The organism is Halomonas sp. R57-5, from assembly GCF_900070345.1.
Taxonomy (GTDB): domain Bacteria; phylum Pseudomonadota; class Gammaproteobacteria; order Pseudomonadales; family Halomonadaceae; genus Vreelandella; species Vreelandella ventosae_B.
Genome location: NZ_LN813019.1, coordinates 115344 through 173014 on the forward strand (window position 1 = coordinate 115344; position 57671 = coordinate 173014).

Annotated in this window: 60 protein-coding genes (2 of these 60 cut by a window edge); 52 read left to right on the plus strand and 8 right to left on the minus strand. The window is 56.3% G+C overall.

Annotated elements, in window-relative coordinates; translation table 11 throughout:
* From HALO_RS00550 to mscL, 23 genes are all read left to right on the plus strand, one after another.
* Positions 1-378, plus strand: partial view of a TRAP transporter small permease gene (locus tag HALO_RS00550; protein WP_035582110.1) — the 3' portion only. Its footprint begins 99 nt before the window's first position; the window shows 378 of its 477 coding nt (coding positions 100-477); the start codon falls outside the window, past its left edge; its stop codon occupies positions 376-378.
* On the plus strand, positions 375-1664 hold the full coding sequence (locus HALO_RS00555; protein ID WP_035582108.1) for a TRAP transporter large permease: 1290 nt from the start codon (positions 375-377) through the stop codon (positions 1662-1664). The genes HALO_RS00550 and HALO_RS00555 overlap by 4 nt, the downstream gene beginning before the upstream one ends.
* A gap of 57 nt (positions 1665-1721) precedes the next feature.
* Positions 1722-2864 carry an amidase gene (locus HALO_RS00560; protein ID WP_231896780.1) on the plus strand — a complete coding sequence of 381 codons (1143 nt, stop codon included), beginning with the start codon at positions 1722-1724 and terminating at the stop codon, positions 2862-2864.
* 9 nt (positions 2865-2873) lie between these two features.
* Complete coding sequence (locus HALO_RS00565; protein ID WP_035582104.1) at positions 2874-4019, plus strand: acyl-CoA dehydrogenase family protein; 1146 nt, start codon at positions 2874-2876, stop codon at positions 4017-4019.
* Between the two features lie 36 nt (positions 4020-4055).
* Positions 4056-4400, plus strand: coding sequence for a hypothetical protein (locus HALO_RS00570; RefSeq protein WP_035582102.1), 345 nt, complete (start codon positions 4056-4058; stop codon positions 4398-4400).
* 162 nt (positions 4401-4562) lie between these two features.
* Entirely contained in the window at positions 4563-5729 is a 1167-nt protein-coding gene (locus HALO_RS00575) for an aromatic ring-hydroxylating oxygenase subunit alpha (protein WP_231896781.1), read from the plus strand.
* Positions 5726-6220: an aromatic-ring-hydroxylating dioxygenase subunit beta gene (locus HALO_RS00580; RefSeq protein ID WP_050712823.1), complete on the plus strand. Its 495-nt coding sequence runs from the start codon at positions 5726-5728 to the stop codon at positions 6218-6220. The genes HALO_RS00575 and HALO_RS00580 overlap by 4 nt, the downstream gene beginning before the upstream one ends.
* A 5-nt stretch (positions 6221-6225) precedes the next feature.
* Positions 6226-6978, plus strand: a complete 753-nt coding sequence (locus tag HALO_RS00585; protein WP_231896866.1) for an SDR family NAD(P)-dependent oxidoreductase — start codon at positions 6226-6228, stop codon at positions 6976-6978.
* A 7-nt stretch (positions 6979-6985) separates the two neighbouring features.
* Positions 6986-7957 (plus strand): PDR/VanB family oxidoreductase, encoded by a 972-nt coding sequence (locus HALO_RS00590; protein WP_035582098.1) that lies wholly within the window; start codon positions 6986-6988, stop codon positions 7955-7957.
* 21 nt (positions 7958-7978) lie between these two features.
* Positions 7979-8170: a 2-hydroxymuconate tautomerase gene (locus HALO_RS00595; protein ID WP_035582097.1), complete on the plus strand. Its 192-nt coding sequence runs from the start codon at positions 7979-7981 to the stop codon at positions 8168-8170.
* Between the two features lie 33 nt (positions 8171-8203).
* Positions 8204-9130: a flavin reductase gene (locus HALO_RS00600; RefSeq protein WP_035582096.1), complete on the plus strand. Its 927-nt coding sequence runs from the start codon at positions 8204-8206 to the stop codon at positions 9128-9130.
* Positions 9131-9240: 110 nt separating this feature from the next.
* A complete protein-coding gene (locus HALO_RS00605) occupies positions 9241-9807 on the plus strand; it encodes a nuclear transport factor 2 family protein (protein WP_050712825.1) in 567 nt (188 codons plus the stop codon).
* Positions 9808-9819: 12 nt separating this feature from the next.
* Complete coding sequence (locus tag HALO_RS00610) at positions 9820-10878, plus strand: maleylacetate reductase (RefSeq protein WP_035582094.1); 1059 nt, start codon at positions 9820-9822, stop codon at positions 10876-10878.
* A gap of 44 nt (positions 10879-10922) precedes the next feature.
* The gene (locus HALO_RS00615) at positions 10923-11768 is read left to right on the plus strand and encodes a dioxygenase family protein (RefSeq protein ID WP_035582093.1); all 846 of its coding nucleotides are present in this window, start codon (positions 10923-10925) and stop codon (positions 11766-11768) included.
* Positions 11769-12010: 242 nt separating this feature from the next.
* Complete coding sequence (locus HALO_RS00620) at positions 12011-13462, plus strand: APC family permease (RefSeq protein WP_035582085.1); 1452 nt, start codon at positions 12011-12013, stop codon at positions 13460-13462.
* Positions 13463-13533: 71 nt separating this feature from the next.
* Entirely contained in the window at positions 13534-14958 is a 1425-nt protein-coding gene (locus tag HALO_RS00625; protein ID WP_050712826.1) for an aldehyde dehydrogenase family protein, read from the plus strand.
* 11 nt (positions 14959-14969) lie between these two features.
* Complete coding sequence (locus HALO_RS00630; protein WP_197671964.1) at positions 14970-16379, plus strand: aminotransferase class III-fold pyridoxal phosphate-dependent enzyme; 1410 nt, start codon at positions 14970-14972, stop codon at positions 16377-16379.
* 112 nt (positions 16380-16491) lie between these two features.
* Positions 16492-17820 carry a hypothetical protein gene (locus HALO_RS00635; protein ID WP_035582080.1) on the plus strand — a complete coding sequence of 443 codons (1329 nt, stop codon included), beginning with the start codon at positions 16492-16494 and terminating at the stop codon, positions 17818-17820.
* Between the two features lie 41 nt (positions 17821-17861).
* A complete protein-coding gene (locus HALO_RS00640) occupies positions 17862-18839 on the plus strand; it encodes a helix-turn-helix domain-containing protein (RefSeq protein WP_231896782.1) in 978 nt (325 codons plus the stop codon).
* Positions 18840-18929: 90 nt separating this feature from the next.
* Positions 18930-19406, plus strand: a complete 477-nt coding sequence (locus HALO_RS00645) for a MarR family winged helix-turn-helix transcriptional regulator (protein WP_035583666.1) — start codon at positions 18930-18932, stop codon at positions 19404-19406.
* 597 nt (positions 19407-20003) lie between these two features.
* On the plus strand, positions 20004-20516 hold the full coding sequence (locus tag HALO_RS00650; RefSeq protein WP_050712827.1) for an SLC13 family permease: 513 nt from the start codon (positions 20004-20006) through the stop codon (positions 20514-20516).
* A 239-nt stretch (positions 20517-20755) separates the two neighbouring features.
* Positions 20756-21577 carry a 3-keto-5-aminohexanoate cleavage protein gene (locus tag HALO_RS00655; protein WP_050712828.1) on the plus strand — a complete coding sequence of 274 codons (822 nt, stop codon included), beginning with the start codon at positions 20756-20758 and terminating at the stop codon, positions 21575-21577.
* A gap of 135 nt (positions 21578-21712) precedes the next feature.
* Entirely contained in the window at positions 21713-22237 is a 525-nt protein-coding gene (gene mscL, locus HALO_RS00660; RefSeq protein WP_035582071.1) for a large-conductance mechanosensitive channel protein MscL, read from the plus strand.
* 55 nt (positions 22238-22292) lie between these two features.
* On the opposite strand, the gene HALO_RS00665 is transcribed toward mscL, so the two are convergent.
* Complete coding sequence (locus HALO_RS00665) at positions 22293-23570, minus strand: heme biosynthesis HemY N-terminal domain-containing protein (protein WP_050712829.1); 1278 nt, start codon at positions 23568-23570, stop codon at positions 22293-22295.
* Positions 23567-24550 (minus strand): uroporphyrinogen-III C-methyltransferase, encoded by a 984-nt coding sequence (locus tag HALO_RS00670; protein ID WP_231896783.1) that lies wholly within the window; start codon positions 24548-24550, stop codon positions 23567-23569. The genes HALO_RS00665 and HALO_RS00670 overlap by 4 nt, the downstream gene beginning before the upstream one ends.
* On the opposite strand from HALO_RS00670, the gene HALO_RS23410 reads away from it, so the two are divergent.
* Both HALO_RS23410 and HALO_RS23415 read left to right on the plus strand, forming a co-directional pair.
* The gene (locus HALO_RS23410) at positions 24530-24670 is read left to right on the plus strand and encodes a hypothetical protein (protein ID WP_231896784.1); all 141 of its coding nucleotides are present in this window, start codon (positions 24530-24532) and stop codon (positions 24668-24670) included. The two genes, HALO_RS00670 and HALO_RS23410, sit on opposite strands and share 21 nt — an antisense overlap.
* Positions 24657-24842 (plus strand): hypothetical protein, encoded by a 186-nt coding sequence (locus HALO_RS23415; protein WP_161786296.1) that lies wholly within the window; start codon positions 24657-24659, stop codon positions 24840-24842. Before HALO_RS23410 ends, HALO_RS23415 begins: the two co-directional genes overlap by 14 nt.
* Positions 24843-25085: 243 nt before the next feature.
* Here the strand turns inward: HALO_RS23415 and HALO_RS00675 are convergent, their stop codons facing one another.
* On the minus strand, positions 25086-25865 hold the full coding sequence (locus tag HALO_RS00675; protein WP_050712830.1) for a uroporphyrinogen-III synthase: 780 nt from the start codon (positions 25863-25865) through the stop codon (positions 25086-25088).
* On the minus strand, positions 25862-26806 hold the full coding sequence (gene hemC / locus HALO_RS00680) for a hydroxymethylbilane synthase (RefSeq protein WP_035582060.1): 945 nt from the start codon (positions 26804-26806) through the stop codon (positions 25862-25864). The genes HALO_RS00675 and hemC overlap by 4 nt, the downstream gene beginning before the upstream one ends.
* Before the next feature lie 135 nt (positions 26807-26941).
* Between hemC and HALO_RS00685 the strand changes: the two genes are divergently transcribed.
* From HALO_RS00685 to HALO_RS00715, 8 genes are all read left to right on the plus strand, one after another.
* Positions 26942-29731, plus strand: a complete 2790-nt coding sequence (locus HALO_RS00685) for a bifunctional diguanylate cyclase/phosphodiesterase (protein ID WP_050712831.1) — start codon at positions 26942-26944, stop codon at positions 29729-29731.
* Between the two features lie 97 nt (positions 29732-29828).
* On the plus strand, positions 29829-31232 hold the full coding sequence (argH, locus tag HALO_RS00690; RefSeq protein WP_035582057.1) for an argininosuccinate lyase: 1404 nt from the start codon (positions 29829-29831) through the stop codon (positions 31230-31232).
* Positions 31229-31360, plus strand: a complete 132-nt coding sequence (gene lptM, locus HALO_RS23420; RefSeq protein WP_022521220.1) for an LPS translocon maturation chaperone LptM — start codon at positions 31229-31231, stop codon at positions 31358-31360. Before argH ends, lptM begins: the two co-directional genes overlap by 4 nt.
* A gap of 33 nt (positions 31361-31393) precedes the next feature.
* Positions 31394-32665, plus strand: a complete 1272-nt coding sequence (gene lysA / locus HALO_RS00695) for a diaminopimelate decarboxylase (RefSeq protein ID WP_050712832.1) — start codon at positions 31394-31396, stop codon at positions 32663-32665.
* Positions 32665-33498 (plus strand): diaminopimelate epimerase, encoded by an 834-nt coding sequence (gene dapF / locus HALO_RS00700; protein WP_035582054.1) that lies wholly within the window; start codon positions 32665-32667, stop codon positions 33496-33498. The genes lysA and dapF overlap by 1 nt, the downstream gene beginning before the upstream one ends.
* A gap of 16 nt (positions 33499-33514) precedes the next feature.
* Positions 33515-34225, plus strand: coding sequence for a DUF484 family protein (locus tag HALO_RS00705; RefSeq protein WP_035582051.1), 711 nt, complete (start codon positions 33515-33517; stop codon positions 34223-34225).
* Positions 34218-35162, plus strand: a complete 945-nt coding sequence (locus HALO_RS00710) for a tyrosine recombinase XerC (RefSeq protein ID WP_050712833.1) — start codon at positions 34218-34220, stop codon at positions 35160-35162. Before HALO_RS00705 ends, HALO_RS00710 begins: the two co-directional genes overlap by 8 nt.
* A complete protein-coding gene (locus HALO_RS00715; RefSeq protein ID WP_050712834.1) occupies positions 35159-35917 on the plus strand; it encodes an HAD family hydrolase in 759 nt (252 codons plus the stop codon). The genes HALO_RS00710 and HALO_RS00715 overlap by 4 nt, the downstream gene beginning before the upstream one ends.
* Here HALO_RS00715 and yihA read toward each other — a convergent pair.
* On the minus strand, positions 35890-36528 hold the full coding sequence (gene yihA / locus HALO_RS00720; RefSeq protein WP_035582043.1) for a ribosome biogenesis GTP-binding protein YihA/YsxC: 639 nt from the start codon (positions 36526-36528) through the stop codon (positions 35890-35892). The genes HALO_RS00715 and yihA overlap by 28 nt on opposite strands.
* A gap of 342 nt (positions 36529-36870) precedes the next feature.
* Here yihA and HALO_RS00725 point away from each other — a divergent pair, with 342 nt between their 5' ends.
* From HALO_RS00725 to dtd, 10 genes are all read left to right on the plus strand, one after another.
* Positions 36871-37500: a c-type cytochrome gene (locus tag HALO_RS00725; RefSeq protein ID WP_050712835.1), complete on the plus strand. Its 630-nt coding sequence runs from the start codon at positions 36871-36873 to the stop codon at positions 37498-37500.
* 203 nt (positions 37501-37703) lie between these two features.
* Complete coding sequence (locus HALO_RS00730) at positions 37704-38336, plus strand: thiol:disulfide interchange protein DsbA/DsbL (RefSeq protein WP_035583663.1); 633 nt, start codon at positions 37704-37706, stop codon at positions 38334-38336.
* 2 nt (positions 38337-38338) lie between these two features.
* Positions 38339-39175, plus strand: coding sequence for an endonuclease/exonuclease/phosphatase family protein (locus HALO_RS00735; protein ID WP_035582039.1), 837 nt, complete (start codon positions 38339-38341; stop codon positions 39173-39175).
* 103 nt (positions 39176-39278) lie between these two features.
* A complete protein-coding gene (locus tag HALO_RS00740) occupies positions 39279-39839 on the plus strand; it encodes a TRAP transporter small permease subunit (RefSeq protein ID WP_035582037.1) in 561 nt (186 codons plus the stop codon).
* Positions 39839-41245 carry a TRAP transporter large permease gene (locus HALO_RS00745; protein WP_035582035.1) on the plus strand — a complete coding sequence of 469 codons (1407 nt, stop codon included), beginning with the start codon at positions 39839-39841 and terminating at the stop codon, positions 41243-41245. The genes HALO_RS00740 and HALO_RS00745 overlap by 1 nt, the downstream gene beginning before the upstream one ends.
* A 169-nt stretch (positions 41246-41414) precedes the next feature.
* On the plus strand, positions 41415-42527 hold the full coding sequence (locus HALO_RS00750) for a TRAP transporter substrate-binding protein (protein ID WP_035582033.1): 1113 nt from the start codon (positions 41415-41417) through the stop codon (positions 42525-42527).
* Positions 42528-42678: 151 nt separating this feature from the next.
* Positions 42679-43509, plus strand: a complete 831-nt coding sequence (gene thiD, locus HALO_RS00755) for a bifunctional hydroxymethylpyrimidine kinase/phosphomethylpyrimidine kinase (RefSeq protein ID WP_035582031.1) — start codon at positions 42679-42681, stop codon at positions 43507-43509.
* A gap of 127 nt (positions 43510-43636) precedes the next feature.
* Positions 43637-44482: a universal stress protein gene (locus tag HALO_RS00760; protein ID WP_050712836.1), complete on the plus strand. Its 846-nt coding sequence runs from the start codon at positions 43637-43639 to the stop codon at positions 44480-44482.
* 103 nt (positions 44483-44585) lie between these two features.
* On the plus strand, positions 44586-45170 hold the full coding sequence (locus HALO_RS00765) for a chalcone isomerase family protein (protein WP_050712837.1): 585 nt from the start codon (positions 44586-44588) through the stop codon (positions 45168-45170).
* Between the two features lie 60 nt (positions 45171-45230).
* On the plus strand, positions 45231-45668 hold the full coding sequence (gene dtd, locus HALO_RS00770) for a D-aminoacyl-tRNA deacylase (protein ID WP_050712838.1): 438 nt from the start codon (positions 45231-45233) through the stop codon (positions 45666-45668).
* A 29-nt stretch (positions 45669-45697) separates the two neighbouring features.
* On the opposite strand, the gene HALO_RS00775 is transcribed toward dtd, so the two are convergent.
* Entirely contained in the window at positions 45698-47668 is a 1971-nt protein-coding gene (locus HALO_RS00775; protein ID WP_050712839.1) for an ATP-binding cassette domain-containing protein, read from the minus strand.
* A gap of 29 nt (positions 47669-47697) precedes the next feature.
* Between HALO_RS00775 and HALO_RS00780 the strand changes: the two genes are divergently transcribed.
* From HALO_RS00780 to HALO_RS00810, 7 genes are all read left to right on the plus strand, one after another.
* Positions 47698-48285, plus strand: coding sequence for a TIGR02444 family protein (locus HALO_RS00780; RefSeq protein WP_035582018.1), 588 nt, complete (start codon positions 47698-47700; stop codon positions 48283-48285).
* 248 nt (positions 48286-48533) lie between these two features.
* Entirely contained in the window at positions 48534-49580 is a 1047-nt protein-coding gene (locus HALO_RS00785) for a TRAP transporter substrate-binding protein (RefSeq protein ID WP_050712840.1), read from the plus strand.
* Positions 49581-49889: 309 nt separating this feature from the next.
* Positions 49890-50468, plus strand: a complete 579-nt coding sequence (locus HALO_RS00790) for a TRAP transporter small permease (RefSeq protein WP_035582014.1) — start codon at positions 49890-49892, stop codon at positions 50466-50468.
* A 30-nt stretch (positions 50469-50498) separates the two neighbouring features.
* Positions 50499-51782, plus strand: coding sequence for a TRAP transporter large permease (locus HALO_RS00795; RefSeq protein WP_050712841.1), 1284 nt, complete (start codon positions 50499-50501; stop codon positions 51780-51782).
* A gap of 21 nt (positions 51783-51803) precedes the next feature.
* Complete coding sequence (locus HALO_RS00800) at positions 51804-52247, plus strand: universal stress protein (protein WP_035582010.1); 444 nt, start codon at positions 51804-51806, stop codon at positions 52245-52247.
* Positions 52248-52386: 139 nt separating this feature from the next.
* Positions 52387-53067 (plus strand): FKBP-type peptidyl-prolyl cis-trans isomerase, encoded by a 681-nt coding sequence (locus tag HALO_RS00805; RefSeq protein WP_035582008.1) that lies wholly within the window; start codon positions 52387-52389, stop codon positions 53065-53067.
* A 3-nt stretch (positions 53068-53070) separates the two neighbouring features.
* Positions 53071-54174, plus strand: coding sequence for an alpha/beta hydrolase-fold protein (locus HALO_RS00810; protein WP_035582004.1), 1104 nt, complete (start codon positions 53071-53073; stop codon positions 54172-54174).
* Positions 54175-54184: 10 nt separating this feature from the next.
* Here HALO_RS00810 and HALO_RS00815 read toward each other — a convergent pair whose 3' ends face one another.
* Both HALO_RS00815 and HALO_RS00820 read right to left on the minus strand, forming a co-directional pair.
* A complete protein-coding gene (locus HALO_RS00815; protein WP_050712842.1) occupies positions 54185-54778 on the minus strand; it encodes an SCO family protein in 594 nt (197 codons plus the stop codon).
* Between the two features lie 5 nt (positions 54779-54783).
* Positions 54784-55287 carry a hypothetical protein gene (locus HALO_RS00820; RefSeq protein WP_035581998.1) on the minus strand — a complete coding sequence of 168 codons (504 nt, stop codon included), beginning with the start codon at positions 55285-55287 and terminating at the stop codon, positions 54784-54786.
* Positions 55288-55392: 105 nt separating this feature from the next.
* Here HALO_RS00820 and HALO_RS00825 point away from each other — a divergent pair, with 105 nt between their 5' ends.
* On the plus strand, positions 55393-56307 hold the full coding sequence (locus HALO_RS00825; protein ID WP_035581995.1) for an AEC family transporter: 915 nt from the start codon (positions 55393-55395) through the stop codon (positions 56305-56307).
* A gap of 672 nt (positions 56308-56979) precedes the next feature.
* Positions 56980-57671: the 5' portion of an ectoine hydroxylase gene (gene thpD / locus HALO_RS00835; RefSeq protein WP_050712843.1), read on the plus strand. 220 nt of this gene lie beyond the right edge of the window; the window shows 692 of its 912 coding nt (coding positions 1-692); it begins with the start codon at positions 56980-56982; its stop codon lies beyond the right edge, outside the window.

The following is a 57671-nucleotide window of genomic DNA, read 5'->3' on the forward strand; positions in this document are numbered from 1 at the left end:
CGCCAGGTGGCGTCTTCGTTCGGTGGAACTACCGAGGTGGTAGGTTGGCTGACGGCGGTGATGGTGTCATCTTCTTTGGCCTATGCCCAGTTGTCCAAGGCGCACATTGAGTTAGATATGCTGGTAGCTCGCCTGCCTCAGAGGCTCCAGCGTCTCATTCAACTGCTGGTCGCGGTGGCGAGCCTGCTTTTCTTTACCATGGTGGCTTTCAAGCTTTGGGAGTATGGCACTTTTGCCATGCAGCGAGGCACGCTATCGCAATCCCTTCGCCTGACCATTTATCCAATTATCTATCTGGTCGCCTTCGACTTCTCCGCATTCTGCCTCGTGTTGTTGATGGATGTGCGGGATTGCTTGACGCAGGGGAGAGAGACATGAGCTTCACACTGGTGGCCATGATTGGCGTATTGGCGCTCTTTCTGCTGATTATCCTGAAGGTGCCGATCAGTTTTGCCATGTTCATTGTCGGCTTCTTTGGGATGCTGCATATCACCAGCCCCATGGCGGCCTATAACATCATCAGCTCTGGTATTTGGGAGCAGCTCTCCTCCTACTCTTTGAGTGTCATACCGCTGTTCGTCTTTATGGGCGAGCTGCTATTCCGATCTGGGATTACCGAGAAGCTGTTTGCGGCTGCCTATGCCTGGACGGGGCACCGCCGGGGCTCCATGGCCACGACAACGATATTAAGCAGTGCTGGTTTCGCCGCCGTTTGCGGCTCCAATACGGCGACAGCCGCCACGGTAGGGACTATTGCTCTACCGGAAATGAAGAAATTCGGTTATCACAAGGCGCTGAGTGCTGGCAGTGTGGCGGCTGGGGGCACCCTAGGGGTCATCATTCCACCCAGCGCGGTACTGATCGTGATCGCTTTGCAGGCCGAGCTCGCCATCCGTGATCTCTTTATCGCCAGCATCCTGCCCGGCTTGATCCTGATGACGCTGTTCGTGCTGACCATTGCCTACCTTTGCTGGCGAAACCCGGCCATGGCGCCAGCTGGCGAACGCTCCTCCTGGGGAGTGCGCCTGGCCTCTCTCAAAGGGGTGGTGGAGATATTCGTCCTCTTTATCCTGGTGCTGGGCGGCCTGTTCGCCGGTTGGTTCACCTCTACCGAGGCGGCGGCGGTTGGTTGTGTTGGGGCCATCACCCTTATCGCTCTGCGTAGAAAGCTATCATGGGAGATGCTTCGGGAATCATTAAGCAACACTCTTAGAACGTCCGCGATGATTCTGATGCTGGTGGCGGGCGCGGTGGTATTTGGCCGCTTCCTGACAGTGACACGACTGCCTTACATAGTCGGCGAGTGGGCCGCTGCGCTGCCCTTACCTGCGGTGCTGGTCATGGCTTGCGTGCTGCTTATCTATGTCATCGGCGGGGCGCTGATGGATGCCATGGGCTTTTTAATTATCTCGATCCCCATTTTCTTTCCGGTAGCGCTGGTGCTGGGCTATGACCCGATCTGGTTCGGTATCATGGTCTGCATCGTTACCAGCATGGGAGCGATCACGCCGCCGGTGGGGGTTAACGCTTTCATCGTCAAGAGCCTCGACCCTGAGCTTAGTTTTGGCGATATCTTTCTTGGCGTAGGCTACTTCATGACGCCTTACTTATTGTGTATCGCGTTGCTACTGCTAGTGCCCGACATCGTGCTATTCGTCCTTTAGTTTGAAGAAAATCTAAGTAATAAAGCACCATCAAATACTTGAAATTTCATGTGATAAGTGGATAAAAATGCCATGCCATCTCTCATCCAGCATCTCGGCTTAGGCACAGGCTCCAAGCGAGTCGTGGTTAAGGACAGCATCGATATCGCCGGCTACCCGACCCGTGCAGGTTCTGCGGCGCTGGCCGATGCGCCGGCGGCAGAGAGGCATGCCGAGATCGTCGAGCGCACGCTGGCGGCCGGTTATCGCATCGTCGGCAAAGCCAATCTGCATGAACTGGCGTTTGGCATGACCGGGCTCAATGCCTTGACGGGCACCCCTGAGAACCCGCGCTTTCCGGCGTTGATTCCCGGCGGGTCGTCCAGCGGTTCGGCAGCGGCGGTGGCAGCGGGGCTGGCGGAGATAGGCATCGGTACCGATACCGGCGGCTCGATTCGGGTGCCCGCGGCCTGCTGCGGGGTGGTCGGCTTGAAGCCTACGTTCGGTCGGCTTAGTCGGCGCGGCGTTATGCCCGCCTACAGCAGCCTGGACTGCGTAGGGCCGCTGAGTGCCAATCTCGAGGATTTGATCGACTTCATGTCAGCCGTGGATGCGGAGTTTACGGTCGTAAGCGGCGCAGCGATGCCACGCCTAGGCAGGCTAGACGTCGAGGCCGATGGCGCAATTCTCGGCACGCTGGAAGCGTATCTCGAAGGTACTGGGCTGGCCACTGAAAAGTGCGCCTTGCCAATGATGAGTGAGGCTTTTGATGCCGCCATGGCGCTGATCAACCGTGAAACCTATAGCGCTTGTGGTGCCTGGCTCGATAGCGGCCGCTTAGGGAGTGACGTGGAGCGCCGCCTGCGCGCGGCCGCCAAGATTTCCGACGCCGAGCTGCACGAGGCCGAAGCGGTGCGCCAGGCATTCACTGCCGAGGTGGATCGGCTGCTCGAGACGTGCGATGTGCTGGTGTTGCCGACGTTGCCGCACTTTCCACTGAGCCGCGCGGCAGCCGAGGAGGGACAGCAGGATCTGACCATCTCCTCCCTTGTACGACCTTTTAATCTTTCGGGACACCCGGCCTTGAGCTTGCCACTGCCTCCGAGCCGGGGCCAGCCAGTGAGCCTGCAACTCATTGGCAGGCGAGGCGACGACGCCGGTGTCTGCCGAGCCGCGCGCTATCTGGTCGAGGCTCTGCATGACAAGACCATACAAAAATAGGAGATATTTATGCACAGCCAGGTCGATAAATCCCAATGGGGCGGAGAGGAGCGCTTCGATGCGTTGCTCGATAGTATCTGTCAACGGCGTGATGAGTTCGAAGCGCAGCGACACCTCTCGGCAGATATTGTCGAGGAGTTCAAGGCGATCGGCGTCTATCGCGCCATGGTGCCAGCCAGATACGGCGGTGATGAGAAGTCTCCTGCCGAGTTCCTGAAAATGGTCGAGGCTATCTCGGCGGCCGATGGCTCCGCCGGCTGGGTGGCCAGCTTCGGCATGAACCCCGCTTATCTGGCGGCGCTGCCTGAAGCGACTATTACGCAAATCTGGAAAGACTCTCCCGATGTCGTGTTCGCGGGAGGCATCTTTCCGCCCCATCCCGCCGAGCGCGTCGATCGTGGCTTTCGCATCAATGGCCGCTGGAAATTCGCCAGCGGCTGCATGGGCGCCTCGCTGTGTGGCGTCGGTATCCAGCCGGATGAGCCTGGCGCCTTGCCGCGCATGGCGGTGTTGCCACGTGAGCAGGTTCGCATCGACCCCACCTGGGACATGGTCGGCATGGTCGCCACCGGCAGCCACGACCTGGTGGTGGAGGATGCCTATGTCGCTGAGGAGTGGACGTTTGTGCGTGGTGCCAAGGCCAACGTCGATGCGCCCTTCTTCCGCTACCCAGCACTGTCTTTCGCTGCCCAGGTGCTGGCGGTGACTACCCTGGGGCTGGCTCGGGAAGCACTGGATGTTATGCGTGCCATGGCGGGAGGGCGCAAGTCGGTCACCGGCGCGCCCAATCTGGGCGAGCGCGAGTACGCCCAGATTGCCCTGGCGAAGGCCGAGGCCAAGGTTCGCGCTGCCCGTGCTTTCTTTTATGAGTGCACCGACTCCGCCTGGAATGCTGTCGAGGCGGGAGGGGAACCGAGCCGCGATCAGACTAATCTGCTGCGCCTCTCCACCACCCATCTGACCCAGGAGTGCGCCGCGGCCATTCGCAACGTTTACCAAATCAGCGGCATGACAGGCGCCGAAAACCGACATCCCCTATCACGCATTCTGCGCGACTCTATGTTGTGCACTCAACACGCCTTTATGGGCGAAATCACCTGGAAGAACGCCGGCGCCATCTTCTTTAACCACGACCCTCTGCCGGGCTACTTGTGAACTGGCGACACCATCTAACAAACGGAGACCATCACTATGCATCGCGTACTTTTTTGCTGCGGCATTAACCAGAGCTTCATGAACGCTACCGCGGAGGAGGCCAAGCAGGTGTGGGAGGCCACCCGCGAAATGCTGCAGGGCATTGACGGCCTGCCCGGCCTCACGATCCTGGGCATCATGGATGACGACTGTATTCAGGTAGGCCCCTCCATCGCTGCTCCCTGGACTTTCTACATTATGGCGGATGTAGAGAACTACGCTTCTGTCGCCGAAGCTTGCAACTTCTTTCGCACCACACCGGTAGGGGATGGCACCTACAAGCTCTGGAAATACTGTCGTGTCGAGGCGCGAGTTGGGCGTGAGCTCGTCGTGCCCGAGTGATGAATAAGTCATCAATAATCCATTAAGAACAAGGAAGACAACAGAGATTTAGAGGTCATCATGAATATCGAAAACAAAATCGACATCACCCCTCACGAGCTCGKATTCAGGGATCATATTCAGACCCCCATGTACGAGGATCCTCAGTTATTCAAGGAGGAGATGCAGAAGATCTTTAGGAAAACCTGGGTCTGGGTCGCTCACGAAAGCGAGTTTCCCGACAAGGGCTCGTTCAAGCTCTCCCAGGTGGGCCTTGAGCCGGTGATCGTGGTACGCGACAGGAAGGGGGTGATCCACGTCATGGTGAACCGCTGCCGCCATCGCGCCGCCACCGTGTGTGAAGTGCAAAAGGGCAAAACTTCCTCGTTTCAATGCCCTTACCACGGCTGGGGCTACGGACTCGATGGCTCGCTGCGGGCGCTGCCCTACCCCGAGCAATATGGTGACGACTTCGACAAGGCGCAGCATGGCCTGCTCAAGCTGCGTACCGAGTCCTATGCAGGCATGGTTTTCGCCACCTTCAACGAAGAGGCCGAACCGCTGGTCGATTTTCTCGGCCCGGTCACTAAGTGGATCGACCTGTTTATGAAGCAGGGAGCGGGGTATCCCGTCAAGGTGTTGGGCGAACACCAGTTCAGCGTACCGATGAACTGGAAAGTCCAGCTTGAGAACACCACCGACGCTTACCACTTTCCCGTCGTCCATAAATCCTTTCTGCAGTCGTTGGATGGCGAGACCGAGGCGGCCTTCTCCTTCCTGGAACAGGGCAAAGGCTACGTCGAGGATCTCGGCAACGGACACTCGGTGATGGTCATGATTCCCGAGCTGGTGGATCTTGACGACAACCTTGAAGCACCCATCCCGGAGCGCTTTGAAGAACTTGCTCAACAGCTGCGCGGCGAAGGCTATCCCGAGGATCAAGTAAAACGGATCGTGCGGGCCGTGGGTGGCGCGGGCTTCAACCTCAACCTGTTTCCCAATGTGTCGTTCTCGCTGGCTTTCTTCCGAGTATTGACGCCGGTGAGCGTCGAGCAAACCGACATTCGTCATATTGCTATCGGTATGGAGGGTGGCCCCGAGGCAGCCAACCAGGTACGCCTACGGCTGCACGAGCACTTTCAGGGGCCGATGGGTTTCGGCTCGCCCGATGATGCCGAGGTCTGGGAGCGGATCCAGCGCGGCGTCAAAGGGGGCGCGGAGCTACCCATTCTGCTCAATCGTGGCCTTAACGACGAGCAGCCGGGKGAAGTGGGGCCACGCGGTCATGTGAGTGCTGAAACCGGGATGCGGGCGGCGTACGACATGTGGAAAAGGATGATGCAGGCATGAACGAGATGATCAAAAAGGAAAAAGAACTTCTCCTGCGCGATGCGGAAGCTTTCATCTGGGCCGAGGCAGACATGCTGGATCGCCAGGAGTACGACGCCTGGCTCGCCCTGTGGAGCGACGAAGGCTTCTATACATTACCCATTGGTGATGGCGATGACTTCGRCAACGCGCTCAACCTCTGCCACGACGATGCCAAGATGCGCCGTGATCGCATCACGCGCTTTCAGCAAGGCTTTTCGATTTCATCGGCCCCCCCTGCGCAGACGGTGAGAACGGTGTCGCGCTTTGTCATTGATAAGGTCGAAGGGGATGGCGTGACTGTTCGCTGCGCCGAGCACCTGATCGAAGACAAGTTCGGGCGGCAGCGGATCTGGGCCGCGAACTTGACCTACACCCTCGTCGTCACGCCCAGCGGCTTCATGATCCGCCATAAGGTGGTACGTCTGCTCAACTCCGATGGAATGCTGAACTCGTTCAGCTATTTGTTCTGATGAATATGCCTGCACCCGACAAAATCCAAACGGCCGTGGTGACTGGCGGAGCGCGTGGCTTCGGCGCCGAAGCCGTGCGTGCCCTGCATCGAGCCGGTTTCCGAGTAGTGATCTCGGACATTGAACCCGAACCGGCCGCAGCGCTGGCCGCAGAACTCGATCTGGCGGGGGACACCGCCGTGTCCGCCACCCTCGACGTAACCAACCATGACGACTTCCAGAGCGTGCTCGGTAAGTGCATTGAGCGGTGGGGATCGGTCGAGGTACTGGTCAATAACGCCGCGCGCACTGCCGTCCAGGGCGKGCTGGATATCGACCCCGCAGATTTCAATGCCGTGTTGGCCACCAACGCCGGTGGCACCTTCGCGGGCAGTCAGGTATTCGGCCGCCACTTCAAGGCGCGTGGCTATGGCCGAATCGTCAATCTCGCTTCCCTGGCGGGGCAGAATGGTGGCACTGCAACGGGGGCCCACTATGCCGCCTCCAAGGGCGCCATCCTGACGCTGACGAAAATTTTCGCACGGGATCTGGCCCCCTTTGGGGTGACCTGCAATGCCATCGCGCCTGGGCCCATGGATACCCCCATGGTGCGTTCCGTGCTGGGCAATGACGCCGAGAAAGCCATTGCCAATATCCCGGTAGGCCACCTGGGTGACCCGTACTTCGTTGCCGATCTAGTGGCACTGCTGGCGAGCCCACGGGCAGCGTTCGTCAACGGCGCCTGCTGGGACGTCAACGGTGGAATCTACATGAGGTGATGCCGATATGACTGCCGATAATCAAACCTACCCATTAGTCATTGATCAGCGAATCGATGAGCCAGGCGGTATCGCCCGGCTGCGGCTGCGCTCGCCCGACGGAAGCCCCCTGCCGCCTTTCACTGCCGGGGCACATCTGGACGTGCATATATGTGATGGCGAGATCGACCTGTGGCGTCAGTACTCGCTCTGCTCAGACCCGGCGTGCAATGCGTTCTACGAGATCGGTGTACTGCGCGACCCCAATAGCCGAGGAGGATCAGAGACCCTACACAGAATCGCCAGGGAGGGGGGAACGCTCGAGATCGAAGGGCCGCGAAACCACTTTCCGCTCCACGAAGAGGCACCGCAGAGCCTGCTGTTCGGCGGCGGCATCGGCGTGACGCCGATGATAGCCATGGCGCGGCGCCTGCAAGCGCTGGGCAAGGAGTTCACGCTGCACTACTGCACGCGCTCACGCAGCTTAACGGCCTTCCAGAGCGAGGTGGAGGCGGCTGGTCTGTCCGACGTTGTCGTCTATCACTATGACGACGACGTCGGGACAACACTGGATCTGCATGCCGAGCTCGCCGGGGCCAGGGAGGAACCACACATTTACGTATGTGGCCCACAGGGGTTCATGGATTGGGTGATATCACATGCCCAGGCGTTTGGTATCAGCGATGACCGCATTCATCGCGAATTCTTCTCCGCGAGCGTCGATGTGTCTGGTGACGTATTCGAGGTGGTCGCCGAGAAGTCTGGCGTCAGCGTTTCCGTGAGCGCTGGGGATACCATCGCGAAAGCACTCTCAAGAGCTGGCGTAAAAGTGGAGGTGAAATGTGAGGAGGGCGTGTGCGGTACCTGTGTGGCCGACGTCCTCGAAGGCGAGATAGATCATCGCGATCACTTTCTGACCGAAGACGAAAAACAGGAAGGCGACATGATGTGCGTCTGTTGCTCCCGGGCCAAGGGTAAGCGGCTCGTTCTAGATCTCTAACGATAAGAAAAGGACAAAACAATGCCAACAGTTCACGTCTACATGATGGAGGGCCGCAGGCAGGCCCAAAAAGAGTCACTGATCCGCAAGGTCACCGATGCCGTCGTGTCGTCGGTCGATGCGCCCGAAGCGAATGTCCGGGTCATCATCAGTGAGATACCCAAGAGCGACTACGGTATCGCCGGTACGACCGGTGAGAAATTAGGGCGCTGAAAACGACCCCGTTTTGGGGATGGAGATTCGCTTATGAGCTTCGATACGAGAGATTTCCGTAGCGCGCTGGGCAAGTTCGCCACCGGCGTAACGGTGGTCACCACGCGCAGCGGTGAAGAGAACCACGGCGTCACCGCCAGCAGCTTCAATTCGGTGTCGATGGATCCGCCGCTGATCCTGTGGAGCATCGACAAGGGGGCCTACAGCCTGAGTGCTTACCGCCATGCCGAGCACTTCGTGGTCAACGTGCTCAGCAATGAGCAGGTCGATATCTCCAATTGCTTTGCACGGCGGGGGGAGGACAAGTTCGCTGGCATTGCCATTGAGGAGGGCCTTGGCGGTGTTGCCAAAGTGAAGGGGGCCGCGGCGCATTTCGAATGCCGCACGTGGAATGTCTACGAGGGCGGTGATCACCTGATCATCGTTGGCGAAGTGGTGCGCTACGCCTATCGCAACGAGGGCAGTGCCCTGGTGTTCCACAACGGGCGCTATGCCGTACCCGAGCCTCATCCCATGGTGTTGAACGTTGACGAGCAAACGGCACTGGATGGTCGCTTGGGCAAGCACTTGCTTTACCTGATGCGTCAGGCGCTAGCCGCCTATCGAAGCGATTTCTATCCGCGGCTCGGCAGCCTCGGAGTCAACGACAACGAGTGGCGAATTCTTACCCTGCTGGCGGATCGTGGCCCGTTGTCTGCGGAGGCCCTGGCCCAGCGTGTGGCTCAACCCCAGGCAGACCTTGAGGATACCCTTGCTGGGCTCCGTGAACGCGCACTGGTGGGTCTAGACGACAATGGTCGCGTTCAGCTCAGCGAGCAAGGGCAGGTATTGGCACGGCGTCTGCTGTCCATGGCTGACGACTACGAACAGCGCCTGTTTGAGAACCTGGAGCCGTCCGAAGTCGGGGCGATCAAGTCAGGGTTGGGGCGCGTGATCGAGCGTCTTGGTGCTTCGCTTTAAAAAGCTAAGTAAGTGCTGAAGATGGTCTTAAGTGCCCTACGCCTCTGTGAGCAAAAGGGCAAACCTAACGTCGGTGTTGTCCCTCCGGCAAACAAGAAAAGGAGKGAAAAATGTCAGAAGTCACAAATAGCGAACTGAAAGCGTTGGTGACACGCATCGAAACGTTGGAGGCCGAGGCCGAAATACGCCGTCTTCAGGCACGCTACATGTTTCTGTGCGACACGCCAATTCCCGAATATGGTGTGACGAGCGATGAAGAGCGTATCGATTTGATCATGGAGCTATATACGGAAGACGCCGTCTGGGAAGGCGTGGGCGRGTACTACGACAACCAGTTCGGCCGCGCCGAAGGGGCGGCGGCCATCCGGCGCCATTTCCAAGGGTTCTGGAAGAAGGATCAGGATCCCAAGCTACTGCTCAACGTCCACTACCTGACCTCGGAGCAGATCAACGTTAATGGCGACATTGCGGAGGGGCAGTGGGTGCACTGCCAGCCCTGGATCTTCTCCAATGGCAAGGCGCTGCTGCGTTCGTCGCGACTCAACAACGCCTTCCGCAAGGAGCCTGATGGTAAGTGGAAAATCACCAGAACGCGTACGGAGAATGTCTTCGTTGCTCCTCTACAGGAGGGGTGGGCAACGGATTACCCCTCGCAATCGGTATTGCTCAAACCCTGAGGGAGAAAAAGTATGCCACACGCTTTTCTCTATACGGCCAACCCTGCACGGGTTGTGTTTGGCCCGGGTAGCCAGGCCAGGATTGCCGACGAGGTGCGCCAATTGGGGCGCACCAGAGCCCTGGTATTATCGACGCCCTCCCGCCGAGAGGATGCTGAACATCTCAACGTGCAGCTTGGTGAGCTGGGTGCCGGCGTCTTCAGCGAGGCGGCCATGCACACGCCTGTGAAGGTAACCGAACAGGCCATGACGGCTTTTGATAAAGCAGGCGCCGACTGCATCGTCGCACTGGGTGGCGGCTCGACCATCGGACTGGGCAAGGCGATCGCCTATCGCAACGATGCGCCGCAGGTGGTGGTAGCGACAACGTATGCGGGTTCCGAGGTCACGCCGATTTTAGGGCAAACTGAAAACGGCCTAAAAACCACCGTCAAGGATCCCTCCATTCTTCCCGAAGTGGTGATTTACGACCCAGAACTCACCATTGGGCTACCGGTGGCAGTGAGTGTAACCAGCGCTCTTAACGCCATGGCGCATGCCGTGGAAGGCCTCTATGCCAAGGATCGTAACCCCATCAGCAGCCTTATGGCCCTTGAGGGTATTCGCAGTCTCAAGCAGGCGTTACCGGCCATCGTTGAACATCCGCACAATCTACAGGCGCGCAGTGACGCGCTCTATGGTGCTTGGCTGTGCGGCACTGTGTTGGGCAGCGTAGGCATGGCTTTACACCACAAGCTCTGCCACACCCTGGGAGGCAGCTTCGACCTGCCTCATGCCGATACCCACGCCATCCTGCTGCCGCATACCGCGGCTTACAACGCTCGATCAGCCGCGGAGGCTCTGGCCCCTGCAGCGGCGCTCTTCGGCGGTGAGCTGGGTGGTGGCCTCTACGACTTTGCGGTCTCGCTCGGCGCCCCTCTTGCCCTCAAAACTTTAGGGCTGAGCGAGTCGGCGCTGGACAGCGTTGCCGATCAGGCGGTGCTGAACCCGTACTGGAACCCACGGCCGGTGGAGCGCGACGCCATCCGCGAGCTGCTCCAGCGTGCCTGGAACGGTGACCGCCCAGACTAATCCATCATGGCCCTGGCGACAGGGCCCTCACCCAGGAATTAACCATGTCCCAGATTGATTACTTCACTGAAGAGCGCTCCGTTGAGTCGGTCAATAGGCGTATGGGGGGGGATATCGACCCCCGGCTACGTGATGTCATCGGCTCGCTGGTCAAGCACTTGCATGGTTTCGTCAAGGAGGTCGAGCTCACCCAGGCTGAATGGGAGTTGGCAATCGATTTCCTGACCAGTACGGGACAACTGTGCGATGACAAGCGGCAGGAGTTCATCTTGCTCTCCGATACTCTCGGGGTCTCCATGCTCGTGGATGCCATTCAGCATCGACGGCCGGCGGGCGCGACCAAGAATACGGTGTTTGGTCCCTTTCATGTGGATGGGGCGCCGACGCTGCCCATGGGCGCTTCCATCTCGTTAGATGGCAAAGGCGAGCCGTGCCGTTATCAGGGCCGAGTGCTTGATCTGGAGGGCCATCCCATCGAAGGCGTAAGCATTGATGTGTGGTCAGACAACAGTGACGGATTTTACGACATTCAGCAGCCCAATCAGCAGCCAGAGTGGAACAATCGCGGCGTTTTCGTTACGGCAGCCGATGGTCACTACGAATTTATTGGCATTAAGCCAGTTTCTTATCCGATCCCAGATGACGGCCCGGTAGGCAAAATGCTGGAAAGTCTCGGGCGTCATCCGTGGCGGCCAGCACATATGCACTTTTTGCTTACTCATCCTGACTATGAACGGATTGTCACCCACACCTTCGTAGCCGGTGACACTTACCTGACATCAGATGCGGTCTTCGGCGTTAAAGACTCCCTTATTGTGGATTATGTTCCGGTTAATACCGGAAAGGTGAAGTGGCAGACAAGTTTTGACTTTGTCATGGCACCGAAATAAGGGCTCCCTTGTTAGTTACGATAGTGGCTTTTTTATTGCTGGATTTTGCTTAGGCATGTTTGCTTTTCCAGCCATGAATAATGCTGACAAGTTAGTTGGTCGATATCTTTGGTTTTTTATAAGATATTGTTTTTAAAAAACTTATTGATGCCGATTTGGGATAACGGTCAAGGAGAGATGGGCATAGTATGTAGGTTGTAACTCTGTTAATTCCAATAAGCATAATGAAAAGGGCTGAAACAATGAGCGTTATTTCCTCCCCGACTGTTAGTTCGACAGAACTACGAAACGGTGCCTTAGGTGTTGGTTTTATTATTTTCTTCGTGGTATCCGCTGCCAGTCCCTTCAGTGTTCTGGCTGGTGGCTTTCCGATTGGCATGATGCTGGGAAATGGTGCGGGAACACCTGCACTAATTGGTTGCGCACTGTTGATTATTTTGATGTTTTCGGTGGGCTACACCACTATCGCCCGCTATGTGACGAACGCCGGGGGCTTCTATGCTTTCTCAGCGCGMGGGCTGGGCGGAGTGGCTGGCGGTGCAGCCGGTGGACTGGCTCTATTTGCGTATAACATCCTGCAAATAGGGTTGTACGGGATGTTTGGTGGTGTTGCGGCAGGCACCATGAGTCAAGTTTTTGGCCTGGATCACCCATGGTGGATCTACTCGCTGCTGGCGATGGGAAGTATCGCATTGCTAGGGTATCGAAAAATTGATCTTTCTGCCCGCGTGCTTTGCTTCGTTGTCACGGCAGAGTATCTGGTTATCCTAATATTGGACATTGCTATCCTGTCGAGTGGCGGGGACAGCGGCGTGAACCTCGACGCGTTCAATGCTGAGCATGTCTTCAGCGGTGCCCCGGCCATAGGCCTACTGTTCTGCTTTGCGGCTTTCATTGGTTTTGAAGCGACGACCATCTATGGGGAGGAGGCCAAAAAACCCAAGCGAGATATTCCTCTAGCAACTTATGCATCCATACTTCTAATTGGCTGCTTTTATGCCCTGTCCACATGGTCGATGGTGGTGGGTACAGGAGCGGATAAAATTGTTGCCGTGCTTCAAGGCCTCGACGACCCAACCACATTGATTTATGGCCTGTCCGATCATTATGTTGGCCCTGAGTTGACACGCGTTATTCGCGTGATGTTTCTGGTCAGTATCTATGCTGGTTTGCTCGCCTTTCATAACTCCGCCGCTCGCTATTTCTTCGCCATAGGCCGTGATGGTCTGCTGCCAAGCGTATTGGGAACGACCCACCCGGTTCATCAGAGCCCTCACATCGGATCGCTACTCCAAACGTTGATAGCGGCCAGTGCGGTGTCGATTTTTGCAGCTTTCGGTGGCGATCCCATTCTGCAGCTCTTCGCTTGGTTCTCCAGTTTGGCGACCCTTTCCTTAATCCTATTGATGGCCATTACCTCTTTGGCGGTGCTGTTCTTTTTTATCCGTCACCCCGAGTTAAAAGAGGCCATGTGGCGAACACGCCTGTTCCCGGCACTATCCTGTGTGGCCCTGCTATTCATACTCGTGATTGCGGTGATGCATTTTGACGTCCTGACGGGCTCAAGCAAGGTTCTTTCGTATGGTCTCTGCATGCTCATTCCCCTGTTTCTCATGGTCGGCGTCACTCGGGCATTACGCCTGCGTCGATCTTCGCCCGAAAGATATCAATTGCTTGGTTTTCATAAGCTTTAAGTTCACTAAAGCGTTCATCAAAACGTTCATTACAACACTAAATATGTGGATGAGAGTTAAAAGGAATCGTTATGGAAAATTACCMCCTGGTTATAAATGGCGAAGATGTGGCCGGGGAAAACGACAGCTTCATGGTTGTTAACCCTGCCAGCGAGATCGCGTTTGCGCAGTGCTCGACTGCTTCAGCCGATCAGTTGGATCAAGCCGTCAAGGCTGCTCGGGAGGCTTTCACTCAATGGGGTATCAGCTCCCATGAGCAACGTTGTGAGCTTTTGCATCGTATTGCCAATGATATGGAGCGAGAGGCAGATGAGCTGGCGAGGCTGATTGTCCAGGAGCAAGGAAAACCGCTGGCGTTGGCTTACGCCGAAGKGGGAGGTGGAGTGGCCTGGACACGTTATGCTGCCAACCAGGAAATCCCGGTCAAGCTGATCGAAGAGACACCCACTCAACGCATTGAAATGCATCACAAACCCTTGGGGGTGGTGGCCTCTATCACCCCTTGGAACTGGCCCTTCATGATTGCTGTATGGCATATCATGCCCGCTTTGCGTGCCGGAAACTGTGTCATCAGTAAGCCCTCCAGTCTCACGCCCCTGAGTACGATTCGCTTGATACAGATAATTGCCCGTCATGTGCCCAAGGGGGTCGCCAATGTCGTTATTGGGGAGCATGGCTTTGGACACGCTATTACCTCTCACCCGGGTATCAACAAGATCGTCTTCACCGGCTCCACTGAAACTGGCCAGCGCGTCATGCAAGCCGCTGCCGGCAACCTTAAGCGGCTGACTCTGGAGCTCGGTGGCAACGATGCCGCTATCGTCTTGCCCGGCACGCCGGTCGAGGCAGTCGCCGAGGATATCTTTCAGGCGGCCTTCCTCAACATGGGGCAGACCTGTGCCGCGCTCAAGCGACTCTACGTGCACGAATCACAGTGTCAGGCACTCGCCGAGGCCTTGACGGTTATTGCTCAGAGACAAGTCATCGGTAACGGCCTTGAGGACGGTGTGACCTTTGGGCCGATACAGAACCTGGCGCAACTGACGTTGGTGGGCGAGCTTGTTGATGATGCTCGTGCCCAGGGTGCACGGGTGGTGTGCGGAGGCGAACGTCTAAGCCAACCAGGTTTCTTTTATCCCCCCACTATTGTCACGGGGGCCACAGATGGTCACCGTCTGGTAGACGAAGAGCAGTTCGGCCCGGTGCTGCCGTTGATCGCTTACCACGACGTAGAAGACGCATTGCGCCGAGCCAACGCCAGCACCATGGGCCTGGGTGGCTCGGTGTGGGGCCCTGATACGGCCGAGGCCCMGGCTATCGCAGCGCGCCTGGAAAGCGGCGTGGCCTGGGTCAACTGCCATGCCCAGATTCAACCTAACACCCCCTTTGGAGGCTGCAAGATGTCCGGTTTTGGCGTCGAGTTTGGCCTGGAAGGGCTGCTGGAGTTCACCACCCAGCAGTTGCTGTTCGTTCGTAAGCCCACCGCTCAGCCGTGAGGATGACCACCATGTCGACCCATACCGTGCTCAAGCACATCGAAACCCCAGAAGCAGCCCAGGGCGAAGCCATGTACGCAAAATACAAGACAACGGAAAAGAAATTCTGGCACCCAATGAGCGCCTCGGCGCCAGCCAACCGTGCTAACACCCTGATCATCGCCCGCGGTGACGGTAATTACATCACCGACATCGACGGCAACCGCCTGCTCGATGGCGTCGGCGGCCTGTGGAACGTCAATGTCGGCCACAACCGCCCCGAAGTGAAAGACGCCATTGCCGCGCAGCTCGACGAGCTGGCCTATTACCAGACCTTTGACGGCATCGCTCACCCGCGCGTGTTCGATCTGGCCGAGCGGCTGACCTCAATGTTCGCTCAGGAGAAAATGGCCCGCGTGCTGTTCAACTCCGGCGGCTCCGATGCGGTGGAAACCGCACTGAAAATGGCGCGCCAATACTGGATCGCGGCCGGTCAGCCCGGGCGTACCCGCTTCCTCTCGCTACGCAATGGCTACCATGGTGTGCACATTGGCGGCACCTCGATTGGCGGCAACGGCGTCTATCACTACAACCATGGTCAACTGCTTGCCGGTTGCCACCTGCTCGACACCCCCTGGCTGTATCGCAMCCCCTGGGATTGCCGCGATCCAGAGGAGCTGGTCGAGCATTGCATTCGTCAACTCGAGGAGCAGATCGACTTCCTCGGTGCTGGCTCAATCGCTGCCTTTGTTGCCGAGCCGGTGCAGGGCGCTGGCGGCGTGATCGTGCCGCCGTCCGCGTATTGGCCGCGCCTGCGTGAAGTTTGCGACCGGCACGACATCCTGCTGATCGCCGATGAAGTGGTTACCGGCTTCGGTCGCAGCGGCTGCATGCTCGGCAGCCGTGGCTGGGGCGTGGCGCCAGMCATTCTGTGTCTGGCCAAGGGGATTTCTGCTGGCTATATCCCGCTGGGTGCCACGGTATTCAATCAGCGCATCGTCGATGCCATCGAAAACGCCCCCAGCTTCGCCAACGTGATCATGCACGGCTACACCTACAGCGGCCATCCGGTTGCTTGTGCTGCAGCACTGGCAGTGTTGGACATTGTTGAGAAGGAAGACCTGCCAGGCAACGCGGCAAAGGTGGGCGCGCACCTGATCGAGGGCTTGAAGCCTCTGAGCGAGCGTTTCGACGTGGTTGGCGAAGTGCGTGGCAAGGGCCTGATGGTCGCACTTGACCTGGTCGCCGACAAACGCACCCGTCAGCCGCTGAATCCTGCCGAGGGGCATGCCACTCGTATTGCTGAGGAGGCCCGCCAGCAAGGAGTACTTGTGCGCCCGGTGGGCAGCAAGATCATCCTCTCCCCGCCGTTGACCTTGACGAACGATGAGGCCGATATGATCGTTCAGGCGCTTGAGACGGCCCTTTCGCGCCAGGGCTAGGTGCTTTAAACGAGCGCGTTCCATCTTCATAAGGATGACGCATGCTCTAATCGAACAGCTCGTGAGTTCACAMCAAGCGAGCCAATAAGAAAAAGATTATCAAGGTGCAGATATGAACTCCTTTAAGACAACCTGGGTTACAAGTAGTGCTTTGGCGCTGGCAATCGCCATTGGTCAGGTAGGTCAGGCTCAAGCCTACGAACTGTTTACGAGTACTGATGGGGAAGTGAATGCCGATCTGTTAGCCGTCCATGGCTGGATGAACAGCCGCAAGAACTACGACGGCAGGGAAGATGGCTCGAATTGGCGCGAGGGTTTCATTAAGTACGGTTTCAGCGGTTATCAGGGGTTGGCAGGATCTGGCACCTTGTATGGTGGCCTCAACTGGGTCAGCTCCGCCACTTGGGGGGATGGTGATGCCGGTGGTAACAGTGACGGCACAGAGCGCAGAACGTCGCTTGAGGATGCCTATCTGGGGTGGCGCTCTGCGGATATTTTCCCCGCTCTTGGGCAGGATGGGCTGGATTTCTCGTTTGGCCGACAGGTCGTCCAACTCGGCAAGGGGTTCATCATTAATGACGATGGTTTGAATCTAGGCAGGGGACCGGCCGACGGTGCACTCAATCGAGGCGGCGCCTATTATTTGGCGGCCAGACATGCCTTTGATCGCACCGCAGTGGTGCGCATCGGAGGTGAACAGGGCCTGCACGGGACGGCTGCCTGGCTAAAGTCCGATAATCTTGCTCAAGCAGAAACTGAGCTCGCCGCTACCACCATCGACTACGCCAGTGATGCCGGTAATGTCGGCCTGACCTGGGTACATGGTCTTGATGTCAACCGCGAGTGGGCCAGCGATTTTCTTCAGCAGCGTGATGGAATGGATGTCTACAGCGTACGGGGTGGCAGTGATGCCGGTATTGAGAACGCCAACGTCGAGTTCGAATATGCCTGGCAGGACAAAGATTCTGGCACAGAAAATGCTTGGTATATCGAGGCTGGCTACACTTTCATGGAAGCCCCTTGGACCCCGAGCCTAACGTACCGCTATACACGCTACTCGAGGGACTGGGACTCGCTGTTCACGGGCTTGAACAGTCCTGCTCTGGGTACTTGGTTCCAAGGCGAAGTCGCGGCCAACTATGCGGGGCCCTATGCGCGCAATAACGATGTCCACCATCTCGCCTTGAGAGCTAGCCCTATGGAGAATCTTACTCTTGGTGCACTGTTCTTTGACTTTAGCACCTTGGGAGGGCGCAATACGTTGAACCTGGATGGCCGAGAACTGGATCTGTATGCGGAGTGGGCCGTGAACGACAACATTGTCATCACTCCCTTGCTGGGCTTTTACAAGCCAGAGAGAAGTGAGAACGATGGAGGGACCCAAGTGGATGGCAATGGGACCAATGTGTACGCGCAGCTCGTCTTGGCGGCGTTCTTTTGACTATTTGACCCATGGGGGTGGTCGGCGCTGTGAAGTGAACCATGCTGCTGAGCGATGGGCGATGCAGTATTTTCAGAGGGCCGATTATGCGATACGAAGTTCGTTCTTTTCATGACTCTCAACAGCATGCTGCTGCTATCCAGGGATGGCAGCAGGTTTATGACCAACTGGGCTCAGGGCGCCTTTCGAGTGAGCTTTTTCAGGTCTCAGGAGAGCGTTTTCAAGTTTTTCATGAAGTGCTGGATAAGCGAGTCGTCCAGCATGGAAACGCACCTAAACAACGCTTCTGCATGGCCTTTGCTACCGGAAAGTCACCCATTATCCAGAGGGGCAAAGTAGGATCTAATAGCGTTCTACTACTCCGCGACGGAGAAGAGTTCCTGCTACATGCTCCGGAACGAACGGCGTTCTTGTCGTTGAGTGTCGATCTCGAAAGATTAACCCGATTGGCGGACATTGAGCTGGGATCAGCTCGGTTTTCCCAGTTCGTCTCGCTGCCGGGCATGCATGTCCCGATGCGGCTGCTGAAAGAAATAAAAGCTCAGGTGTGTCGGAGTTTCGATGGCTCCATCAGGCAGGGGGAGCACGAAGCTCCCGCCCTTGAGAAGGACGTCGAAGATACCTTGATGTCTGTGCTGCTCGATATTTTCTTGCAGTCGCATGCCGAGGAGAAACGCAGCGAGCTTGCTGTGAGTGCCTATATCGTCAAGAAAAGCCAGGAGTTAGCCCTGGCCGATCCGGGCGGCCCGCTTAGTGTGCTTGATCTCTGTGAGGGCTTACGCGTCAGTCGTAGGACATTACAAAATAGTTTTCAGCGAGTCGTGGGGATGCGCCCGATCGAGTTTTTAAGATGTATTAGGTTGAATGCCGTACGACGAAAGTTAGCAAATTCTACCTTAATGGAAAGTACGGTGGGTGATGTCGCGTATGAAATGGGATTTCGTCATTTGAGCCATTTTTCGGCAAGTTACTACAAATTGTTTGGTGAGTACCCTTCTGAGACACAGCGACTTGAGTGAGGTAGTGAAGCATTCGTTGAGCGCTTTCGTTATAGAGAATACATGCTAGAATATTCTACTATTTTCGTAGCGCTGGGAGCGCCTCCCATTATGGTCGACAAGGATGAACTTGCCTCCTCCTTCTTCCCTCTTTCTGATGAGTATCGGGCACAAGACTTTCCCCTCTACTGGGTAGCTCGATTGAATGCTAAATACAGTGCCGATGTGGATTCTCTACTCAAGCCTCATGGGTTGAGTTCTTCCAAATGGCGGGTGCTCATGATCCTGCGTGAGCAAGGCCGCCTGAGTATGTCGGATATTGCCACTCATGCGGCGGCGAAGCTCTCCACCATCACTAAAATCGTCTATAAAATGCAAGAGATAGGATTGCTCAAAACCTCTCCTTCTCCCCAGGATGGCCGTGTCACTGAGGTGGAGTTGACTGAGAGTGGTGAAGCCAAGTTGACTGTGGTCAGAGAGCTTATGGGACGTGTGGTAGAAAAGGCTTTTACCGACTTGCATAAGGATGAAATCATTTATATTAACCGATGCCTAAGCAAGATGTTCCGCAACTTAAACTCGTTGTAATACTTCCAGATGGCAGCGGAATATTGATGATTAAAGAAGACTACCTCACGGAGAAGACACTGGCATCCGGCGACTGATCCAAGGTGCGCTATGATCGATTCTCTTTCTCTGTTCAAGAGAGCTTTAGTAACTGTATATAGTTGACGACCGCATCAGTTGAATGGCGGGGCTGACCACCATCGCGGAAAACGAGGCTTGGTTGCCCTATGCGTCGCTGGAATAGGCCCTCACTTTTCTCAACTGGCCTCCTTATCCAAGCTGATATTTGGGTTTTTTTGCTTTCCTACCAAAGCTCTCTGCGCTTTCTCGCTCGGTAGTAAAGGTGTGATCCTCGTATCCCAGCACTATACCGCAGTCCAGAAAACTGCCGGCATGTGAGCACCCCTTAACAGAATCGTACGGTGCTTTTCCTTGCGACTACTCATACGTAGCTGACACTGGTGAAAGAGCCAGTTCATCTATTAGTCGTAAGCTATACGTCGTAACTAAGGCGGATATTCCGTATTCCTTGTGGCTATTACCATACCGCCACCGCAGTGATTATGGTGCCCATTGGAGGCTCGATCATTGCGCTAGTGAAGTCACTGGGTAACGGTGATGACACGCCCAAGTGTGCTACTGGGCATTGCCTATGCCATCACCATCGGCTCCATGGCCACATTGATCGGCCAGCCGCCGATGGCGCTAATGCGCGCCTACATGGAAGACACCCACGGGCTTAGCATCGGATTTTGCCACTGGATGCTGGTGGGTGTGCCTTTCTCATTCACCATGCTGATATTGGCTTGGCTGGTTCTCAACAAGCTGGTGTTCCGCTCGGAAGTTGAGAACATCCAGGGTGGCCGGGCTATGATCGAGACAGAGCTCAAGGGGATGGGCCGACTGTCGCCTGAAGAGTCGCGTGTATTGATGGTCTTTGCCGGGGCGGTGTTCTGCTGGGTTTTCGTGCCGTTAATCGCGAGAATTCCTGTAGTGCAGAGTGCGCTGCCTTGGTTGGGTAACATCAACGATACCAGTGTGGCGATTCTGATGTTTGTGATTCCCGCCTCTAAAGGAAAAGGGGCGTTGCTGGATTGGTCGGCTACCCGAGACGTGCCCTGGGGGGGCTGATTTTGTTTGGCGGTGGCCTAACACTCTCAGCCCAGTTCACCGCCTCTGGCTTGAGTGCCTGCCCTACGAGTCGCTTGAGTAGCGCTTAAGTGTTGCAACCTTTCCTCCCTTGCCCAAGCGGATACTTGGGCTTTTTTTTCGCCTTTTCGCGATGATTTGAATTTGACGCTGGTAAATATCTGGCCTATCTTGTTCGTATTACAAATTAGTATTCGTTATGCGAACAAAAAGAGGTTTCCATGTCCCAGCCCTGCATTATTTGTGTCGCCATTACCGGCAGCCTGCCACGCAAAGAGAACAATCCTGCCGTGCCCATCACGGTTGAAGAGCAGGTGGAAAGCACTCAGGCTGCGTTTGAGGCGGGAGCTAGCATTGCCCACTGCCATGTGCGCAACGATGACCAAACGCCTTCCTCTGACCCAGAGAAGTTTGGTCGCCTAATGGAAGGGCTTAAGAAGCACTGCCCTGGCATGATTATTCAGCTCTCTACCGGTGGGCGTTCCGGCGCTGGTGAGGCACGCGGTGGCATGCTGCCGCTGAAGCCTGATATGGCTAGTCTCTCGGTGGGCTCCAATAACTTCCCCAATCGTGTTTACGAGAATCCGCCGCAGTTGGTGGAGTGGCTTGCAGAGGAAATGCTCAAGTACGATATAAAACCCGAAATCGAGGCCTTCGATTTGTCGCMTATCCATCAAGCGGTGGCACTTTCCAAGCAGGGCAAGCTTAAAACTCCGCTGTATGTTCAGTTCGTCATGGGCGTTAAAAACTCCATGCCAGCGGACAAGCCCACCTTTGATTTCTATATTGAGACGCTCAAGCGGCTGGCGCCGGAAGCCCAATGGTGTGGCGCAGGTATTGGTGCCAATCAATATCTGCTTAATGAATGGTCGATTGCGGCAGGCGGCCATACCCGCACTGGGTTAGAAGATAACGTGCGCTTGGACAGTAATACGCTGGCGCCTTCTAACGCAGCGTTGGTCGAGCGTACTGTCGCACTGTGTGAAAAGTACCAGCGCCCTGTGGCGACGTGGCAGCAGGCCCGTGAGATGCTTGGGTTATAGAGTGGATTTAAGCCTTGGTGGCCAGCCCTCAACCTGAATAAATTTACTTGCCGCCTAACGTACCGTCGCCCATGCTCTTAATTGAATGAAGTGGCGCTGGGTATTGGCTAAAACGCAACGTTAGGACATTGGGAAATGGCAAAGTTCTTTCAGGAATTCCGTGAGTTTGCGGTAAAAGGCAACGTCGTCGATATGGCGGTGGGGATTATTATCGGCGGGGCGTTTACGCTGATTGTGCAGAGCCTGGTGGCGGATGTAATGAATCCGCTGATTGGCTTGCTGGTTGGCGGGGTCGACTTTTCCAATCTGTTTGTGGTGTTGCGGCCAGGAAGTGTGGCTGGCCCCTATGCAACGCTGGCGGATGCCCAGGCGGCAGGGGCGGTAACGCTAAATGTGGGGCTGTTTATCAATGCGGTGGTCAGCTTTACGATCGTTGCCTTTGTGGTCTTCTTATTGGTACGCACCATTAACCGGTTAAAACGCGAAGAGGCGGTAGCGCCTGCAAGCCCAGCAGAGCAGCCATGCCCTTACTGCTTAATGGTGGTGCCGATCAAAGCCACCCGCTGTGGTCACTGCACAGCAACACTTCCTTCGCCAGCAGTGGCTGAAGCGGCGGATGAGGCCATCACCCCGCCGCACATGCCGCCAGCCAAACCTTGAACCACTAAAAAGGGCGCCTATAAAGGCGCCCTGAAAAGTAATACCAGAAGCGCCACTAGGCGCTTTTCTTAATGGTTTTGCTATCTTTTTGCTTACTTTCGGGCTTTTTGCTGTCGCTAGCATCGCTGGGTTGGGGCAACGAAGGTAGCGACTTGGCCAGCATTTCGACGCTGTGACGGTAGTAGAGTTGGCTCTTGTTATGCTCGCCAAGGCTTGCATAGAGACGGGCAAGTTCTGCACAGACTTCGCCATTGGGGCGCTGGCGCTGGCTGGCTTCGAAGKACTCCAGCGCTTTATCCCATTTGCCGGTACGCAGTGAAAGGCGGCCACAGGCGAGCAGTAGCTCGGGGTCGTTGGGGCGCTCTTGTAACCACTTTTCGGCTTTTACCAGTTGGCGACCCGCGTCCACGTTCAGCAGGCCGTAGCGTTTTACTAAACGTGCGTCCCAATGGTTATCCAGCGAATGGTTGAGCAGTCGCTCGGCGATCGGTTCTTCGTTGGCTTGAATCAGCGCCTCGGTATAGAGCACGATCAGCTCGGTATTACCGCGAAGGTAGTCGGGCATATCGGCCCAAAGACCGCGCACTCGCTCAATGTTAGTGGGGKTTTGCGCCTCGAATACGATGAGCTCGCGGTAGGCTTTAAACTCCAGCTGTTCACGCTCTTGCTGAGTGATGAGCTTCTGCGCCGCGAGGCGTGGAATCAAGCGCCGTAAACCTTCCCAATCATTGACGCTCAAGTGCACCTGTTTGAGTAGCTTGAGCACCTGCGGGTGGTTGGAGAGCTTCTTATCCAGGCGATTAAGAATCGCCAGCGCTTCTTCCGGCTGCTGACGCTCAATCATCATTTGCGCCTGCATCAAGCCAACGGCCGTATCGGCTCCATCGGTGGTTAGCTGCGCCTGGTTCAGATGCTCCTGGGATTTGGTGTGGTGGCCCTGATAATGGGCGGCCAGCGCTGCCGATAAGTAGTTGACCAGCGGTGTGCTGGAGTCATCAGCGGCGTTAAGCAGGCTCTTTTCCGCTTTTTTCCAGCGCCCTTCGGTCAGCGCTACCAGGCCACGCACGGTGCGCTGCATGGCGCGACGGTTGCGGGCGCGGCTGTTCCAACTACGAAAGCGCCCCATGGGACGAATAATGCCGCTGAGCAAACGCAGTACAAAGTGTAGAACGATAAAGGCGGCAAACAGCAGCACCAGACCAAACCAGAACGAGGTTTGGATGGAGGAGTCGCCCACGCGGATCAACCAGTAGCCGGGCACAGACATCATCAGGTGCCCAAATAGGGCCCCGACGGCGAGGCCTGCGACAATCAGGAGAACAAGCTTTCTCATGATTCACCTCCGCTTTGGCCACGCGTCTCGTAGCGGTTCTCGATAAAGCGTGCAAGTTCCTGCTGTGAAGCGCTGATGTCCGGCAGCTCTGGTTTTACCTCTGCTTCCTTGAGCTCTTGAAGGCGCGTAATAACGCTTTGGGTCTCTTCACGAGCGGTGTCGTAGTAGTCGTTCAGCAGCTGTAGCGCTTTGTCGATACTCGCGTCGTAAAGCTCTTTCTCTTCGTTGAGCAGAGCTAACTGCGTCTGCTCCAGTACCAGGCGCAGGCTCTGGCGCAGGTAGGACTCTTGCTCTGGGGTGATCAGCGCTTCCAGGGCTTCGTCGTGATGACGAACCACCACCAGGTCTTTGAGCTCTTCACCGAAGCGTGCCAGCTGGCGTTGGAAAGTGCCGGTGGGCGGCTCTTCGATGCTAGAAGTGACCGCCTGCGCTTCGATTTCTTGGGAAAGACGTAGGCTGGAAATGCGCTCCTGTTGGGCATTGAGTGCTAAGTAGAGGCCGGTGCGGTCAATCTGGGGTACGGCGTCAAGGGCGGCTAGCTCGTTGGCAATCGCTTCGCGTACAGGGGTCAACGCAGGATTATCAGCATCAACCAGACGGGCGTCGGCAGTACGCAGCAGTGCCGACGCGCCGTCTACGTCGCCTTCAAGCTGTAGGCGCTGATTGGCCAGACGCAGCAGGTAAGCCGCTTCAGCATGCAGCCACTCGCGTTCGTCGGTGTCCTGCTCTTGAGAGAGCTGATCCAGCACTTGCCCCAGGGTCTCATCGACATCGCTGCGGTAGCTATCAAATTCGTCGCGCAGTTCGCCCATGGTGTTTTGCAGGGCCTCATCGCGCTCGGCTTCGCCGCTATCCAGGCGTGACTCAAGGTCGCTGACCGCCTGTTGCGAGGCGCTACCTTCAGCCTGTTGCGCCAGTTCGTCGAGGCGCTGCTGCTGACTATCCAGGCGTTGCCAACCTTGCCAAGCGACGAACGCCAAGGCAACCGCCAGGATAATCACCAGGGCAATTGCGAGGCCGCCACTTTTGCCGCCACCACCGGTACTCTTGCCGTTGCCGCTATCTTTGTGACCGGTGGGCGGCGGTGTGCCAGCCGATGACTTGTCGCTGGACGGCTTGGACGAGGTGGCGTTTGAAGTGGATGAGCTTGAGGCTGACCCGCTTGAGGAAGAAGGGCTTGAAGAGGCGGCAGCGCTCGGTGAGCCTGCACTAGTTGCACTCTCTTTAGGTTTAGACGTGCTGGAGCTGCTAGACGGCGTATCTGCCGATTGAGCCGTAGGAGGACTGCTGGCAGCGGTTGAACTTGCAGCAGAAGAGCCCTTTCCACGCCGGCGCGACCGACTATTTTTAGCACCGCTTTGAGCGGGTGCTGTTGAGCTCGGCGTGCTGGGCTCAGTCGCGTCGGTCGTGGAAGCTGCTTTGTCGGTCGTTTTAGAGACGCCTTGGGAGGCATCGGCGGACGTCGGTTGTACGTCATCCTGATCGTTTACTTGTTTGCTCATCTGTCGCTAGCCCTTAGTAAGTTCCTTGATCGACATCGGCACCCTGTGGGTCGCAGGTCTCCAACGCCGCTATCAACGCAGCTGGCGTTGCTCCGGACGCCACCTTGAGGTCACAAAAACCTAGTATGCCAGCCAGTGTAGCCAAACGGCGACTGGAAACGATTAGCGGTTGGTTCAAGGCCGCCTGATTACACCATTTTGCCAGATGTTCCAGCAGTTCGCTGCTGGTGACGATCAACGCCCGATAATTAGCTGAAGAAAGGCGCGCTTGCAGGGCGGGTGTAAGTGGGTGAAACATGCGTCGATAGACGGCAACACGGGTCACCGTTGCCCCCCGCTCGGCAAGCGTATCTGCAAGCAGTGGGCGGCCACCTTCCCCCGCCACCAGTAGAATGCGCTGGTGCTTTAACTGCTGTAGCGAGGCAAGCGCAAGCAGCGCTTCACTGGTATCTTCGCCTGCGCTGGGCGAAGGGACATGCACGCGTACCCCCAACTGATCATAAAGCGTCGCCGCGGTGGCACTGCCAACGCTGTAGTAATCAATGCCAATGGGCAGTTGCGGCCAGAAGCGATCCAGCGCCTCGCTTAAACAAGTGGCGGCAAAGGGGCTGATGACGATTATCTTGTGGTACTGATCAATATCCAGCCAGATTTGCCGCATCGCGGGATCCTCTGGCAAGGCTTCAAGTTGCATCACGTTCAGCGATTCAACGCTCTCGCCCCGTTCGCGTAGCGCAGCGGCGAGCGCCTCTCCGCGCYCGCCGGGGCGACAGATCAGTACCGGTTGGCTCATATGGCGCGGCCGTAAACCTCAGCCAGAATATCGCCAGCGCCCTGGTCGAGCAGTTCTTCAGCAATGCGAATTCCCAGCGCTTCGGGCTCATGCATCGAKCCGCTGCCTTCAGCACGCAGCACTTCAGTGCCTTCAGGGTTGCCAACCAAGCCGCGTAGCCACAGGGTTTCATTGGCGGTGTCCAGCACCGCGTGGCCTGCAATGGGCACTTGGCAGCCGCCTTCTAAACGGGTATTCATGGCCCGTTCGGCGCGTACTCGGGTTGCGGTGTCTGCGTCGTCAAGCGGGGCTAGCAAGGCAATCAGCTCGGGATCATGCAGGCGGCACTCAATGCCTAGAGCACCTTGGCCGCAGGCGGGCAAGCACACTTCCGGCGGCAGTGCCTGGGCAATCCGCTCATCCAAGCCTAAACGCTTAAGGCCTGAGGTCGCCAGGATGATGGCGTCGAATTCGCCTGCATCTAATTTGCCTAGCCGGGTTTGTACGTTGCCGCGCAGATTAAGAATCTGTAGGTCGGGGCGGGCTTCACGCATCTGCAGCCCGCGGCGTAGGCTGGCGGTGCCAATACGCGCCCCTTCGGGAAGCTCATCAATGCTAGAGTAGTGGTTAGACACAAACGCATCGGTGGGGTCAGCGCCCTCTAAAATGACCGAAAGGCCCAACCCTTCAGGGAAGTGCATCGGCACATCCTTCATCGAGTGAACGGCAATATCGGCGCGACCATCCAGCATGGCGTCTTCCAGCTCTTTTACGAACAGGCCTTTGCCGCCAATTTTCGACAGCGGCGTATCGAGAATTTTGTCGCCCTTGGTAGACAGCGCCACAAGCTCGACCTCAAGGCCGTCGTGGGCCGCCATTAAGCGGTCGCGAACGTACTCAGCCTGCCACATGGCCAATTGGCTTTTACGCGTGGCAATGCGCAGTTTGGTGATTGATAGCACGTTATTCTCCCTATACCGCAGACACGGCGAGTCAAGCTATGATAAGTGTCATCATAAAGCACCGAACGCCACAGTAAAAATAACGGAACTAATTATGCTCACGTAACGTGTTTTATTCGTTCCCTAGGAAATCTTATGTCTTTAGTGTTACCCCACGGCCAGCTTGACCAGTTTTTCCTGCTCTCACGGGACCTGTTCTGCTGTATCGACTTTGAAGGCACGCTACTGCAAGTCAATCCAGCCTTCGAGACGCTGCTGGGGTACTCGCCCGAAAAATTAATTGGTCGCGCCTGTGGCGTCGTTGTGGATCCCCTTGATCATCCCGTCATCGAGGGGGCGTTACAGCGACTGAATCAAGGCCAAAAGATCGCTCCCTTCGAGGTGCGCGCCGTTTCAGTAACCGGCAAACAGCACTGGCTAGAAGTGACTGCTTCATTTGGCGAGGGGGTGATTTACGTAATCGCCCGGGTGATTACGCGCCGTAAGGCAGCCGATGAGCAGTTGCTGCGCAACCAACGGCTATTCAAAATTGCCGGTGAAACTGCGCTGATTGGTGGTTGGTATGTCGACATGGCGGATGGCAAGCCCATTTGGTCGGATGAACTCAKCCATATCCACGGTATGCCAGCTGGGTTTCAACCCAGCGTTGACGAGGCGTTCGCTTTCTATGCGCCTGAGTCGCAGGAACGCCTGCTGGCGGCATTCAATGCCTGCTGTGAACACGGCGTAAGTTTTGATAGTGAGTATGAGGTGATTACCCGCCAAGGTAAGCATCTTTGGGTGCGGGCGATTGGCAAAGCGGTACGCGATGACGAGGGCCGCATCATTCAGGTGCAGGGAGCGTCGCAGGATATTACCGAACAAAAGCAGCTGCGCGAAAACCTCACTCAGCTTGCGCACCGGCTTACCATGACCCTTGATAGCATTACCGACAGTTTTTTTACCCTGGATAACGATTGGCGTTTTAGCTACGTTAATCGCGAGGCTGAGCGTATTTTGAGGCGCCGCGAGGGTGAATTGCTAGGCCAGCATATTTGGCAGAGCTTTCCTGATGCCGTGGGTAGCCGCTTTGAAAAAGAGTATCAGCGCGCCGCGAGCGAACAGATAGCGGTACATTTTGAAGCATTCAATCCCCGGCTCAATAGTTGGCTTGAAGTGCACGTCTACCCTTCGCCCGAAGGGCTAGCGGTCTATTTCCGCGATATTAACGAGCGCAAAGCGACCGAGCATCAGCTAAAACTGCTGGAGCGTAGCGTTGAGTCAAGCACCAATGGCGTCATCATTGTCGATGCGCAGCGTGCTGATTGGCCTATTGTGTATGTCAATGCCGCTTTTGAGCGAATTACCGGCTATTCGCGTAGCCAGGCACTGGGGCGCAACTGTCGTTTTCTGCAGGGKGAAGAGACAGATCCCGCGACTATCAAGCAGCTAAAAGTGGGGGTTGTCGAACAGCGCGAAGTGCACGTGGTTATCCGCAACTATCGGCGTGATGGCACGGTTTTTTGGAACGACCTGTATATTTCACCTGTTCTCGATGAGAGCGGCCACGTGACCCACTTTATTGGCGTCCAGAACGATATCTCTGAACAGCGCGAATATCAGGCCCAGCTCGCCCATAACGCCCACCATGACGCCCTTACGGGATTGCCCAATCGCCTGCTGCTAGGTCAACGTTTAGAGCAAGGGTGCGTGGTGGCGCGCCGCTACCAGCGCTACATAGCCGTGCTGTTTATTGATTTGGACGATTTCAAACCGATCAACGATACGCTTGGCCATGAGGTGGGTGATTTTATTCTGGTCGAGGTTGCCAAGCGGCTGGAAAATGAACTGCGCCCCTGGGATACCGTTGCGCGATTTGGCAGCGACGAATTCGTCGTGCTACTGCCGGACCTGGCCCACCAAGATGATGTGATACAGGTGGTCGAGCGGGTTCTCCAGGGGCTTTCGCCACCTTACTGGTATCGTGGCAGCGAACTGCGCATCACCGCCAGTATCGGCATTGCCATCAACGATGGCAGCATGAAAAACCCTCGCCAGCTTATCCAGCAGGCCGATTTGGCGATGTACAAGGCCAAACGGAGGGGGCGGAATACCTACCATTGGTATACCGAAGACTTGAATCGCAAGGTTAGCGAACGGGTCAGCTTACGCAGCGCTCTACAGCAAGCCATTGAGCAGCAGCAGTTCGCGCTTCATTACCAGCCGCAAATCCACGCGCCAAGTGGGCGCGTGGTGGGGGTCGAAGCGCTGATCCGCTGGCAGCATCCTGAGCGTGGTAATATCCCGCCGTGTGATTTTATTAGCCTTGCCGAGGATACTGGCCAGATCATTCCCATCAGCGAGTGGGTGTTGGCCACCGCCTGTCGCGATGCTCAGCAGCTCAATGGACTGGGATTGGGTGAAATCACCATGGCGGTCAATATCTCGCCTATGCAGTTTCAACGCCCTGGTTTTTTAGCCTCAATTGAGCAGGTGCTGACTAGCAGTGGCCTAACGTCCTCGCTGTTAGAGCTGGAACTGACCGAGAGTGTTCTGATGGACAGCGCCGAGCAAGCGATCCAGGCGTTAAAGAGTTTGCGAGCGCTGGGAGTTCTGATTGCACTAGACGACTTTGGCACCGGCTTTTCTAGTTTGAGCTACTTAAAGCGCCTGCCGATTAATCGCATCAAGATTGACCGCTCCTTTGTGCGCGACGTAATCTCCGACCGCCGCGACGCTGCCATTATCGACGGCGTGGTCGCCATGGCAGGCAAAATGGGGCTGGAGGTGCTGGTCGAGGGCGTAGAAGAAGCCGAGCAGTTTAACTACCTTCAGCAGCGCGGCTGTGACTATTTCCAGGGCTACTACTTTGCCCGCCCCATGCCCCTCGACGCCCTGCGTGAATTTTTGCACAAACCGCCTGCCGTCATAACGTCGTGCTCTTAGCCCGCGCATAAATAAAAACGGCGTGCCGCTGACCGGGGCGACTCTGGTACACTTTCTGCTAACGACTCCATTGTTTTGTCAGCAGGATATATCTTCGATGAGCCAAGCCACGAATCAGTCTTGGGGCGGTCGCTTTAGCGAGCCCACCGATGCCTTTGTTGCACGCTTCACCGCGTCTGTTAATTTCGACCAGCGCCTGGCCCCCCAGGACATCCGGGGCTCCATCGCCCACGCCACTATGCTGGCCAGAGTGGGCGTGCTGACCGATGACGAACGTGATGCGATTATTAACGGTCTGAACGAGATTCAGGGCGAAATCGAGCGCGGCGAATTTAACTGGTCGGTGCCGCTGGAAGATGTGCACATGAACATCGAAGCGCGGCTGACCGAAAAGATCGGCATTACCGGTAAAAAACTCCACACCGGGCGTTCGCGTAACGATCAGGTAGCCACCGATATCCGTCTGTTTATGCGCGATGAAATCGACGTTATCGAAGTGGAATTGAAGCGCCTGCGTGAAGGCATGATCGAACTGGCTGACCGKGAAGCCGAGACGATTATGCCCGGTTTTACCCACCTGCAAACTGCCCAGCCGGTCACCTTTGGCCACCATATTCTAGCTTGGCAAGAGATGTTGGCTCGCGACCACGAGCGCCTGTTGGACTGCCGCAAGCGCGTCAACGTCATGCCGCTGGGCGCCGCCGCCCTGGCCGGCACTACCTATCCCATCGACCGCCACGTGACCGCAGAACTGTTAGGCTTTGACCGCCCCACGGAGAACTCCCTGGACGCGGTCTCCGATCGTGACTTCGCCATCGAATTCACCAGCTTTGCCAGCATCCTGTTGATGCACCTGTCGCGTATGAGCGAAGAGCTGGTGCTGTGGACCAGCGCCCAGTTCAACTTTATCGATCTGCCCGACCGCTTCTGCACCGGCTCATCCATCATGCCGCAGAAGAAAAACCCCGACGTACCGGAACTGGTGCGCGGCAAAACCGGTCGTGTTTATGGCCACCTGATGTCGTTGTTAACGCTGATGAAGTCGCAGCCGTTGGCCTACAACAAAGACAATCAGGAAGATAAAGAGCCGCTGTTCGATGCAGTGGATACCGTGCGCGACTGCCTAAAAGCCTTCGCCGATATGGTGCCCGCTATTGAGCCCAAAAAAGCCAGCATGTATGAAGCGGCGCGGCGTGGTTTCTCCACCGCGACGGACTTGGCCGACTACCTGGTGCGCAAAGGCGTGGCTTTCCGCGATGCCCACGAAATCGTCGGGCAGTCGGTGGCCTATGGCCTTAAAACCGAAAAAGACCTGTCCGAGATGAGCCTGGATGAGCTCAAACAGTTCTCCGATACCATTGAGCAGGATGTGTTCGAGGTGTTAACCCTGGAAGGCTCGGTCGCTGCCCGTAATCACATTGGTGGTACCGCGCCGAATCAGGTGCGGGCAGCCGCCCAGCGAGCGCGCGAGGCGCTGAGTGCGCTCAAGGCGGGCGCATGAAAACGCTGGCAATCATGGCCCTTTCGGCGCTGCTGTTAACTGCGGTTGTTGGCTGTGGGCAAAAAGGGCCGCTTTATCTGCCGGAAGATGCGCCCGCTGACGAGCAATCTGCCCAGGCGTCTGAATAGATAGCTGCAGGCCCAGGAGAAGGGGAGAGCACCATGGATTATTTTAACTACCGGGATGGCGTGCTATACGCCGAAGACGTGCCGCTGTCACGGATTGCCGACGAGTACGGCACGCCCTGCTACGTCTACTCAAAAGCCACCTTTGAGCGCCACTTTCGCGCCTATACTGAAGCGCTGGGTGGCCACCCGCACCTGATTTGTTACGCGGTGAAGGCCAACTCCAATCTGGCCGTGCTGGGCCTGTTGGCCACGCTTGGCGCCGGGTTCGATATTGTCTCCATCGGCGAGCTTGAGCGGGTGCTTAAAGCGGGCGGCGATCCGGCCAAGGTAGTGTTTTCCGGGGTTGCCAAGCAGCCCCATGAAATGGCCCGCGCGCTGGACGTGGGTATTAAGTGCTTTAACGTTGAGTCGCGCCCCGAGCTTGAGCGTTTGAATCGCGTTGCCGGTGAGCTGGGCAAAATGGCCCCGGTCTCGTTGCGGGTCAATCCGGATGTGGACGCGGGCACCCACCCGTATATCTCCACCGGCTTGAAGGACAACAAGTTCGGCATCCCGGKGGATGAAGCGCTGGCGGTTTACGAACTGGCCGCAAGCCTGCCAAATGTGCAGGTGAAAGGGCTTGATTGCCACATTGGTTCGCAGCTCACCGAAACGGCACCGTTTTTGGATGCGTTAGACCGCTTGTTGATGCTTATGGAGCGGCTGCGTGAGCGCGGTATCGAAATCGAGCACCTCGATTTAGGTGGCGGTTTGGGCGTGCCTTACCGCGATGAAAAGCCGCCACAGCCGTTTGATTACGCTAGCCAGCTGCTGGCGCGGCTTTCCCGCTGGGAGGGTGGCGAAGCGCTTACGCTGCTGTTTGAACCGGGCCGTTCGATCGCTGCCAATGCGGGCGTCATGCTTACTCGGGTAGAGTTTCTCAAGCCCGGCGAGACCAAGAACTTTGCCATTGTCGATGCGGCCATGAACGACTTGATTCGCCCTGCGCTGTACCAAGCCTGGCAGGCGATTGTGCCGGTGGATACTCGCCAAGTTCGGGATAGCGCCTTCTACGATGTGGTCGGTCCGGTTTGTGAAACCGGCGACTTTCTGGGTAAAGAGCGCGAACTGGCGATTGCCGAAGGCGATCTTCTGGCGGTGCGCTCGGCAGGTGCCTACGGTTTTGTTATGGCGTCAAACTACAACAGCCGCCCGCGTGCCGCCGAGTTAATGGTCGATGGCGACAGCTGCCACGTGGTGCGCGCGCGGGAAACCGTTGCTAGCCTATGGGCGGGTGAAGCGCTGCTGCCCGAAGGAGGGAGCTGATGCTGTTACACTTCACCAAAATGCATGGCCTGGGCAACGACTTTGTCATGGTGGACCTGGTTACTCAGCGCGCCCGGCTGGACGAAGCACAAATCCGCGCGCTGGCTGACCGGCGTTTCGGTATTGGCTTTGATCAGCTGTTGGTTGTCGAACCGCCTCGCGATCCCGAGATGGATTTTCGCTACCGCATTTACAATGCCGACGGCAGTGAAGTGGAAAACTGCGGCAACGGCGCGCGCTGTTTTGCCCGCTTCGTGCGTGATCAGCGGCTAACCCATAAGCATGAAATTCATGTGGAAACCGCCGGTGGCCCTTTGGTACTCACCGTTCAGCACGATGGTATGGTGCGGGTGGATATGGGCCGCCCGCGGTTTAGCCCTGTGGTGCTGCCGTTCGATGCGCCTGGGGATCAACCTCTGCATCAGCTAGCCGTGGGCGACGAAACGCTGCAGATCGGTGTGGTCTCCATGGGCAACCCTCATGCGGTGATTCAGGTCGACAATGTGGATGATGCCCCGGTCGAACGCCTCGGGCCATTAGTAGAGGCGCACCCGCGCTTTCCCAAGCGTGTTAACGTGGGCTTTATGCAGGTACTCTCGCCCAGTGAAATTCGCTTGCGCGTGTATGAACGTGGTAGCGGCGAAACGCTGGCTTGCGGTACCGGTGCCTGCGCCGCGGTGGCCAGCGGCATTCGCCAAGGACTGCTGAAAAGCCCGGTAAAAGTCCATTTGCCTGGTGGCGAGCTCAGCATTGAATGGCCTGACCCTGAAGGGGCGCTAACGATGGTGGGACCGGCTACGCGCGTTTTTGATGGCCGCGTAGCACTCAATTAATTCGAGGAGAACGGCGATGTCTCAAGCCCCCGAACCCCGCAAAACGCTCGATCCTGATCAAGTGGCGTTCTGGCTGGCGCGTCATCCCGATTTTTTCGTCGGCCGCGAAGGACTGCTCCAGCAACTGCAGGTGCCCCACCCGCATATCGACGGGGCGGTGTCATTGCTCGAGCGCTTGGTGCTAGACCTGCGCAAGCGCGCTGAAACCGCTGAAGGCCGCCTGGAGCACCTGCTGGAGACCGCCCGCCATAACGAGTCCCAGTACCGCCGGCTGCGCGAAACGCTAATCGCGCTGGTGGAAGCGCAAGACCGCGATGCGCTGGCGCAAGCATTGGCCACCCAGTTGAGCGAACGCTTTGAAACCCCTGCCATGGCGCTGTGGTGTCCGGCCACGTTAAGCGATAGTGAGCCGACGCCGCCCCAGCCGCCCCGGCATGTGCTGGATCAGTACGCCAGCACACGGCTGTCGGCGCTGTTAGATGGCCGCACCAGCCGCTGCGTGAAACTTAGCGTCAGCGACTGGAAGTGCCTGCTACCCCATGTCAAAGCGCCCCGCAAAGCGGGCTCCTGCGCTATTTCGCGCCTCTCGGCGGGCGACCCCTTAGGCTATTTGCTGCTAGCCAGCCCCAGCCCTGACGCTTACCGGGCCAGTATGGATACGCTATTTACCGAGTACTTGGGTGATATCGTCGCGCGCTTGCTGGTGCGCCTGGGCGATCATGGCTGAACCCTTCTTGGCGGAATCGSCCTTAGCCCAGCGCGTTGAGGCATTTTTGAGCGCCTTGGCGAGCCACGCAAGCCCGGCCACCGTTGAGGCTTACCGGCATGATTTGGCGGCGCTCTGTGCCTTTACCCAGCGCCGCGAGGTGACGGATCCGGCGGCGTTAGATACCGCGCTCCTGCGGGCGTTTTTGGGCTCGGAGCGCAGCCGTGGCTTGGCGCCTAGAAGCTTGGCCAGGCGTCGGGCGGCCCTCTCACGCTTTGCCGATTACTTGGTCAAGCAGGGTGTGCTGGTGGATAACCCGGTGGGTTTACTGCGCACCCCCAAGCAGCCCAGCCACCTGCCGCGCCCGGTGGATGTCGACGCCCTGGCGCGCTTTCTTGATACTCCCCATGACGGTTCACCCCTGGGCGTGCGGGATCAGGCGATTCTTGAACTGTTTTACTCCAGCGGCTTGCGCTTGGCGGAGCTGGCGGCGCTTGATTTGGGCGATTTACAAAACAGCCGGGTAAGGGTGATCGGCAAAGGCGGCAAGCCGCGTCAGGTGCCGGTAGGGCGCCGTGCCCAGCAAGCGCTGGCCGAGTGGCTGGGGTGTCGCTCCGCGCTCGCACCCATTAATGAGCAGGCGCTATTTGTAGGGCAGCGTGGTACGCGCTTGGGCCATCGCGCCATCCAAAAGCGCTTAGCCCAGCTGTCGCTTGCCCGGGGCCTGCCTGAACATTTGCATCCCCACCGTTTACGCCACTCCTTTGCCAGCCACCTGTTGGAATCAAGCCAGGATCTGCGCGCCGTGCAGGAGTTGCTGGGGCACGCCAATCTGTCGACCACGCAAATCTACACCCGGCTTGACTGGCAGCATCTGGCCACCAGCTACGATGCCGCGCACCCCCGGGCCAAGCGAAGCCCCGACGACCGTACGAAAAGCCCCAGGAGCACACCATGACGATGCTGAAGGCGATTACCTTTGATTTGGATGACACGCTTTGGGATAACCACGGGGTGATGGCGCGTACCGAAGAGGGGCACTATCGCTGGCTGTTAGAAGCCCTTGAAGCATGGCGAGCGGCACGCCAGGAGCCTACCTTTGGGTTGTCCTACGAGGGCGGCGGGCTAGATTACCTTCAGCGTCGCCAACAGTTAGCCAAACAAGTGCCAGAACGGCGCGGTGACTTCACCTGGCTGCGTTTGCGTGCCCTGGAGGCGCAGCTAGAAGCCGAAGGCCTGCCCCGCAGTGCAGCGATGATGTGGGCGGCAGCGGCGATGAATGAGTTTCACCGTCTGCGCGTGCAGGTAACCCCCCACCCGGAAGCGGCCGGTTTGCTGGCTGCCTTGGCGGAGCGCTATCAGTTGGCGGCGATCACCAACGGCAATATTCATCTTCAACGTCAGCCGCTGGCCAGCTACTTTCCAGTGGCCATTGCCGCGGGGGAGTTGCTGGCGCCCAAGCCGGACCCCACGCCGTTTCTCACCGCGCTCTCGCGCTTAAACGTGGCCCCTGAATGCGCCATGCACGTGGGTGACTCTTGGCAGGRGGACGTGTTGCCCGCCCAGCAGTTGGGCATGCACGCGGTATGGGTTTCCGCGACGGAGGATCATGCGCTACCACAGCGGGTGCACCGCATCGCGCATATTAAAGAGCTGCCCAGGGTGCTAGAGAAGTTAGAACTGCTTTATTCAGGCGGTGTATACAGCCACTGATTGAGCTTCTGTGACAGCGTATCGACACCGTCGCGCTTGAGTGAAGAGAACAGCTGAACGGAGACCAGATCTTCCCACTCCTTTAACCGCGAGCGTACTGTTTGCAACGCCGCGCTGGCAGGCCCTTTTTTCAGCTTGTCGGCTTTGGTGAGCAAAATATGCACCGGCATTCCGCGCTGGTCGGCATAGTCGAGCATCATTTGGTCGAACTCGGTGAGCGGGTGGCGCACGTCCATTAGCAGTACTAAGCCGCGCAGACTAAAACGATTGCGCAGGTACTCGGCAAGGTGCTTTTGCCACTCTAGTTTGACCGCCTCAGGTACCTTGGCGTAGCCGTAGCCCGGCAGGTCGACCAAACGCCGCGCCTCGTCGTTCATAACGCTGAAAAAGTTGATCAGTTGGGTGCGCCCTGGCGTGCGCGAGGTGCGCGCTAACGCATTTTGTTGCGTTAAGGCGTTGATAGCACTTGATTTGCCCGCGTTCGAGCGACCGGCAAAGGCTACTTCTGCGCCGGTATCATCCGGGCACAGGGCCAGGGTAGGGGCGCTGATAAGAAAACTTGCCGTCGGGTAGTTCAGCCGAGGGACTGGGCTATCATGGGGGGTAGTCATGGAGTTGATCCTGAAAAACGAACATAAAAAACGGCCTACTCTGCGCACTATCACCTCTTTATCGCCTCACCATCAGGTAAAGTAGAGCGCATGATAGCGACTCATGATAGAGAATTGAGAGCAGTACCGCGACGAATTACCCCTAAAGCAGTCCAGCACTTGCATTCCCGCCGCTGGGGTGATTCGTTATAATGCAAGCGGTTTATATCTGCGACCTGGGGCGCTAGTGTACCATTGAGATACGTTGTTGGTATTGGCGGAGCTAACCCTGGTAACTTGTGAAACCTGGGAAGCGCCCAGGGTGCGTACCAGTCAAACATAAAACGGCATAGTGGAATAGCAATGAGAAAGTTACTGGCAAGCCTAGCAATTACCATGGGCGCCGTTGGCACCGCCCACGCTCAAACGGACTACCAAGCCGATGCAGACGCATCCGCTGGCCAGGAAATGGCCCAAACCTGCGCCGCCTGCCATGGGCAGCAGGGCATTAGTCCATCGGGCGCTTTTCCTAACCTAGCGGGCCAGCAGATGTCCTATCTGGCGAAACAGATTATGGATATCCGCGACGGCAACCGGGTGGTTGCTCAAATGGCTGGCCAGGTGGATGACTATTCTGACCAAGACGCCTGGGATGTGGCGGCCCACTTTGCCCGCCAGGACGCCAACCTGGGGCAAACCAGCGACGAAGAMGCTGAATTACTGGCTCGCGGTGAAGAGCTGTACCGCGCTGGCGATATGTCTAAAGGCATCCCCGCCTGTGCTGCCTGCCACACGCCAACGGGCGTTGGTATCGGTAGCGCCGTATACCCGGGCCTTTCTGGTCAGCACGCCGAGTACACGGTTTCAACGCTGCAGGATTTCGCGGCAGGCGAGCGTAATAACAGCCCCAACAACATTATGGGCGACATCGCTTCAAAAATGAGCGACAACGATATGGAAGCAGTGGCTAACTATGTGTTGGGTTTAAACTAAGTGTTGGGCTTGAACTAACATTTTAACCCCTAGCGTTTAAAACCACACATAGACAGCCTAAATACTTCCTTATGCCGTTTGCGGGTTCTCACTAGGMAACGTTCTTGGCAACGTTTGCTAGCTGAGGGAACCCGCTAATGTATCCACGGTCTCACTTTTCGCTTACCCATGGAGAAGCTTTTACAATGTCTAAAACGCGAGCGATGTTTAAAACGGTAATGGTCGCACTGGCCGGTTTGGGGCTTTCTGCGGCAGTGAGTGCCCAGGAAGTGGTGGAAGGTCAGCACTATGAGGTGCTTGAATCGCCAGTAGAAACACAGGTTGACGACGGGCAAATTGAAGTCACAGAAATATTTTGGTTTGGCTGCCCGCACTGCTACCGCCTGCAAACGCCGATTAACGAGTGGTACGAGACCCTGGACGATGACGTTAGTGTCGTCAAAATGCCTGCCACCATGGGCGGGGATTGGAATACCCACGCTACAGCATTCTATGCAGCTGAGTCGCTGGGCATCGAAGAGGAGTTACACGCTGACTTCTTTAACGCCATCCATCAGGAAAATCAGTCGCTCACAGAGCCCGATGAGATTGCAGCTTTCTTTGCCAACTACGGCGTCAGCGAAGAAGAAGCTAAGCAAGCGCTGACTGACTTTAGTGTGCGCAGCGAAGTGAATGATGCCAATAACCGTATGCGCAAAATGAAGTTAATGGGTGTGCCTGCCCTGGTGATTGATGGTCGTTTTCTGGTGACGCCGAGCTCAGCGGGTAGCCTTGAAAACATGCCGAAAATCGCTGAAGCGTTGGTTGAGCAGGTGCGTGAAGAGCGCGCAGAATAATCGTGTTACGCGAAGCCAGAGAGCGTGATGAGGCAGCGTTAAGCGGCACTTGCACGAGGTTGTTGGAAGATGGGCATCTGCGTTTGCTAACCTTTAATTTGCAGGTTGGCATCCAGACCTCGGCGTACCATCACTACCTCACTCGTAGCTGGCAGCACCTACTGCCTCACCCACGTCGCCAGAAGCGGCTGGATGTAATGGGTGAAGTGCTAAGCCAGTTTGACGTGGTGGGGCTGCAAGAGGTCGATGGKGGCAGTTTTCGCTCAAGCCGCGTCAACCAAGTGGAGTATCTCGCTGCCAAAGCGGGATTTCCCCACCACGTTCAGCAGCTCAACCGCAATCTGGGGCGTATTGCTCAACACAGTAACGGTTTGCTCTCGCGTTTGGTGCCTAGCCAAGTAGAAGAGCACCGTCTGCCAGGTGCCATGCCAGGCCGCGGCGCGATTCACGCACGCTTTGGTGAAGGGCCGGATGCGCTGCATATATTTGTTGCCCATTTAGCGCTTAGTCATCGTGGTCGGGTGCGTCAGCTCAACTATTTAAGCGAGATTATTCAGCCGCTGCGCCATGTGGTGGTCATGGGGGATCTCAACTGCACCCCTGACCAGTTGCATGCCCATGAGCGTTTCAGTGCGTCGCTACCGCTGCATCCGGTTAAACCCCTACTCAGCTACCCCTCCTGGCAGCCGCGCCATGCACTGGATCATATCCTGTTGTCGCAATCATTGGAGGTCGCCGAAGTGCGGGTGTTAGACCACCTGTTTTCGGATCACCTGCCCATCGCCGTTGATCTACCCCTCCCAGAAGCCTGTTTGGCGGCTATTCGTTCAAGCGTTTAAGAATTAGCTTGTCTTGCCGTGAGAGGGCGCTGCATTGTCCGCGTATATGCGCTATTGTCTGGGGCGCTGATTCCCCCTTAGCCGTTTTACGCGAGACACTTCCATGTCGGATACAACACAACTACCCGCCTTTATAGGTGCGCTGGACCGCGCTTCAGAGTGGTTCGGGCGTACCCTTGCGTGGCTGATCATCATTATGATGTTGATTCAGTTCGCGATTGTACTGCTTCGTTATGCCTTCAGTGTGAACAGCATTTTTATGCAAGAGCTCGTGATGTATATGCACGCCAGCGTGTTTATGCTGGCGGCCGCCTATACCTTTCGCCACGACGGCCATGTGCGGGTGGATATCTTCTACCGAGGCATGACCCCGCGCCGCCAAGCGTTAATCAATGTGGTGGGTATTATCACGCTATTGATTCCAGTGATGCTCTTTATCATTGCTTCCAGCCTGGGCTACGTTGTCAACTCCTGGCGTATTCTGGAAACCTCCCCTGATTACGGCGGTATTCCGGCCGTCTATGCACTGAAAACCTTAATACCGCTGTTTGCCGTGCTGATGATCGTGCAAGGCGTGATTGAGCTTGTGCGCAATGGCTACGTGATGGCCGGGCGGATAGTGCCTTCTGCTGCCGGTGGCAATCATCTTGAGGAGCGTGTTTGATGCTGGAATTTATGCCGATTATTTTATTTGCCGTTATCTGTATTGTGTTGATGTTCGGCTTTCCCGTGGCGCTCTCGCTGGCGGGCACGGCGCTGCTGTTTGCTGGAATGGGGCTGGGTCTGGAAGCCATCGGTATCGACGCCAACTTTGATAGTGGCTATCTCGCCGCCTTGCCCAATCGGCTCTACGGCATAATGACCAACCAAACGCTGTTGGCGGTACCGCTGTTTGTGTTGATGGGCGTGTTGCTGGAAAAATCCAAAGTGGCTGAGACGCTGCTGGACGCCATGGCCCTGCTGTTTGGCGCTATGCGCGGTGGGTTGGGTATTTCGGTGACGCTGGTGGGTATGTTGATGGCGGCCTCAACCGGTATTGTGGGGGCCACCGTGGTCACCATGGGGCTGATGTCGCTGCCGACGATGCTCAAGCGTGGCTATAGCACATCGTTGGCCACCGGCACCATTTGCGCTACCGGCACCCTAGGCCAAATCATTCCCCCTTCCATTGCCCTGGTACTGCTGGGTGACGTGCTGTCATCGGCGTATCAGCAAGCGCAGCTGGATATGGGCATTTTTAGCCCTAAAACGGTTTCCGTGGGCGACCTGTTTATGGGCGCGCTAGTGCCTGGCTTGCTGCTGGTAGTGATGTATATGATTTACGTCGCCTTGGTGGCGTGGTTGCGCCCGCATATGGCGCCTGCTGCCGACCGTGAAGAGTTAATGGCCGAGCTTGGCCATACCTCAGGGATTGGCATGCTGCTGCTCAAAGGGCTCGTGCCCCCTGTGGTGTTGATTGTAGCGGTATTAGGCTCAATCTTAAGCGGTTTTGCCACGCCCACAGAGGCCTCTGCGGTAGGTGCCTTCGGTGCTCTGGTGTTGGCGCTGGCTTATCGTCAGCTCGACATGAAGACGCTGAAAGACGTGCTGCGCTCGACCACGCACGTGACCACCATGGTGTTTTTGATCCTGATTGGCGCGGCGCTGTTTTCGCTGGTGTTTCGTGCTTATGGCGGCGAACATATGGTCACCGAACTGTTCGAGGGTATGCCCGGCGGCGTGGTTGGCGCGACGCTCATTGTCATGCTGGTGATTTTCCTGCTCGGCTTTATTCTCGACTTTATCGAAATCACCTTTGTGGTGGTGCCGATTGTCGGCCCGATTCTGCTCGCCATGGGGCTCGACCCGATTTGGCTGGGCATTATGATCGCGATCAACCTACAAACCTCGTTCTTAACGCCACCGTTTGGCTTCGCGCTGTTCTACTTGCGCGGTGTGGCGCCGCCTTCTGTGTCCACGTCGGCGATTTACCGTGGGGTTATTCCGTTTATCCTGATGCAGCTGGGTATGTTGCTCATGCTGACGTTTTTCCCACAGTTGGCCACATGGCTGCCCGCGCAGTTTGGCTAATAAAGGGTTAGTTGAAAAACATCGCTGCTATCAACGTTAAGAAGTGGCAACCTAACTAAAAAGCAGTCAAGAGCCATTCATGGCCTGCAGCAAACCGCCTAGTGTTCTACGCTAGGCGGAGTATTCCCTACTCAATAATAGTAATAATAGAAAGTAAGAGGATTATGGTATGAAAGCCAAGACACTCCCCGTTGCCATCGCTATGGTGACCGCTCTCTCCGCCAGTTTGCTGGTGGTATCAAGCTTTGATAACCACGCCCAGGCTCAAGAGGAGGAGTTCCGTTGGAAAATGGTGACCTCCTGGCCGAAGAATTTCCCAGGGGTTGGCCAAGGCCCCGAGCGCCTGTCGCAGTTGGTCGATGAAATGTCAGATGGCCGCCTCACCATTGAGGTCTTTGGGGCTGGCCAATTGGTACCAGGGTTTGAGGTATTTGACGCCGTTTCCGATGGCACCGCTGAACTCGGCCACTCTGCCTCCTACTACTGGAAGGGCAAAGCCCCCGCTGCACAGTTCTTCGCCGCCGTGCCGTTTGGGATGAATGCTCAAGAGATGAATGCCTGGCTAAGCTATGGCGGCGGTATGGAGCTGTGGAACGAGCTTTACGATGACTTCGGCGTTGACGTAATGGTCGCCGGTGCCTCAGGCGTGCAGATGGGCGGTTGGTACAACAAAGAGATCAACTCCGTTGACGATCTGAACGGCCTGAAAATGCGCATGCCGGGCCTGGGCGGCGAAGTAATGAGCCGCATGGGTGTCGCCATTGTGAATATGCCCGGCGGTGAGATCTTTACCTCGCTGCAATCGGGCGCGATTGACGCAACCGAGTGGATTGGCCCCTATAATGACCTAGCATTCGGCCTGCATCAAGCCGCTGATTATTACTACTATCCTGGCTGGCACGAACCGACGGTCATGTTCGAGGCGATCGTTAACGAAGAAGCCTTCGCAGAGCTGCCCGCGGATCTGCAGGCGATCCTGCGTACTGCTATTAGCGACATTAACCAGAGCGTACTGGATGAGTACACCGCACGTAACAACGATGCGTTGGAAACTCTGGTCAACGAGCACGATGTTGAGCTACGCCGCATCCCCGACGACGTACTGGCCCAGGCCCGTGAGCACTCCCAGGATGTAGTCGCCGAGTTGGCGGAATCGAGCGAATTAGCCACGCGTATCTATGACTCCTATCAAGCGTTCCAGGAAAAAGTCGAGGATTACCACGCCATCTCCGAGCAGGCGTACTACAACGCCCGCAACCCGGAAGGTGACACTGCTCAATAGTTTGTCATGCTTGACGCACACGAACGCAATGGCCGCCTGCGGGCGGCTTTTGTGTGTCTGGTGTGTACGTTTTCAGCAGCATAAGGCGCTCAGCTTGGGTATCCTAGGCACACAGTAGCGTTTGTTGCCGATTTTGCCGTGAAGGAGCCCCATGTCTACCCATCCCCGTCTTCGCAATGTGCTTACCATCGCAGGTTCCGACCCTTCTGGCGGTGCTGGTCTGCAGGGCGATTTGAAAACCTTCTCAGCCCTTGGCGTTTTTGGCACCAACGTGATTACCGCGGTGATTGCCCAAAACACCTGCGGGGTGGCCTCGGTGTATCCTGTCGCTCCCCAGGCTATTCGCGAGCAGCTGGAACACCTGCTGGATGATGTAGCGATAGAGGCGGTCAAAATTGGCATGGTGGCCAGCCGCGAGGTTGCTGAGGTGATCGCCGACGTGCTGCGCCAGCGCAGGCCACGCTGGATTGTGCTCGACCCTGTGATGGTCGCTAAGAGCGGCGATATTCTGGTTGACGATGACGGCATTCGCGCCGTACGCGATATTCTCGTGCCGCTGGCCGATGTGATTACCCCTAATCTGCCGGAAGCCGCGGTGCTGCTCGACATGCCGTCGCCCACCAGTTTAGACGCCATGGAGGCGATGCTGCCGGGCTTAACGCAGTTGGGCGCTCCCTATGTGGTGTTGAAAGGCGGCCATTTGCGTGGGGCGACCTGCCCGGATTTGCTGGCAACCCCCAATGGCCATGAGTGGTTGCCCGCCTCGCGTATCGATACCGACAATTTGCACGGTACCGGCTGTGCGCTCTCTTCGGCGATTGCCGCCTGCCTAGCGAAGCTACCCGTAAATGCCGACACGGATGCCCCGGTAGCCGCCATCAGCGATGCCAAGCAGTGGCTGCATGCAGCGCTGGAGGCGAGCGTGCGCTTAAACGTGGGTAAAGGGCGCGGCCCGGTGCACCATTTTCACGCCTGGTGGTGATTGGGTGTAGTGCTTTAATCGATTTTGGTCATCGGTCGCTTGCGAGAAAGCGCATTGCACACCATGCTAAGGAGTGTTTGCTTAACGGCTTGTAAGGCTGGGCTGCTCAGCCGAGGAGCGTTTCGCCATGCCTCGTACGATCTTGTTTGCCACCGATCTTTCTGCTGACAATCGCGCTGCGTTTGCCCGGGCGTTACGCTTGGCCTACGCCCGAGGTGTTCAGCTGGACATACTGCACGTGTTGGATGCTTACCTGCCGCGGCGTGTTCTGCGTGATGTCGAAAGCGCGGTGGTAGAAGACATCACCACCATGTTGACGGATCTACGCGAAGACTACGCCCTAGAGGCGCCTAAAACGCTGATTCAGACCGTGACAGGCTCACCTCACGTTGAAATTGTCCGCGAAGCCCACGAGCGCAACGCCGAGCTGATTGTGCTGGGCATGCATCGCAAGCGTGGGCAAAAAGACCTGCTGGCGGGTACCACCGTCATGCGTGTGCTACGCAGTGCGCCTTGCCCGGTGGTGGTCTCTTCTCMCCAGCCCACTCAGCCCTGGCAGCACATCCTGGTACCTATCGATTTTTCGCTGACGGCGCGACACACCCTGAAAGAGGCGCTGATTCGCTTTCCCGAAGCCACGCTCACCCTACTACACGCCTGGACACTGCCCGGCGAACGCGAATTGGGATCGCAGGCCTATTACGCCCACTGGCGGGAGCATGAGGTGCTGCGGCTGCGCGAGCAGTTGAATAACGAAATTGATAGCCTGATGGGAGAGCTTGAAGGCGTTCCCGATGTTGAATTAGTGCTAGAGCAAGGCGCGCCCTGCGACGTACTGCAGGCGTATCTGAAGCGCCACTCGCCTGATCTGGTGATGATCGGCAGCCGTGGACAACCCCATCACACCAGCCAGCTAACCGAGATGCTGCTATGTGAACCTCACTGCGATCTGATGCTCTGTCGAGCCTGGTAAGCGAGTGCTATTAGAAAAAGTGCTGTGCTGATAATAATAAATATTGTACGGAACCTTTATTTGGCGTATCGGTATGTATAGATATCTGCCATAAGGAGGTTCTATGTACACATGCTTATTGGGTGCTAGGCGCACCGTCCAGTTGTCATTGCTGTTAGCTGGCCTATTGCTCATGCCTTGGGTGATGGCCAGCAGCGTGACCGAAAAAGGCGAAGCATTTGAGCGCACAGTCGAGGAGCACGGCCAACGCTATCGCCTTATTGGGAGCGGCGTGTTTCGTTACATGATCTGGACGGCCTACGCCGGCGCCTATTATCAGCTTGAGGGAGAAACCCAGCCGCAACCGTTGGGCGACGTACCACGGCGCCTGGAGCTCGCTTATTTTCATGCCMTCGACGCCCCCGACTTCGCTGAAGCCACCACAGAAACGCTGCAAAAGAGTCTTACCGCCTACGAGTTTTCCCAGTTGGAAGCAGACATTAACGCCTTTAATCAAAGCTATCAGGATGTCGAGCCGCAGGATCGCTATGTGCTGAGTTGGGACGGTGACACACTGCGCCTGGCACTCAACGGCGACACGCTATTTGAGGGTGGTAACGCAGATCTGGCCAGCGCCATGTTCGGCATTTGGCTAGGCGAGCGGCCGCTGGGTGAAGATTTTCGCGATGCGCTATTAGGGGGAAGTTAACTCAGGAAAAATTAACAGACGGTGGTTACAATGACCGTTTGTTAGTTCGGGAGAGGCTGAGTGAAGGCACTAATTCAGCGTGTGAGGCGCGCTAGCGTAGAGGKGGAAGGCGAGGTGATTGGCAGTATTGATCACGGGCTGCTGGCGCTGGTGGGCGTGGAGAAGCATGATAACGCCGCTGGTGTAGAAAAGCTGCTGCATAAACTGCTCCACTACCGGGTCTTCAGCGACGCCGAGGGCAAAATGAATCGCAACCTTCAGCAGGTGAACGGCGGTTTGCTGCTCGTTTCCCAGTTCACCCTGGCGGCAGATACCCACAAAGGGCTGCGCCCCAGTTTCTCCAGCGCTGCGCCACCAGCCAAAGGCGAAGAGCTGTTTGACTTGCTGGTTAGCCAAGCGAAAACTGCCTGGCCGCATGTTGCTACCGGAGAATTTGGCGCCGATATGCAGGTAGCGCTAATCAACGATGGCCCGGTAACGTTCTTGCTGGAAAGCTAGCCCTGTTTTCGAGAATGAGCTTTCGAGGACTAGCTTTCTACACCTTCACTGGCGAGCAGTTCTGCTTCCATTGCCTCTAGTGACTCTTCGGCGCTCAGCCACTGCCGTTCCGACTCATCTAAACGCGCTTTAATTTCCGCTTGTTGGCTAAGCGTCTTGGTCAGTTCGGCTTTGCGGGCGCTGTCGGTGTAGAGCTCTGGGTCTGCCAACACTTGCTCTACCTTATCGAGTTCCTGCTGGGCCTTTTCCATGGCTTTTTCGGCTTGATCACGCTGTTTTTTCAGCGGGCGCAGCTTTTCGCGCAGCTCGGCGGCTGCTTTGCGTGACGCTTTGCGTGCTTCACGGCTGTCGCCGCTGGGTTGCTGGTTCTGGCGCTCGGCTTTTTCGCCACGGGAATCCCGGCGACTCTCTTCCAAGCGCGCTTTGAGCCAAACCCGGTAGTCTTCCAAATCGCCATCGAAGGGCTCGACGCGGTTATCCGCCACTTTCCAGAACTCGTCGACTGTGGCGCGCAGCAGGTGACGGTCGTGGGAGACCAGAATAACCGTACCCTCGAAACTGGCCAGCGCTTGGGTCAGCGCTTCGCGCATCTCTAAGTCCAGGTGGTTGGTGGGCTCATCGAGCAGCAGCAGGTTGGGTTTCTGCCAAGCGACGAGCGCCAGCGCCAGCCGCGCTTTCTCTCCCCCGGAGTAGTTGGCAACTTTGCCGAAGGCGTCGTCGCCCTTAAAGCCAAAGCCGCCCAGGAAGTTGCGGATATCTTGGTCGCTGGCGGTGGGCGAAAGGCGTTGCACGTGCACAAAAGGCGTCGAGGTGACATCCAGCCCTTCAAGCTGATGCTGAGCGAAGTAACCAATCGCCAAGTGCTCACCGGGTACGCGCTTGCCATTAAGCAGCGCCAGTTCCCCGGTGAGCGACTTAATCAGCGTCGATTTACCCGCCCCGTTGGGGCCTAACAGGCCAATGCGACTGCCGGGTAGTAACGTAACGTTGACCTTATCCAACTGCACATTGTCATCACCCCCATTTTCGCCCGGATAGCCTAGCTGCGCCTGATCCAGCACCAGCAGTGGGTGCGAGGTTTTGTCGGCGGCGGGTAGCGTAAAGTGAAAAGGGGAGTCCACGTGGGCGACGGCGATATCTTCCATCCGTTCAAGCATTTTGACCCGGCTTTGCGCCTGCTTCGCCTTGGTTGCCTGGGCACGGAAGCGGGCGATAAAACGCTCGATCTCTTCCCGGCGCGCTTGCTGTTTGGCGGCTTCCGCTTGCTGCAGGGCCAGCTTTTCAGCGCGGGTGCGCTCAAACTGGGAGTAATTACCGCGGTAAAGCTCCAGGGTTTGGTGATGCATATGCACGATGTGGTCGCACACCGCATCCAGGAAGTCGCGGTCGTGGGAAATCAGCAGCAGGGTGCCCGGGTAGCGGGTCAGCCACTGCTCCAGCCACAGTAAGGCGTCCAGATCCAGGTGGTTGGTGGGCTCATCCAACAGCAGTAGATCAGAAGGCATAAACAGCGTGCGGGCCAGATTAACCCGCATCCGCCAGCCGCCGGAAAACGCCGAGAGTGGTCGAGTAAGGTCAGACTGAACGAAGCCCAGCCCCACCAGTAGCTGCGCCGCACGTGATTCTGCGCGGTAGCCATCCAGGGKTTCAATTAAACCGTGCAGTTCGGCTTCTCGGTGGGCTTCACCGGCTTCCCTGGCAACCAACAAGTCGGCTTCAGCCTTGCGTAGCGCCAAGTCGCCATCGAGTACATACTCAATAATCGGGCGGTCGAGGGCGTCAACTTCCTGGGCCATATGCGCAATGCGCTGGCCGCCGCTCATCTCGACATCCCCCTGGTCGGGGGCAAGCTCGCCGAGCAAGAGTTTGAATAGGCTCGATTTACCGGCGCCGTTTGCCCCGATAATCCCSGCCTTTACCCCGTTATTAAGGGTAACGTCCGCGTTGTCGAGTAGCGTTTGCGTGCCGCGTTGCAGGGCGACTTGGCGCAGTGCGATCATGCCTTCTCCCGAAGAAAGTGGGTCATTTGATGCGAAACTCTATTGCGCTTGATTCTACCCGATTGCAGCGCCTACAGCAGACACCGTTATGGGATTTTGCCCTGGCGCTCTATACCAAGCCCGGCGTTGAGGCCGCCTGCCTAACGCTGCAAGACGATGCCGGGCTTGACGTTTGCGAGGTGCTGCTGCATTGCTGGCTCTATTCGTGCGGTTTAGAAGCCATGCCTGCTGCACTCGAACGTGAGCGAGAGCAGCGCCGCTTGTGGCAGTGCCAAGTGACGGAGGTTTTGCGTGGATTACGCCGCGATTTAAAAGCTATGGCGGCGACAAGTGAGTCCGTAACAGCGCTGCGCGAAACCATCAAACAGGCAGAGTTGATGGCTGAGCGTGAGAACCTTCAACGTTGGCAAACGTGGGTTTGTGAGGCGCCAAGCGATGAAAAACGTGTGAGAAATATTGCCGAAATGCCGCCAGATGCGGCGAATTGGCTACGAAAACAGCTGCTCTATAGCCAAAGTGATCATGCCTCCGGCGGCAGTATAAAGACCCAAAATGCATGGCTTTATTCGCTACAAACGCTTACTTACCAGCTTGACCCTCACCAAGGAGCGCGCTAGCCTGAATTTAAGCTGTTTTTGAAATACCTAGCGTTATTCGCCTGCTAGCATGCAGTATGAACACCATCACTGCCTGTTAGTGGATATCGGAATATGGGTTAGTTAACCCCGGTTGGCGAACAACAGCGTCGTGTTGAGAAGCGCGAGGCTACCCTACTTTTAAAGCATTGAATTTTAACCGTAGGGTTTTAAAAACTAGGTTGTTGCGCATTCGTACAGCGCGCTTACCACTGCAAGGGGAACACCGCATGAAGGCAAGCAAATCCGTTTCTACTCGTTCTGTAACCTCTAAATTAATGACAACGGCCAGTGTGGGTGCACTGCTGTTCGGTCTCAGCGCCGCTGCTCAAGCAGACAACTGGCGCTACGCTCACGAAGAGTATGAAGGCGACGTTCAAGACGTCTTCGCCTATGCTTTCAAAGAGTATATTGAAGACAACTCAGACCACMCCGTACAAGTTTACCGCTTTGGTGAGCTGGGTGAGTCTGACGACATTATGGAGCAGACTCAGAACGGCATTCTGCAGTTCGTTAACCAGTCGCCTGGCTTCACTGGTGCGCTGATCCCTGAAGCGCAAATCTTCTTCATTCCCTACCTACTGCCTACCGACGAAGAAACCGTACTGACCTTCTTTGACGAAAGTAAGGCGATCAACGAAATGTTTCCTGAGCTTTACGCCGAGCAAGGCCTAGAGCTATTGAAGATGTATCCAGAAGGCGAAATGGTCGTGACCACCGACGAGCCGATCAGCTCGCCGGAAGATATGGATAATAAGAAAATCCGTACCATGACCAACCCGCTGTTGTCGGAAACTTATGAAGCCTTTGGTGCGACGCCGACGCCGCTGCCTTGGGGCGAAGTTTACGGTGGCCTGCAGACCGGCATCATTGACGGGCAAGAGAATCCGATTTTCTGGATCGAGTCCGGCGGTCTGTATGAGGTGTCTCCGCACCTGACGTTTACCGGCCACGGCTGGTTCACCACCGCGATGATGGCCAACCAGGACTTCTACGAAGGCCTGTCTGAAGAAGATCAAACGTTGGTGAATGAAGCCTCACAAGCGGCTTACGACCATACCATCGAGCATATCCAAGGCTTGGCCGAAGAGTCGTTAGAGAAGATTCAGGAAGCATCTGATGAAGTGACCGTGACACGTCTCGACGAAGAGCAAATTCAAGCCTTCCGTGACCGCGCCCCGCAAGTCGAAGAAGCCTTCCTGGAAATGACCGGTGAAGGTGGTGAAGAGCTACTTGAGCAGTTTAAAGCTGACCTTGAAGCCGTAACCAACGAGTAATCACCCTCCAAGCCACACTGGCGCACGAGTGATTATCAAGGGGCAGCAAAGGCTGCCCCTTTTTATTTTGTGTTGGTAAGGCGTAGGCCCTTCGGGGCTGTTTTAACGTCGTTACTGTTGGGTTACGTACATCTAGCGTTGAATCACCGGCAGCTGCATGCCGTTACGCTAGATTTCACTCCTCGCCAGTGGTACGAAGTAGATGTGGGCTAGACAGGTGTGCATTAGATAGGCCTGGAATAACGCTGTGTTTATTGTGCCAACGGCACTTAACGGGTGCCGTTAGAGCCGTTCAAAAGGAGTCCGGCCATGACCGATGATGAGATGGAAAAGAGTTACCGCTCCGGTTTGCCGGGGGTACTGGGCGTGATCGACACTGCAATTAGCAAAATAGAAGCCGTGATTCTCGCGATGGGTGTTTTGCTAATGGCGCTGAATACGGTCACCAATGTGGTAGCTCGTTTTGTATTTGGCAACAGCATTATGTTTTCCGGTGAGTTAAACCGCATTTTGATTATTATGATCACCTTTGCGGGGGTTGGCTATGCCGCCCGCCATGGCCGCCATATACGCATGTCGGCTATTTATGATGCGTTGCCGGTAGGCGGGCGCAAAGTGCTGATGATCTGCATTGCGCTGTTTACCTCGCTGGTGATGTTTTTCCTCCTCTACTATTCAGTTGTTTATATCCTTGATCTGCAGAGCAAAGGCCGCGTGTTGCCCTCCTTGGGCTTACCGGTGTGGATCATCTACCTATGGGTGCCGATGGGCTTTTTCATCACCGGTATTCAATACTTGCTAACCGCCGTTAAAAACTTAACGTCCCGCGATGTCTATCTCTCGACGGGCGTGGTGGATGGTTATAAAGATACGGAAACTGAAGTTTAACGCGGGGCACTGCACCCTAGGGGAACAGCTATGACGACAATAATGGTCACCACCATGATTGCCCTGCTGCTGCTGGGCTTTCCAATGATGATTCCGCTGATTACCGCTGCGGTAATCGGCTTCTATATGATGTTTAACGGCTTCGGCCAGATGGATACGCTGATCCAGCAGATGATGGCGGGCATACGGCCAGCTTCGCTCATTGCCGTACCCATGTTTATTCTTGCTGCTGATATTATGACGCGTGGTCAGTCCGCTAACCGCTTGATCGATATGGTTATGGCGTTTATCGGTCATATTAAAGGCGGCTTAGCGGTAAGCACGGCAGCTTCGTGCACACTATTTGGTGCTGTATCCGGTTCTACCCAGGCGACCGTGGTGGCCGTTGGTTCGCCGCTGCGGCCCAAGATGCTTAAAGCGGGCTACTCGGACTCTTTCACGCTGGCGTTGATCATCAATGCCAGCGATATTGCGTTCTTGATCCCCCCCAGTATCGGCATGATTATTTACGGGGTGATCTCGGGTACTTCCATCGGTGAGCTATTTATTGCCGGGATTGGGCCAGGGTTAATGATCCTGCTTATGTTCTCGACTTACTGCATTATCTACGCCATCGTTAAAGATGTACCTACTGAAGCAAAATCGAGCTGGAAAGAGCGCGCAGTAGCGGTTCAGCAGGCGCTTTGGCCGCTTGGTTTTCCGGTGATTATTGTCGGTGGTATTTACGGCGGTATCTTCAGTCCGACTGAAGCAGCAGCGGCTTGTGTGCTGTATGCCATTTTGCTTGAGTTCGTGGTTTTCCGCTCACTTAAGATGAATGACATTTATGCCATCGCCAAATCTACCGGTTTAATTACCGCCGTGGTGTTTATCCTGGTGGCGGTGGGTAATGGCTTCTCGTGGATCATTTCGTTTGCACAAATACCACAAATGATTCTGGAGGCGGTGGGGGKTAATGAAGCAGGTCCCACGGGCGTGCTGATTGCTATCTGTATCGCCTTCTTCGTTGCCTGTATGTTTGTCGATCCGATTGTGGTCATTCTGGTATTGACGCCTATCTTTACCCCTGCCATTGAGGCCACTGGGCTCGACCCGGTACTGGTGGGTATTTTGATCACCTTGCAGGTGGCGATAGGCTCGGCAACCCCGCCCTTCGGGTGCGATATTTTCACGGCGATTGCGATTTTCAAGCGCCCCTATTGGGATGTGATCAAAGGCACTCCGCCGTTTATTTTCATGCTGATTTTAGCCGCCGCTCTGCTGATCATGTTCCCGCAAATTGCGCTGTTCCTGCGCGATGTTGCCTTCCGCTAAMCAGCCACAAGGAGTACGCGAATGTTTAATCGCATTTTAGTCCCGGTGGATGGTTCTAAAGGCGCCTTAAGGGCGCTGGAAAAAGCGGTGGGCTTGCATATGCTGACCGGCGCTGAGCTTTATCTGCTGTGCGTGTTTAAACACCACAGTTTGCTGGAAGCCTCACTCTCGATGGTGCGGCCCAACCAGCTGGATATCCCGGATGATGCGCTAAAAGAGTACGCCACCGAGATCGCCGTGCATGCCAAATCCCACGCTATTGAGCTGGGCGCGGACAGCGCGCTCGTACGCGCTTTTGTAAAAGGCGGCCGACCATCGCGTATCATCGTCCGCTTCGCCCGTAAGCGAGAGTGCGACCTTATTGTGATTGGTGCTCAGGGTACCAATGGTGAGAAGAACCCGTTGCTGGGAAGCGTTTCTCAGCGTGTGGCGGGAGCCGCCCACTGCCCCACGCTGGTCGTCTAAATCCGCTAAACCTCTCGCTCATGTTGTGGTCTTACTAACACCCACCGTCCCGAAGATGCAGCTCGGGGCGGTGGGTGTTAGTCTTTGCATAACACTATTGGCGCTCGACGCCGCTATATACAAGATAAAAGGATCTTTCATGAAACGACTGCTCTCTACCACGGCTCTGACAGGTTTGCTTTTGGTCGCCCCGTTTGCCGCAGCAGCGCCAGAAACCGATGAACAGCGCTTGGCTTATAGCTTGGGTGTCACCCTGGGTGAAAGTATGCAGGCAGACATCGAAGACCTAGACCTGGATGCGTTCACAGATGGCATGCGCGATGTGTTTGAAGGCAATGACTTAGCGCTCAGTGAAGAAGAGATGACCGAGGCGTTGATGGCGTTCCAAGAGCAGTCAATGCAAGCGCGTGAAGCCGAAGCTGAAGAGATGGCACAAATGAGTCTCGAAGAGGGCGAAGCCTTCCTGGCTGAAAACGCTGAGCGCGATGAAGTGACCGTGACCGACTCTGGCCTTCAGTATGAAGTGCTTGAATCTGGCGATGGTGCCACGCCTGGCCCTGAAGATACCGTCGAAGTGAACTATGAAGGCATGCTGCTGGACGGCACCGTTTTCGATAGCTCTTTTGAGCGCGGTGAATCCGTCAGCTTCCAGACCAATCAGGTGATCGAAGGCTGGCAGGAAGCGCTGCAGATGATGAGCGTTGGCGATAGCTGGATGCTCTATATCCCCGCGGATATTGCTTACGGCGAGAATGGCCAAGGGCCGATTGGGCCTAACGAAGTACTGACCTTCCGCGTTGAACTGTTAGGCGTCGAATAAGCGATGCGCTCAGCCCCCCACTTCACTGTGCACCCCATCGCTTACGCGCTGCTTTGCGTTGGTGTATGTGTCCCGCTGATGGCTCAAGCGGAGACGACCGACGAGCCTGAGGATTTACCTGCCTTAAGTGCTGCCAGTGAGCAGGCCAGCGTGGTGGGGGTATCGTCGGGCGGTTATATGGCGACCCAGCTTGCGGTGGCCTGGCCCGAGCGGTTTAGTGGCTTGGGCGTTCTAGCGGCGGGGCCTTGGAGCTGTGCGCAGGGTTCGCTGAGTTTGGCGCTTAATCAGTGCATGATGACCCGCCGGGGGGAACCTTCATTAGATGAGCTGGAGGCTCGTTACCAGCGCTATAGGGAGCTTGAACAGATAGGTAGTAAACAAGCGCTTAGCCAGCTCAGGGCCTATTTGTGGCACGGCGAAGAGGATGAAGTAGTGAAGCCACTGCTCGGCGACCTGCTTGCAGAGCAGTGGCAGCAGTGGCTAGCCTCGCCTGATCAACTGCGCGTTGCGCGCAGTGAAAATGCAGGGCATGGCTGGCCGGTACGGTTACCCAGTGAAGCTGCCCCAGGCCCTCAGGAGTGGGGCGATTGTCGTCAGGGTGGCGGTAGTTTCCTATTATCCTGCGACGACGATATTGCCGGAGAAATGCTGGATTGGCTCTACCCCGAACGCGATGTCTCGGCCGCTGGCGAGCCTGGTAGTGAGCAAGAGGGTGAGCAAGATGGCGAACTAATCGCATTTGATCAGTCAGAGTTTGCGGTAAAAGGCCTAGCCGATACGGGCTATGTGTTTATACCCAAAGGTTGCGAAGCGGGCGAGTGCCCGGTCACGTTGGCACTGCACGGTTGCCAAATGACCGCAGAGGCCATTGGCGATACGTTTATACGCTACACCGGGTTAAATGCCTGGGCGTCGGCGCATCAGCAAATCGTGCTCTATCCTCAGGCAGAAAGCAGTATGGCGAACCCGCAGGGCTGCTGGGACTGGTGGGGGTTTGCTGAAAGTACCTGGCAGTTAAGCCCGCAGCACGATACCCGTAGCGGCACTCAAATTAGCGCGTTAATGGCCATGTTGGATCGTTTACAATCCGCACCTGAATCCGATTAAGAAGCGCCGATTAACTGCCTAGTTCGCTCTCTAATGCGGAAACTAAACCATGCGGGGKCGGTGAGTAGAGCACTCGCTGAAGAATATCGCCCTCGTGATTAACCAAAAAGAGCGAGGCGCTGTGATCAATGGTGTAGTCCATTGCTGAATCTGGCGCTTCGACTTTTCGCCATATCACCCCATAGCGTGAGGCGACATCCTCAAGCTGTTCCTGGCTGCCCACCGCGCCGATAAACGCCTCGCCGAAAAAGCCCATGTACTCCTGCATGCGCGCGATGGTGTCGCGTTCGGGATCAACGGTGATCATCACCGGCACCACACGTTCGCGCTGCTCCTCAGAGAGTTGGGCCAGGGCTTGGCGCTTTACCGATTGGGTCATCGGGCAAATATCGGGGCAATACGTATAGCCGAACGAAACAATCGCAACTTGATCGTCGTCCAGTTGGGTCAACGAAAAATCACCCTGGGTAGAGGGCAGTTCGATTGGGCCGCCTACAGGCTCCCCCTCTTTGGGGGCGAAAGCATACTGATAGAGGCCAATCCCGCTGGCCACCAGCAAAAGCGCCACCAACCCCGCGCCTAGCCATAACGGTTTTCTTGCCATGTGAGTTAACTCCGAATCACGTCAAAATCGAACCAGCTGCCTACCTTGCCTTCTGCGGTTTCCAGTATGACACGTGCCCGCCAGGGCATAACGCTTTGCGTACAAATTCCCACTTGGCCTTGACCTTGAAAGTGGCCGGGCGCACCGGCGCTAAGGGCAAAACGGTGTAGCCCCAAATCCATATCTCGACCAATAAAATCTACCTCGACCTGCGTGGCCGTTACACCCTCGACTTCTACTTCCAGTGGTAATATCTCCAGTGCATCAATCCGTCCAATGGACGCAATGTGAAGCGTGATACGGCCTATATCGCCCAGGGTGGCGGAGCAGGGCGCGGCATGCAAGTCGCAGTTTGAAGTGGGTGGAAACCATGTCACATCACTGTCGCGGTGCAGCCAATGGGCAAAGGCATACCACGCGCAGGCCGCCAGCGCCAAGCCAGTGACCAGTATCAGTACCCTTAAGACGGGGAAGCCCGCCGGGTGTGCAGGTTTTGATATCATCTTCATGGCAGAATAATCGCTACGCGAGCCGTGAGGCGGGAAGTTTGATCATGGTAACAGTAATCGCGCCGATATCGCTGTGCTGGGATGTCGCAGGCAAAAGGGACATAAATGGAGAGTATCACTGGCGCTTTAGGCCCACTATTTCTGTTGATCTTACTGGGCGCCGTGCTGGGCTATTGGCGTTGGCCTAGCGACACTTTTTGGCCGCAGATGGAGCGGCTGATCTACTTTGTGCTGTTTCCCGCCATGCTGGTGGGCACCTTGGCGACTGCCGATGTGAGCCAAGTTCCGGTCGGCCGCCTTGCAATGGTGTTACTCGGCGCGATGGTGCTGTTTGGCCTGCTGCTCTGGCGTTTACGCGGCTGGCTAAAGCTAACACCTGCGGCGTTTACGTCGGTATTTCAAGGCGCGGTACGTTTTAATACCTATGTAGGCGTTGCTGGCGCCGCCGCGCTACACGGCAGCCTAGGAGCGACCACCGCAGCCGTCGCCGTGGCACTAATGGTGCCAGTGGTTAACGTGATGTGTGTGGCCAGCTTTGTCGCGGCTGGCACTCTAGGCGGTGCTAGCGTAGGTAAAAGTGCCATGGCGTTGATTAAAAATCCGCTGATTCTGGCCTGCTTGGCGGGTATTGGCCTGAACCTGTCGGGCGTTGGTTTGCCTGGCTGGAGTCAAGATACGGTTGAGCTACTGGGGCGTGCGGCGCTGCCATTGGGTTTGGTGGCCGTCGGGGTGGCGCTGCGTCCTGCGGCGCTGCTGCGTATTGATCGCGGAGTGCTGGCCACCAATGGCGTTAAACTGCTGCTCATGCCCGCGCTGGTATTGGCATTAACCTGGATACTACAGCTGGATCCGGTAAGCCGCGACGTAGCGCTACTGTTTGCAGCACTCCCTACGGCTACCTCTGCGTATATCTTAGCCCGTCAGTTGGGGGGCGATGCCGAGCTCATGGCCGCGATCATTACCGGCCAAACCCTGTTGGCMATGCTTACCCTGCCGTTTTGGCTGCAGTTGGTTAGCTGACGGCGAGGCTGGAATGCTAAATAAAAAATATTCGTATTTGTGTTGACGAGGTAAATGAGAACTATTACAGTGTAATTGTCAGCGTTTGATGAGACGCTGGCAACCACGACAGCTGCTTGGATAACATTCATCGCCAGTTTTCTGTCATGGTTTCTCCCTCTCATTGCTAGTCACGGTCTTTTTGCCGCTCCTCTGGAGCGGCTTTCTTTTTTTATGCGTGCCAATTTTTTATTTATCTCCTGTGTAGGCGATTGTGATCTTTGCCTTCGACAAGCGGTAATAAAAAATATTCGTATTTGTATTGACGGGGTAAATGAGAACTATTACAATGTGGTTGTCAGCGTTTAATGAGACGCTGGCAACCACGACAGAAACCGCCAGTTTCCTGTCATGGTTTCTCCCTCTCATTGCTAGTCACGGTCTTTTTTGCCGCTCCATTGGAGCGGCTTTCTTTTTTTAGCCCCTGCTACCCTCTCGCTTCCTATACTGCCTTTCGACTCCCGCTCCTCGCTTTCCGTCTCTTGTTTTAAAAACATGAATTTAAAAACGATGATTGCTGGCACGATGAGCCGGCTGACATAGCGTTATTGCTGTGGTGCGTTTTGGCGTCTACGTTTTATAAGTAGCCCCTAAAAGCGTTACTTGACATGGATACTAACGGAGGAGTTTGCCATGAACGATACACAAGACTTATTCCCTACTCGCTTGGAACGAAAGTTGGGAATGTTTGAACGCATCGATCCAGTGGTATACGGCGATGAGTCACAGCTTGCGAATGGCCCCTTAAGCAAATCAGAAATTGATGAGTACGAAAGAAAAGGATTTCTGTCGTTTGAAGGATTTTTTGACGCTGATGACATGCAGGTTTTTCTTAAAGAACTGCGCGAGTATGAAGACGATGCTGATCTGAAACTTTCAGAAGGCACTATTCTTGAACCTGGGCGTGAAGAGATTCGTACTATTTTCGGCATCCACGATGTTTCAAAACGCTTTCAGCGCTTGACCCAGGATCCCAAGCTATTGGCGATTGTTAAGCAACTGCTGGGCAGCGATGTATATATTCATCAGTCACGGATTAACTATAAACCAGGTTTTAAAGGCAAAGGGTTTGAGTGGCACTCCGACTTTGAAACATGGCATAGCGAAGACGGCATGCCACGTATGCGTGGGTTAAGTTGCTCCATCGTACTCACTGACAACGGTGAATTTAACGGCCCATTAATGTTGATCCCTGGCTCGCATCATTATTTTGTTCCGTGTGTCGGACGAACGCCGGAAAATAACTATAAAGAGYCGCTGAAAAGCCAAGAGGTGGGCGTGCCCCCAGCCAGTAGCCTTCGCGAGATAATGCTAGAAAACGATAT

What these genes read in the sequence shown, in the direction of transcription:
- HALO_RS00555 (WP_035582108.1), top strand. Translation starts at nt 375, where the DNA reads ATGAGCTTCACACTGGTGGCCATGATTGGCGTATTGGCGCTCTTTCTG.
- HALO_RS00565 (WP_035582104.1), top strand. Translation starts at nt 2,874, where the DNA reads ATGCACAGCCAGGTCGATAAATCCCAATGGGGCGGAGAGGAGCGCTTC.
- HALO_RS00570 (WP_035582102.1), top strand. Translation starts at nt 4,056, where the DNA reads ATGCATCGCGTACTTTTTTGCTGCGGCATTAACCAGAGCTTCATGAAC.
- HALO_RS00590 (WP_035582098.1), top strand. Translation starts at nt 6,986, where the DNA reads ATGACTGCCGATAATCAAACCTACCCATTAGTCATTGATCAGCGAATC.
- HALO_RS00595 (WP_035582097.1), top strand. Translation starts at nt 7,979, where the DNA reads ATGCCAACAGTTCACGTCTACATGATGGAGGGCCGCAGGCAGGCCCAA.
- HALO_RS00600 (WP_035582096.1), top strand. Translation starts at nt 8,204, where the DNA reads ATGAGCTTCGATACGAGAGATTTCCGTAGCGCGCTGGGCAAGTTCGCC.
- HALO_RS00610 (WP_035582094.1), top strand. Translation starts at nt 9,820, where the DNA reads ATGCCACACGCTTTTCTCTATACGGCCAACCCTGCACGGGTTGTGTTT.
- HALO_RS00615 (WP_035582093.1), top strand. Translation starts at nt 10,923, where the DNA reads ATGTCCCAGATTGATTACTTCACTGAAGAGCGCTCCGTTGAGTCGGTC.
- HALO_RS00635 (WP_035582080.1), top strand. Translation starts at nt 16,492, where the DNA reads ATGAACTCCTTTAAGACAACCTGGGTTACAAGTAGTGCTTTGGCGCTG.
- HALO_RS00640 (WP_231896782.1), top strand. Translation starts at nt 17,862, where the DNA reads ATGCTGCTGAGCGATGGGCGATGCAGTATTTTCAGAGGGCCGATTATG.
- HALO_RS00645 (WP_035583666.1), top strand. Translation starts at nt 18,930, where the DNA reads ATGGTCGACAAGGATGAACTTGCCTCCTCCTTCTTCCCTCTTTCTGAT.
- HALO_RS00650 (WP_050712827.1), top strand. Translation starts at nt 20,004, where the DNA reads ATGACACGCCCAAGTGTGCTACTGGGCATTGCCTATGCCATCACCATC.
- mscL (WP_035582071.1), top strand. Translation starts at nt 21,713, where the DNA reads ATGGCAAAGTTCTTTCAGGAATTCCGTGAGTTTGCGGTAAAAGGCAAC.
- lptM (WP_022521220.1), top strand. Translation starts at nt 31,229, where the DNA reads ATGAAAACGCTGGCAATCATGGCCCTTTCGGCGCTGCTGTTAACTGCG.
- dapF (WP_035582054.1), top strand. Translation starts at nt 32,665, where the DNA reads ATGCTGTTACACTTCACCAAAATGCATGGCCTGGGCAACGACTTTGTC.
- HALO_RS00705 (WP_035582051.1), top strand. Translation starts at nt 33,515, where the DNA reads ATGTCTCAAGCCCCCGAACCCCGCAAAACGCTCGATCCTGATCAAGTG.
- yihA (WP_035582043.1), bottom strand. Translation starts at nt 36,528, where the DNA reads ATGACTACCCCCCATGATAGCCCAGTCCCTCGGCTGAACTACCCGACG.
- HALO_RS00730 (WP_035583663.1), top strand. Translation starts at nt 37,704, where the DNA reads ATGTTTAAAACGGTAATGGTCGCACTGGCCGGTTTGGGGCTTTCTGCG.
- HALO_RS00740 (WP_035582037.1), top strand. Translation starts at nt 39,279, where the DNA reads ATGTCGGATACAACACAACTACCCGCCTTTATAGGTGCGCTGGACCGC.
- HALO_RS00745 (WP_035582035.1), top strand. Translation starts at nt 39,839, where the DNA reads ATGCTGGAATTTATGCCGATTATTTTATTTGCCGTTATCTGTATTGTG.
- HALO_RS00750 (WP_035582033.1), top strand. Translation starts at nt 41,415, where the DNA reads ATGAAAGCCAAGACACTCCCCGTTGCCATCGCTATGGTGACCGCTCTC.
- thiD (WP_035582031.1), top strand. Translation starts at nt 42,679, where the DNA reads ATGTCTACCCATCCCCGTCTTCGCAATGTGCTTACCATCGCAGGTTCC.
- HALO_RS00780 (WP_035582018.1), top strand. Translation starts at nt 47,698, where the DNA reads ATGCGAAACTCTATTGCGCTTGATTCTACCCGATTGCAGCGCCTACAG.
- HALO_RS00790 (WP_035582014.1), top strand. Translation starts at nt 49,890, where the DNA reads ATGACCGATGATGAGATGGAAAAGAGTTACCGCTCCGGTTTGCCGGGG.
- HALO_RS00800 (WP_035582010.1), top strand. Translation starts at nt 51,804, where the DNA reads ATGTTTAATCGCATTTTAGTCCCGGTGGATGGTTCTAAAGGCGCCTTA.
- HALO_RS00805 (WP_035582008.1), top strand. Translation starts at nt 52,387, where the DNA reads ATGAAACGACTGCTCTCTACCACGGCTCTGACAGGTTTGCTTTTGGTC.
- HALO_RS00810 (WP_035582004.1), top strand. Translation starts at nt 53,071, where the DNA reads ATGCGCTCAGCCCCCCACTTCACTGTGCACCCCATCGCTTACGCGCTG.
- HALO_RS00820 (WP_035581998.1), bottom strand. Translation starts at nt 55,287, where the DNA reads ATGAAGATGATATCAAAACCTGCACACCCGGCGGGCTTCCCCGTCTTA.